The organism is Cardinium endosymbiont of Dermatophagoides farinae (assembly GCF_007559345.1).
Classification (GTDB): Bacteria; Bacteroidota; Bacteroidia; order Cytophagales; family Amoebophilaceae; genus Cardinium.
Genome location: NZ_VMBH01000001.1, coordinates 288358 through 346028 on the forward strand (window position 1 = coordinate 288358; position 57671 = coordinate 346028).

Consider the following 57671-nt stretch of genomic DNA (forward strand, 5'->3'; position numbering starts at 1 on the left):
CATTCTTTAGCCACCCGAGCCAAAAACATGCGGTATGGAACAGGGTTTCCAAACATAGCACGTAAAAAAATCAAGTATTCTCCAAAAGCTTTTACCATAGTTTACAATAGCACCCAAAAAAATAGCTTTACACTTCCGAAAATAACCAAAAAATAGATAGCAATCAAGCGATTGCCTTTTCTAAACAGCTGTTTTGGTTTTGTAATCAAATCGAATCAGTAGAAAAAGGCTCAGCAGCACGCGTTCAAGTATCAAAGCGATCCATACACCACTGATGTTCCATTTATATTTGCTCACTACAATATAGCAAATAGCTATCCCTATAAGTTGTGTGATCGTACTAAACAAAAATAAACAAGCATTATCATTTAAGCCACGCAATATGCTATTTCCCCAATAGCAGAGGCTATAAAATAATTGAAAAATAGATAAATGTATAATTAACAGGCTGACCAAAGTGCGTACAGCATCGGCAGGTTTATAAAAAGAAATAATATAAGGGCTAATGGTGCATAACATCAGCCCAACTGCTATAGAAACCATCGCGATCATAAAACATGCCATAAGTGATACTTTTCTTACCAAGCAGCCATTTTTTGGATGATGTTGTTGGGTTATTAGTATGGAACCAGAAAGGCCTAAACCAATAGCAAAGATGGTAATTAAGTGACAAATATTAAATAAGATCGCATGTGCGGCTTGTGCTTCTATACTGATCCAACCCACCATAATGGCAATAAAAAGCAGGTAGGCACCCTCTATCCCGAATTGAAGCCCTACTGGCCAACTGATCCACAATATTTTCCTAAAGTATCGCCACGATATTTGTCCGAGGTTAAAACGCATGATATGCTGATTTTGTGGTGATATATAAAACAAATACAGCAGCCCTACTACTGCTGTAAGCGTTTCTGCAAGCACAATAGCAATGGCTGCTCCATTTAAGCCAAGCATTGGTGCGCCACATTGACCATAAATCAGCAAAGCATTAAATATTGTATTGGTAATTAGTGTAAAAAATGTTAATAGCAATGCAATTTTTCCATAAGATCGGCCTTCCAGATAGCGTTTGATCATATTATTAATAGCAGAGGGTATCAGCGAAATCGATATAATGAGTAGATAAGGGCCTCCTAAGGTAGCGATCTCTGGATATGGGCTAGCGTAAGCGAGGCAAAAAGAGAGTATGATTAAGAGAATAATAAAAACGACCGCAAAAAATATATTGAGCAAGAGTCCATGTTGTAAAATTTGTTTAACCTGTTTGTGGTTTTGTTTGCGATCTGCACAGGCCACTAGTAGCGCAACACTAATGGAAATACCTGAGTTAATTCTTTTAAAAATATTAAACAATGTACTGGCAAAAACGGCAGAAGCCGCATGCGCCACACTAATACGGCTGACCATGGTGGTATTTACTGTTTCAATCAGCTAGCACATTTAGGTTATTATGATCGGATAGCTGCGTATAAGGTAGGCCACCATTAGCCTCCTATCAATAGATGGAAAATGCATAAGTTAGGATGCGCTATGCGCTAAAAAGAATAGGCTAAAAGATTGCATGGCATATAGGCAGCATAGCTAAGCGCATGGACAAGTAAAAAATAAGAAAACAGCGGTCAAAGGTCTAAAGGAATATTGAATGTAAGCTTATAACAGAAAAAAGTGGGCAATGCATGCGTACCACAGCACACTATACTAGTATCCTATGTAAATTTAGCAAGGGTGCGCAATAAAAGCAACTATAATAGAGCCATAAAGGTTGATAATATAGTTACGCATCTATCGTGTCTTTTCGTATTGTTTCTCATCATTTCGTATCATTTCACTTAGATCTTTTGGGTTGTTGATTAAGTCAATGTATGTGTGTTTTGCCGCTTCAGAAAATAGTTGTCGCTCATGACTATTAGGTATTTCATCAGACTGCACAGATTTCAGACCAGACCTACCCGGCATGCCTCCGTTGTTCGCAGCCAAAAGTTGAAAATGCCCAGAACAGATTAGCGCTTTGATGATCTCATCTTGCGTTAGCTTTGGACAGCTTATGAGAATGATATATGCATCAACTAAAAGACTGATCAGACCGGTTCGGTCCTTGCCACTTTTACAACTAAATAAAATAGAAGGGATCGCTTTATTATATTGCTTTAATACAGCCATCAATGCAATATATATTGCGCAAGCAGTGGCATTCGGATTACCGCTTATAAGCGACGTGCTCTGTTTCAGATTATTCCAAATCGGAGATGTTGTAGTATATTTTTCTAATTCTACTAATAGTTCAAAAAACTTTTTATCTTTTGGATCTTTGATCTGTTCTATTTTCTTGTTCCTATACTTTCTTGGATTCTCTTTAAAAGAGGTTAACTTTTCGATAAAAAAGCGCTTATCTTTTAGGCCATCTTTAAAAGATTTACATACCTCTGGATAGTGCTGTTTATAGCGCTTTACGATATATTCTACTAACTTACTGTATTTCTCATAAACATGAGACGATGTTCCAATCGGATTGACCGATATATTCATAAATTGATCAGAACCTACTACCTTCTCCGTATCTTGTACAATTTTTTTCTCTTGACACTGCTTAAAATATGGTAAATTCTTGTTATAATTTAAAGATACCTTTATTGCATTTTTTAGATATTGCTTGATCTGCTCCCAGTTATCTTTACTAATTTGAAAATCCGTGGCTTTATCCTCCCATTCAATAGGCGAAACGATTGATCCACTGTGGTGGTAAGAGCCTAATACAATGGGGTTATTATTTTCATCATAAGTCCAAATCCTTTTTTGATAGGCATTTCTACACCCTGGAATGTTTCGAAGTTGGGTGGGAATATAGTGGTTGCCATCTACAATTTTAGACCAATAATGATCAATTAACTTTTGTTCAAATAGCTCTAAGCGCTTGTACCATTTTTCTGATTTCCTATTGATATAGGCCTGTTGCTGGTTTTCTGTTAATTTTAACCATTTTTTATCTTCTAATGCAAATTTTTTGCCTGCTATTGTGAAAGTAGTTGTAACGTTATAATGGGTGTCATCTAATCCAACATAGTTTTCTGCTAATCTTAATCTTTCGTTTATCCAATCAAGGCTTTTATCCTTAAATATCATGTCCTTTAGGTAAAGTACAATTTTTGAGTTTATATTTTTTATTGTCTTTATCCAAGAATTTTCTGATTTTTTTTCACCATATTCGTCATAATATTGCATAAGTTCATAAGCCTTCTTTGATGTGTTGTCTGATTTATTTTCAGGTATTTTATATAATTCAAAGATCATTTTTGCCGCACGATATATATTCAGTGCGATAACTACATAGTCTTCTGGAGTGTATAAGTTGGCATTGCCGCTGTTGCTACCTACAGATCGTGTCAATTTATCGCCTGAAATATGACACATAATATTTCTTCGGTCATCAGCTGCTCTAAGCATACTTTGCATCAAAGGTTCAAAAGCAAAACATATATTATTTTTATCTAATTCAGGATCGGATTCATAACCAGTATCATAACCAGAGTTGGCATCCACACCAGTCTTTTTATTTGTTTTATAACTAGACTCAGGATCGGATTCATCACCAGGGTTGGTATCTAAATGAAATTCAGCATCAAATTCAGGAACATCGTCGGGTTCAGAGCCGAAGTAAGTGTTTCCTGTTATCGGCTCACCTAATAGCAACTCCTTATCAATCGTTTGAGGAGGTATAAGCGTGGAAGGAGTTGTACCTTTGCTTGTACATAACTGAAACGCTTGTAAAAATAATATTAGAAAAAAAATGGTAGTAGCTTGTTTGGTGTGGGGCATTTATTAAAAAACAAAGAAATAAGTATACATATCAAACGCTATATCTTTTATTTTGCTGATTTTTAATTAAAAAAACAAATATGTTGTATTATTTTTATTGATGATCTTGTAGGGTTTGTCTATAAAACTTTTTTTCGTATCATAGGCAATCCAACTTTATTGTTCCTATTCTTTTATTTCTATTTTATGTCGTTTAAAATTGTATCACCTTATCAACCGGCAGGCGACCAGCCAAAGGCTATTCTAGAACTGGTGGAAAACATCAACCGTGGGGTATCTAGCCAAGTACTGATGGGTGTTACGGGATCTGGTAAGACTTTTACAATAGCCAATACGATTGAGGCGCTAAATAGGCCTACGTTAGTGATCAGCCATAACAAGACATTAGCGGCACAGCTCTATAGCGAGTTGCGTGCCTTTTTTCCAGGCAATGCGGTTGAGTATTTTGTCTCTTATTATGATTACTATCAACCAGAGGTCTATTTACCAGCCAGTGACATTTATATAGAAAAGGAGTTGGCCATTAATGATGAATTAGAACAATTGCGTTTGCGTACGGTTGCTTCTTTATTAAGCGACCGAAGGGACGTGATTGTTGTAGCTTCTGTCTCTTGCATTTATGGGCTTGGTAGGCCAGAATCTTTTAAAAACAATAGCCATTTATTTAGGGTAGGCGCCCAGTTGTCTCGGAATGATCTTTTGAAATGCTTTGTGGAGATGCTGTATAGTCGAGATGATGACGCATTTACACGAGGACGTTTTCGTGTAATGGGAGATACGATTGACCTATTTGTTGCTTATGGTGATTATGCCTATCGTTTTGTTTTTTGGGGGATGAACTGGAAGCCATCCATATCATAGATCCGGCTTCTGGCAAAAAGACCAAAGCGCTCCGAGAAGCATTTATTTTTCCTGCCAATCTCTTTGTAATGAATAGGGATATATTGAATAGTGCCGTAAGCGCCATTCGAGAAGAGCTTCATGTACAGTTAAACCATTTGAATGAAATTGGTAAATGCCAGGAAGCCAAACGGCTAGAAGAAAGGACGGAGTTGGATTTGGAAATGCTGCGCGAGTTAGGGTATTGCACTGGTATTGAAAACTATGCACGCTATATAGATGGCAGGTCTGCTGGAGCGCGGCCTTTCTGTTTGCTAGACTATTTTCCTAAAGACTATCTAATGGTTATTGACGAGAGCCATGTGACCATTCCCCAATTCAGGGCGATGTCGGGGGAGATAGGGCTAGAAAAATAAATCTTGTCACCCATGGTTTTAGGCTGCCTTCTGCTATGGATAATCGTCCGTTGAGTTTTAGTGAATTTGAACAGCTGATCAACCAAGTTATTTTTGTAAGCGCAACCCCTGCTGATTATGAATTGGCCAGTGCCAGTGGTATTGTTATAGAGCAAATCATACGTCCAACGGGGCTACTAGATCCGAAAATAGAGGTGCGGCCTACGCTCCATCAGATCTATGATATTGTAGAAGAGATCCATCAGGTAGTCAAAAAAGGAGAGCGGGTGTTCATTACCACCCTGACCAAACGTATGGCGGAAGAACTTACCGACTATTTAATCGGTGCAAAGATCCGTTGTAGGTATATGCATTCTGAAATCAAAACCTTGGATCGGGTAACGATATTGAATGGGTTACGTAATGGTGACTTTGATGTACTGGTTGGCGTAAACTTACTACGAGAGGGGTTAGACTTGCCACAAGTCTCTTTAATGGTTATTCTAGATGCTGATAAAGAAGGTTTTTTGCGCAATGCCCGTTCGCTGATTCAAACCATAGGTAGGGTAGCACGCCATACACAAGGGCGTGTTATTATGTATGCAGATAAGGTGACTGCTTCTATGGAACAAGCGATTGGCGAAACGCAGCGTAGGCGCGCTTTACAAATGGACTATAACAGGCAGCATCATATTACCCCTAGATCTGTATTACAAAAGCAGACTGCTATAGAGCTAGACAATGAAATGTTGCATCCCTTTGCCCAACCTGTTGTCGATGATAGCGGTTTTGGTAGGGTTAGACCGCTTTCGAAAGCGATTTGTGATGAACTAGCAATCGAGTCTCAAAAGGGGTCTATTGTTTCTGAGGATACAGCTCCTTATGGCAAGAAGGCAATAGAAGTGCGGATTAAAATACTTGAAGATCAAATGTACCGTGCTGCAGAAGCACTGGAGTTTCTTGAAGCAGACCGACTAAAAGAAGCCATAGAAAGCCTAAAGCAACAAAACAGCTCCTAATATAATTCCCTTTGTTTTTTTAATTTTTTTTAGTACCATTCATCCATGGGCCTAATAGTAGGAAGCTTCCAGGTATAACAAAAGCTGAGGCAGCCGCTATGGCTAGTATCTGCTTCATTATCTGTTGTTTTCTATATGTTAAGACCTGTGCAGTAGGTATGTCAACCGTTTGCATAGGGATTAAACCCATAATCGATACTGCCTATGTTATAGGCAATGCTTTGCTTTAATAGCTGATTTAGGCCATTCAAGAAGCGCTTGGCGCTATATTTTATATGGCTTTATTGAGTGCTGGGGTAGGGTTTCCTAGCTATAACCCTATAGGCCCGCTTGCGAACCATTTTAAAGCAACAAACAAAAACAAAAAACAGTTATGACTCACAAATCTAATAAATTTAAATCTATTACGAAAGGGTTAATCGGTCCAAATATAATTTTTTCAGCAGCTTATATTTTATTTAGTGCAAAGAGTTGTCCTGGGCTCTCTCTTGGGGAAGGAGGATCTATCGCAGCAATAAAACAAGTGAATAAAGGGAATCAGCTAGAAAATATAGGTGGCGCTCGGGATGATCATGTTGCGGCTTTATTAGGTAGAGGGACCCTACTCAATCTAGGTGATTACCTATGTGGCGTTTTTGTACCATCTGATACTAAGGAAGTATTTATTATTAAGCTTAACTCGAAAGATGGATGGATGCAATTGCTGCAGCAAGGTACGCAGACAGATAGGTTGCGTCTTTGCTATAATGCTGCTCCCGATCCGCGTATTATAAAAGTTGACTATGGGTTGTTTGAGCGGTTGCGCGGGCCATTAGACCAATCACCTGATGTAGCCCATAGTAGCGACAAGGAAGATTTCTGGCGTAAGATAGAAAAGGATGCTTCTTGGCGTGAGATAGAATTTTCCTATGGAAAAGCGTTGATTAGTGATGGCGCTATCTTTAGGGCAGATGATATCACCTCCGCTACGGAGTTTACTAAGGAGTTATATAAAAAATTTAGTATCCCTGCTGTAGGCACCACCACTTTAGTCAGCAGCAAGCTGTCGATTAGAGGTGACGTCGCCTCTGCTACCCTTAGCGGTCTTCAAAAGACTGGCTTTCTTCTGGTTAAAGATGCAAATAGTTTGGTTGATTTGGTAAAAAATATGCTAGAAAGTGATGCCGAATGGGGCACTAAGGCAGGAGTAGTAGATACAAAAGCCTATATAACCTGTCCTGCTTCGGTGATTGATGATGCATTACAATTTGATGGGTATGACTTAGACCTCCAAGCACAAGATGGTTATTCAAGTGTGTGGTTAGAGGGTTACGCATCTGCCTATTGTTACCTTAACGATGGGCCATATTATCGTTTGATACCATTAGATAATGTAAAATCTTTCGTAAAAATAGATAAAGCATTCGCTTCGCCAAGTTATTATCAGGCAGGGCAAGTGTATAACACTACTCCAACAAAGCCACTCGTTGGTACGGATGAAGCTGAAGATAAAGCTGAAGCAAATGGCATAGATGGTGAACAGGTTGATCCAATAACCAATATTCCGGAAGGGGAAGTTACACAGCCTGGTAACCCTAATCAAAGGGTACACACTTCACCTATGGGGTATACAGGAAACCCTGCTAAACAAACAGCGCATGTGACTACAAATGAATCAGCTGAAGTGCTACCACCGTCTCCACAGCCGGTGCCACCTTCGGTTCCAAATACAAATGGATTGATTCCGCCAGCGCCTCCGCTGCCGCCGATGTCAAATAATGTGATTCCACCAGCGCCTCCGCTGCCAATAAGCAGTGACCCTGGAGTTAGTTCTAAGTCGGCTGGATCGCCACCGCCGCCGCTAATTTCAAATATAAATAAAGCGATTCCATCAGCACCGTCGGTGATAAAACAAGCGAATGGTCAAGCAAAAAGTAGTGGTATGTCTATGATAGATGAATTGGCGCAAAGGTTAAATAAGAGAAAACAAGACCAGGAAAATCAGCAAGGGCCTGCTGAGTTGCCTATCATAATGGAAGGTGATGAATCTAAAATTCAAGAAAGTTTGAAGAAAATTAACTATGGAGATGACAATAGTACAATCAGCAATCTAGTGCGAAAAATTCTTCATTCACCTAACAAGTATAATAAATGTAACGTGCCAGTATGCAATAACACACATTATAAAAGCACCTACTGGTACATACAATATCGGTGAAGTTATGAGAGCGAAAGTGGAGGAAAGGAATAAGGATATAAACCCTTCTGATTCTGAGGATAGTGCATCCGATTTGGAGAGCAGTGATGATGAGAATAATTGGGATGATGATGAGAAATGATCCATAAATCATCTAAACCAGGTCTATAACCTACTTTACCACCTAGTGGTAGTGTGCTAAGTATTCCAGTACTTCATTACCGCCTGCCACTAGGTTTAGTTTACCTGCTTCTTGTAGGTTCACCCATAAGTAATCGGTATGTTCCTGGTTGAGGGTAACACTATAGTCAGCTGGTTGAGCGCCAGGTAAGACCGCTTTAAGTAGGTGCAATAGAAAATCCTGTTTAGGGGTAAGAATCCTAATACAAATGGTTTGAGTAAAACGAATCGCTTCTGGAAGCAGCATGATACCTGTTTCTTCTGCTACCTCTCTTATAACTGCTTCAAGTGCAGTTTCCTGTTTTTCTAACTTTCCACCCGGCATGCACCATTTTCCCCCTGCAGCTGCGCGGCTATTTCTTTTCAGTACCAATATTTTTCCATTGCATACCATATAACATGTCGACACCTGGTAAGCAGGATAAAAACAATCGATAGATAAAGGATCAGATGCAAAGATGCCCCCTTGAAATAAAATTCGTGTCATTGTTGATTTATTTGTTTAGCTATAAAGCTAAGTATCCATTTAGCCAATGGCCTCAAATAGATGTTATTACAACTGTAGTGCCCCCCTTTGCTGGTGACCGCCGATAAAGGCCGCATTCCTTCTTCTGATCACCTAAAAAGTATGACGACAAGCAAAAACGCGCCCTTGAAAAAAGTTACGATCAGAAAGCGCAGCTTACAGATGAATAGAAAAACAGTTAGGTGGGTTTGCAGGGTTGATTCTGTTTTTCCATCTGTAAGGTGTGCTTTCAGCAACTTTTTTCAAGGGCGCTTGATTTTTTGGCTACTTTTTGATCAAGCAAAAAGTAGCATACAAATTCCTTATGCTAACATTTTCAGCAGTAGGGCCAGCGTCTCTTTTAACTTCCGTCTATCTACAATCCTATCTAAAAAACCATGTGCCAATAAAAATTCTGCTGTTTGAAAACCTTTGGGCAATTCCTTACCCACTGTTTCTCGAATCACACGTGGACCTGCAAAGCCAATCAGTGCACCTGGCTCGGCCATATTGATATCTCCTAGCATTGCATAGGAAGCGCTTACCCCACCTGTAGTGGGGTCGGTAAGCAGCGAGATGTAAGGAATTTTAGCTTGCGCCAATTGCAGCAGTTTAGCAGATGTTTTTGCCATTTGCATCAGTGAAAAACTGCCTTCCATCATACGCGCACCGCCAGACTTAGAGATAATCAATAAAGGCGTTTGATGGGCCAAACAATGGTTTATCAGCTGTGCTATTTTTTCGCCTACTACGCTACCCATAGAACCCCCAATAAATTTAAAATCCATGCAGGCAATGGCAAGTGGTAGGGTATTAATCTTACCATAAGCCGTTCGGATGGCATCTGTCAGCTCTGTTTGGGTTTCTGCCTGCTTTAACCGTTCTGTATAAGGCCTATTGTCTACAAATTTCAGTGGATCTACAGATCGGAAGGTTGGATTGAGTTCGGTAAAATTGTGCTCATCAAATAAAATCGCAAAATATTCCTTAGAACCAATTGGCAAATGATGGCCATCATCGGGTATAACATATAAATTTTCTTGTAGTACTTTGCTATGTATAATCTTTCCTTTGGGTGTTTTAACCCAAAGGCCATCCGGCGACTCTTTTTTGGCAGAACTGGGGGTTAGAATGCCTTTCTTTTTTCGCTTAAACCAGCTTAGGTTGTCATTTATTAAACTCATAAGATTATCTAAGAAATTTGTGTTAGACCGCTTTCAAAACTCGATTTCTAGTGGCCATTTTGTTGTCGAATCTTGTCTATGCTCCTCACATACTTGAGTATGCTGCGGTGCTCGACTGCGCTTCTCCTAAAAATTGCTCATTACAAATAGGTTTTGGAAGCGGTCTGTGCTACCTTTTTGCTTGATCAAAAAAATAGCTAAAAAATCAAATAACACTAAAGTTAAAGCTTTTATGGGTTTTCAGGCCGCATTTGTGGAAAAAACAGTACATCCTGAATAGAACTGGAGTTGGTCATAATCATCGTTAGCCGATCTATCCCTATGCCAATACCTACAGTTGGGGGCATCCCATACCGCAAGGCTTTTAGAAAATCATGGTCTACCACCATGGCCTCTTCATCGCCACGTTCTCTTAATGTGCGTTGTTCCTCTAATCTTTGCTGTTGATCGATAGGATCGTTTATCTCGGAGAAGGCATTGCAGATTTCTTTACCTGCACATATCACCTCAAATCGTTCCGTTAGCCCTGGGTGGTCTCGATGCCGTTTGGCCAAAGGAGACATTTCAATCGGATAGTCGGTTATAATAGTAGGTTGAATCAAATGCGGTTCACACTTTCCTCCGAAGATTTCATCGATGATTTTGCCTTTAGCTATATGATCCGCTAGATGGATATGGAGCCCATCGGCCACTTTACGCAATGCCGCTTCATCCATATTGCTTACATCGTATCCGGTAAAATGGTGGATCGCTTCAAACATTGTAAAACGTTTCCATGGCCGCTTGAAGTTGATCAAATGCGCACCAAATGGAACGGTTGTTGTACCATGTAGGGCTAGTGCTACCCCTTCTACCAATTCTGCTACGTAGTCCATCATCCAAATGTAATCTTTGTAGGCCACATAAAGTTCTACCTGCGTAAATTCTGGGTTATGAAAACGCGACATGCCTTCGTTTCTAAAATCTTTGGCAAATTCATAGACCCCTTCATAGCCGCCAATAATTAACCTTTTTAAATAGAGCTCATTGGAAATACGCAGGTATAAGGGGATGTCTAGCGTATGGTGGTGGGTGGTAAAAGGGCGTGCAGATGCGCCGCCATAAATGGGTTGCAGGATCGGGGTTTCCACTTCTAGATACCCCTCACGATGCAAGAAAGCCTTAATCGTATGAATTAACTTGGCCCGTTGTTCAAATACCTTGCGTACCTCTGGATTGACAATTAAATCGACATATCTTTGGCGGTACCGTTGCTCTGGATCTGTAAAGGCATCATGTATTTTTGTACCCTCTTTGGTAGTTACCTCTTTGACAATGGGTAGGGGGTAAGTGCTTTGGTTAACAACCGCAGGTGGGTAACATGTACCGCTATGGCACCTACTTGGGTCGTAAAGACAAAGCCTTGCACCTCAATAATGTCACCTATATCTAGTAATTTCTTAAAAAAAGTATTGTAGTGGCTTTTGTCTTCTCCTGGGCAAATGGCATCTCGTTGTATATAGAGTTGAATGCGCTCACTGGCATCTTGCAATTCTACAAAAGAAGCTGCGCCCATAATTCTGCGTCCCATAATGCGGCCTGCCAGTACAACATCGCTATAGTTTGCTTTATCTTTTTCTTTATAGTTCGCAAGAATAGTGGCCGCTTTAGCATTGATAGGCTTAACAAAAGCTGGATAAGGATTCACCCCATCGATTCTAAAAGTGCTTTTTTCTGCGTTCGAATGGTGGCCTGTTCGCTTAGTTCATGCATGGCTTTGGTTAGAAAATAATAATAATGATATACGATTGATGGCTATGGGTAGGTACAATAACCTGCCGCTATGCCCATAGTCCTTCTAATTTACACTTATTTCTATAATTAGACTGCCTGCATAACCTATTTGTGACCAGAAATTTTTAGGAGAAGCGGGGTAGCAAGTTGGCTACTAGGCTTGCGCTTTTTCATTACAAGAGACCTTCTTCAAAACCTATTTGTGATCAGCAGTTTTTAGGAGAAGCGCAGCCGCCAGAATACTAAATGTATTTGAGGAGCATAGACCACAAAATTGCCATTTAGCAATAGGTTTTGCAGAAGGTCTAAAGTTGTCTATACCTTATGCATAATCCCTGATTGATGGGATATTACTTTAGCTATATGATAAGTAAATTTAAATTGAATTTCAGTATATTTAAGATTTTGAAGGTTTGTTGCATCTTAGTTTACATAAATGTTTGCCACCCTTAGTAAGGTGAAGGTGGGGGCAACTAGTAATGGGATGTTTGATTATAATGACTCTAAGGATAAGCTTGCAGAATGGCTGTCTAAACGAATCGATCGGTGGAGGGAGGAGGCATAATGTTAGCTTCTAATCTTGCTTTTTATTAATTTTGAATAGATAATAATTTTTGTTTGGAACGATAACAAAGTGTTTAGGAGAACCATTTATTTTTTTGTATTGCTATTGGCTTTCCCTTTTTTTGTTTGGGCTGAGGCTATAACCTATAGGGCAGATCGGTTGGAGGGTGATGTAGTCAATGGGCAGTCTTGTAAGAAATTAGCAGGGAATGTAGTCTTTACTTTTCAGTCTAATGGCATGGTGCTAACAGCAGATACTGCTTGTAAATATGATGACCAAAAATTGATAGAAGCCTCGGGCAATGTGAAAATTGTGGACCAAGAGGGTAATGTGATCAAGAGTGCGCTGCTGACCTATTACCTAGAAAAAAAGCAGGCTGTTTTTGAAAAAGATGTAAGCTATACCTCTAAAAAAGCTACATTTTATACTTCTACACTCATCTACGATACAGAAAAGAAACAAGGTAAGTTTTTAAAAGGGGTAAATTAATACAGGATCAGATGGTTTTAACCAGTAGTATGGGCCTGTATGATGGAGCCAACCATCAGGTTACTTTTTCCGATAAGGTGGTATTGGTAGATCCCAGTTATACCCTTGATTGCGAAAAATTGAACTATCATACTGAATCTGAAATCGCTTATTTTCAGGGAGCTACCAAAATTGTGCATCAAGATGGCGTACTGACAACGGCCACAGGTGGTCATTATTTGGTTCCTAAAAAAGAGCTTGCTTTTGACCATGGAACACTTACTACCAAAGATGTTATCCTTACTGCTGACCGCTTAGCGCTATTGAATGGGCAGGATTGTGCAGCTACTGGCCATGTTTCCCTGCACGCGCAAAAGCATGATGCTGTAATCGTTGGCGAAAAGGCTACTTACACTGAAAAAGAGAAAAAAGGCGTTATAACGGGTCATCCTTTATTGACCAAAATAGTCGATAATGAAACGATGTATTTACGTGCGGATAAATTTATTGTGTTGGAAAAAAAGATACAAAACCAGCCTCCAGCGCAAGAAATCCATGCTTTGGACCATGTTAGGCTCTATCAACAAGATTTACAGGGTATAGCAGATGGTGCCGTTTATAATAGCGGTGACAATACCATTCATCTGCATAGCAAGCCGGTTATTTGGTGTAGCAACTACCAGATTACGGGAGAGGAAGTTTCCTTGGTTATCGAGGAAGGGGAGCAGGCTAAGCTCTTTGTCGATAAAAATTTGTTTATGGCATCAGCTGATCCGGTTGGCAATTACAATCAAGTAAAGGGGCATAAAATGGTTGCCTCGTTTAAATCAGGTGTCATTGAAAAAATGTCGATAACAGGTAATAGTGAGAGCCTTTATTTTGCACTTGGAGATAAAAATGAGTTGATGGGTATGAACCATATTAAGTGTGATAGCATGGAAATGACCATGGTAGATAATGAATTAGAACAGATGAAATGTAACCCAAAGCCTATTGGTGTTTTTCATCCGGTAGAAAAGCTTGAAGAGAACCAAATGAAACTAGATGGTTTTGTTTGGCATGGTGAACAATGGCCTACCAAAGAGAATATTTTAGAGGTGCTGCCTACTGCGGATACGGAACGAATGTCTACATCTAATACGCCTTTGCAATCAAAGGAGCTTAGCTGATTCTTTAGATTAATATGCGAAAATTTAGTACCTTTATAGGGTGCTGTTGGCATGCGCCTTGGAAGAGTTGCGAATAGAAAAGGTAGCCCTAAAGCGGTTGATCAAGCAAAAAGTTAAGGTAAACATTCCATTTTTATGAAAAATTATCTAATCCATCTATGCTATAGGTTCAGGTGGCTATTTTTATTACCTTTTGCTTTAGTAGGCGATACTTTATTTGCTGCTACTCCAGATCATAAAGCCCAAGCTTTGGTTTCACAAAAAAAGGAAGAAGTGGTTCGACTGTATAACCGAAAGCGTTATGCCCGAGCCAGTGCGCAAATAGAGGAGCTGTTGCCCTTGTTAAAAAGTAGAACAGATCGTCGGGAATTTGAATTGTATCAGGCTTATTGCAACTTTTATGAAAAAAAATATTTAGTGAGCGCCAATCAATTTCATTTGTTTGTAAAACAATATCCTACTTCTCTGCAGGCAGAAGAGGCGCTTTTTATGCGGGGATATAGTTTGGCATGTCAGGATGTAGATATACGATTGGATCAAACCACTACTCGTAGTGCGATCCATTGGTTAGATCGCTATTTAGAACTTTATCCAACGGGTGTCTATCTAGATAAAGCTTTCGATGCTTTACAAAATTTACAAGAGCGGCTGATGCAAAAAGACTTTCAGGCTGCTGCACTATATGTTCGCTTGGGTTGCTATAAAGCTGCCATTATAACCCTTAAAAACTTTGAGGAAAAGTATCCGGATTCCTCTTTTAAGGAAAAAGTACTTCAGCTATTGATAAAGTGTGCCAAGCAACTGGCTATGCGTGCATCTAATGAGGAAAAGCAGAAAGAAGCTATAGGTGGTTGGAAATTGCAAGACTATCTCCATAGTAAAGGAATTAATGACGGAGGTAATATAGTAGAAAAAATAAAAAAAATGGAAGAAAACAAAAAAAGTAAAGAAAGTAAAGAAAAATCAACTTGTTGGATAACAAACTTGTTTGGATGATATGTATCGATTCAGCCATATGCCACTGCTATTTCTAAAACAAAAAAAGTAGCATAAAAATGGTTTTTTACTGCTGCTCTGAACAAATACAATTATATAGTATAAATTATATAGTATACATTTACGATTATTATGAGTCTAAATAAAAAAGTATATTTGGTTCCTAGAAATATACATGAATTGATTGCGCCTACTGGAAATATTTATGAAAGCACTGTTATCATTACAAAACGTGCCAAGCAGATTGCCATGAATATGAAAGATGAGCTGGATTGTAAGTTGGAGGAATTTATGTCCATTATTGATGAGAAAGATAGCATAGATGCCCAGCGTCAATATGAGATTACCCAGCATTATGAAAAGCTTCCTAAACCTGTATTAGAAGCCACTACAGAGTTTTTAGAAGGTGATATTGCCTTTCGTTATATTCATGAAACGGCACAAGGGAGTAGGTTTTTTAATAGATTCCTTTTTGACCACTAGCTTGAATAGGTACAAACGTTTGGCTTTTCTGCAACTCTGTTTGACGGCTCTCTATTTGTTTGCCGGGTGTGGTATGCAGCAGGCCGCTAACCAGTCGTTTGATGTAGTCGATTTGCTGACTGTTTTTCCTCGATGTTTTTCCATGCAGGCCTCTTTAGATTTTATGGGCCTGCACCATGCTTTTCGCTATCGTTTGGTTTGTTGTGTAACCTATAATCAACAAATTGATTTTATTGTAAAAGGTCCTTTTGGCATAGCGCTTATAGCTGGTGTGATCGATAAAAAAGGTGTAACGGTTGTAGCTCATCGTGTAGTCCACCAGTGGGATTATAAACAGATTCAGGAACAGTACCATTTTCCTTGTAATTATCTATTGATTCAGTCATTGCTTTTGGGTAGGGTGTATAGTCCTATGGAAGATCACCTGTCTATACCAGATGGCTTGTGGTCTGGTTTGGCCTATACCTATGATACCCTTAGGCGTAAGGTTACAGCTGTTCAACTAATCAATCAAGATAGTTCCTTTAAGTGTCTATACCGATACAAAATGGCAGCAGATACGACTTGTTTGTCCCGTATGAACATATATTTCTCCTTGAGAGATAAGCAGCAGCTTTATCAAGGCAGAGCAGTATTACATAAGCTACACTTTAAGAAGCTCAAAAAACCAAATATTAGGTTGAGGATACCCAAGAGAAAAAACTATCCATTGAGCCGTATGGACAGACCATCCCAAAACAAAAAAACACTCCCTTGGAAGAAAGTTACGATTAGAAAGGAGCGCCATAATCAATACAAACCTACGACGCACACGATGTTTTAATAGGCAGGCGTTCATAAAACACCATAACTACATAATGCGCTTAAGCTGAGAACGAGATAGACCGGTTAACCGAAGCACTCTTTCTAACGATTCGCCTTCAGATAACAGAACGCTAGCTATTTCTAGCTTGCCCTCTAGCTTGCCCTCTAGCTTGCCTTTCTCTTGGCCAATTTGAATACCCATTAGTTTGCCTTTTTCTTGACCAATTTGCACCCCCTCTTCCTTATACTTTTGAGCTATGGTTCTTATAGCTTCTTGCTTACCTTCTTCCCTATATTTTTGTGCTATAGTTCTCATAATATCTTCTTTATCTTGTTCAGGTAAATGTTGATCGATGATTCTTTCTAAATCTTGTTGTTTATCTTCAGGTAATTTGCTATCAGTGTACCATAAGAAATTTTTAATATAAATATAGCCTTTTTCTTTGTCAAGTAGAATATAAGGTTTAAAGTTTTGTAAAAAATCCTCCCATAGATTAAGCATGTCTCGCTGATAGATATGTTTCATAACATATTCAAGCATTCCTACATATTGTTTTTGCTTGATATCATCATCTGACATGGATTGTAAATCTACTAGTTTATAGTCCCCACCCATAAGCTGTTTGGCAAGTTTTGGATCACTAAATAATGCCCATAAATTCTTTGGTGCATTAAAGGGTCTACTGCCATGGTAGAATAAAATTGGTACGATCAGAGGTAATTTGTCTTTATCTTTTTTTTTATGGCGCTCACATAAACGAAGCATATATTGCCACAATTTCAGTGCAATCCAGTAATTAGGTTTTACCTCTGCCTCTATAAGGATGTAGACGAAGGCTTGGTCATTATCTTTCGTTCGTACCGAGTAGACTAGGTCACTTAGGGATTTCCTGAGCTTATGTTCCACATAAGATTCTCTTTCAATAGTAATTTGGGTTAAATCCAACTTTTCTTTGACCTCTGAGGGTAAATAGTGGGCTAAAAACTCTTGAGCAGCCTCTTGTTGTGTTAGGATTTTCTTAACCAGTGCGTCATGTTTTAATCTGGTTCCCATATCAATTTCTTCTTACGCATATAATTGTGCATTATTAGCATCTGCCCCTTACAGATGATTAGGAAAAACAGATTCCTTTCAAGCCCACGCAGCGGGCGGTTCCTGTTTTTCCATCTGTAAGCTGTGCTTTCAGCAACTTTTTTCATTAGCGCTTGATTTTTTTGGCTACTTTTTTATCAAGCAAAAAGTAAGATAAAGATTCCTTTTATCAAGAAAAAAGTAAGGCAAACACTCCTTATACCTGCGTTTTGTCTTCTAATTGTGCTGCGATTAGCTCCAATTCCTTTAAGATTTGTTGCGCAGAGCTGACTACATCTGTAAGTACTTCTTTGCCTGTAGTTTTGGCTTTATTTGTAATGGCATTTTTATTGCCTATAAGCTTTAGAATAAAGGCTTGTAATCTTTTTTTGCATGATTTTAAGTTGTAAATCATTCCATCCCTAGCTACTGACCCTTTTGTAGGTGCAGAAAGGACGCCTACAAAAGCACCCAAGCAAAAACCTATGCAAAGGACTATTAAATTTTCAGTTTTTTTTATCATGGTTCAATCGATTAAGTAGTTGGGTTATTTATTGAGTCCTTTTAGGATACCCTCTAGTACACCATTTATAAAGCAAGCGCTTTTAGAAGTGCCATACCATTTTGCGATTTCAATGTACTCATTGATAGATACCTTGAAAGGTATATCCTTAAAGTTAAGCAATTCTGCTAAAGCTAATTTTAGTATCAATTTATCTGTTAATAGGATCCGTTCGCGATCCCACTTTTCAGCGTTTTGACCAATCATAGCTTCATAAAGCGCATCATTCTGTATGACAGTGGTCAATAGACGATTGTAAAACCCTTCTTCTATGGCCCATTTTGGATGGTCCCAAAACAGCATAAATGCACTAAAATCTTGTGTAAAGCGCATTGTAAAGATACGGGTTAAAAATTTTTTTACCATGCGCTTGTGCTCGTCCCAGTAGAGATCTGTCATGGCTAAAAAATCATTTATAGGACCCTCCTGGAATATAATCTTTTGAAACATATCCTCCAAAAGTTCTACACTAGACCTCTTTTGAAACTCAATTTCTAATGGCAATTTTGGTGTCGAAGCTTGTCTATGCTCCTCACATACATCTGAGTATGCTGCGGTGCTCGACTGCGCTTCTCCTAAAAATTCCTCATCACAAATAGGTTTCAAAAGAGATCTGTTATTATTATTAGGATCTGCCCCATACGATTTTGGCACTTCTCTAGTTTCAATAAACTGCCTATACCAATTTTGTACTTGATCTTGATCCTTAACCCAGCTGATGCCATTTTTACCCATTGCGTTCATCCAGCTGGCGTTGTGATACAACTCCTCTAACAAGGGGTCTTGTGCCAGATGGGTTTTAAGCAGATGCGCTGCTGGCTGGGCTGGGTTGTATGTTGCTTTTGCCAATTTATACCATTCTACCAGCAATAGCAAAGTATATAGGATACCTGTGTAGATAGATTTTTTTGACTGGTTAAACCCATTCTGTAAAAGGGTCTCTTCTTTTTTTAATGCTTCTAGATAGTGCAAAAAATGGCTAGATTGTTCCATTTTCTTGTTGCCTACGTAAGCAAAATCTTGCATAGGAAACGCTGCTGCAACCGCTTCTGTGAAGGCTGCAACCGCTATACTTTGTTGTTTGGCTAGTGGTTCTTTTTGGTCTGGTGTATGTAGAAAGGGATCAAATGTAAAATCTTTTTTTACCTGTTCTATCGTCTCGTTTTTATGCGCTACTTTTGAAATGGTATAAGCATAAAGATTTTGTAGTGCCTTTATACGAACAAAACGCCGAGGAATAAGAAAGTTTTCCATAAAGGGTCTATTTGCCAAATTTGGCATTTTTAATGCTTTGAATCCGTTCTATTGCCATTTCTTGCGCTACTTCTTGCGTTGGACGCGCTGTTTTTGCCGCTTTATCCAATACATCAAGACAGATGGTATAGAGCTGTTCTGTACGTTTTTTGACCAGTTCTTGAGACGTAGTTTCTAATTCCGTAACGGCGTTGATTAATCCACCTGCATTGGCTAAAAAGTCTGGCGTATATACAATGCCTCTTTTAAGCAATAGCTTGCCGTCCTGGTCTTGATCTGCCAGTTGATTATTGGCCGCACCTACTACAGTGGCACAATTCAGCATAGGAATGGTTGTACTATTTAAAGTTGCACCTAAAGCGCATGGTGCATATATGTCTAGCGGCCAGCTGTATAAACGTTCAACGGGTACGACTTCTACTTTGCACGCTTCCGTTATGGCTTGCAGCCGTTTGGGGCAGATATCAGCTACATAAACAATTGCGCCCTCTTGGCAGAGCAATTGGGCTAAAAAATAGCCAACCTTGCCGATACCGGCTATGCCAATCTTTTTACCCACTAGGCTGTCTCTACCAAATGTTTGCTTTGCAGTAGCCTTCATCGCAATATAGACCCCGTAAGCAGTATTTTCCGACGGATCACCACTGCCCCCTGATGCTATAGGAAGCCCTATGACATGACGGGTTGACTTGGCAATAGCTACCATATCCTCCATGGTAGTGTTGTAGTCTGGTGCAGTAATGTAATGGCCACCTAACCGCTCTATAAAACTGCCATATTTGCGAAGCAGCGCTTCCGTAAGTGTGCTTCCCTTTTTCTTAATAAGTACAGCTTTACCACCACCGAAGTCCAACCCAGCTATAGATGCCTTGTAGGTCATGCCACGGGAAAGACGCAGTACATCCTTGAGCGCCTCTCGCTCATCTTGGTATTCAAAAAAGCGCAACCCACCAACAGCAGGCCCTAATGTTGTGTCATGTATGGCCACAATCGCTTGCAGACCCGTTGCTTCATCTTGAAAATAGACCACTTGCTCATGCCCTTTTTGGGAAAAATGGGTCGAGTCATTTGGGTAGTTGCTAAAGATATAATTAGAAAAAGGTTGTTCTATTATTTTCATAGGGCCTAATATACATTATTGAGGTTCAAAGAATAGACCTTCTGCAAAACCTATTGCTAAATGGCAATTTTGGTGTCTATGCTCCTCAAATACATTTAGTATTCTGGCGACTGCGCTTCTCCTAAAAACTGCTGATCACAAATAGGTTTTGTAGAAGGTCTAATGGCACAACTGAAGACGATAGTAAAACAAAACAATCGGTTATGGGAACAGTGGAGTAGGGGGGATTCGAACCCCCGGTACCCTTTTAGGGGTACACCCACTTTCCAGGCGGGCACCTTAAGCCACTCGGCCACCACTCCAGCTAGTGGAGCTAAATTTACAGCTTTTTTCTAATTCGAAAAAAATAAAAGGCGCTAAAAAATATTCATTTGAAATTTTGTATAGACCTTCTACAAAACCTATTTGTGATCAGCAGTTTTTAGGAGAAGCGTAGTCGCCAGAATACTAAATGTATTTGAGGAGCATAGACACCAAAATTGCCATTTAGCAATAGGTTTTGCAGAAGGTCTAATGAAAATACAATTAAAAAATTAGCATAATGCTATTAATTTTTATATAATAAAAACTGGTTTGTTAAATCAATAGTTACGTTTAATCAATATAAAACTTAACAATCGTAATGTCCATTGCACTGTTTTTGTATTGTATCCTTTTTTCATGTACTCGGCTTATGCGATATGGTATCGATCCCGATAAGAAGGTGCCGCAGAAAACATTGTCAGACTTGGTCAGGTTGGTCAGTAGCCTGCCTATAAGACCTAACCCCTTATGTGCACTAGACGAGTATGGCCGCAATATAGTCCATTATCTCGCTTTAAATAATCACCCAGGAAGGATTAGATTCTTAAATTCGCTTCGGGATAAATATGGCCTTGCTATTGATTTGAATCAACAGGATAAAGATGGCTATACACCGCTTCATTTGGCCGCAGCAAATGGTTATTTAAAGGTAGTTGATGTGCTATTGAAAAAGGCAAAGGTTAAACTTGATATAAAAGATAATGTTGGCAATTCCCCTCTTGATTTGGCAGCAGTAAAAGGTCATTTAGATGTAGTTGAATTGTTTCTTCAAGATCCAAGCATTAAGTTGAATATAAATAACTGCCTTAGGAGTTTTTTAATTGATTTAGCAGTAAAAAATCATCATGTGGCCATAGTCAAAGTGTTACTCGAAAAGGCAGGTGTTCAGATTAATACAGTAGACAATTTTGGTAGAACCCCCCTTCATTGGGCCGCAGCAAATGGTTATGTTGCCGTAGTAAAGGAGTTCCTGGCAGCGGCAGGTGTTAAGGTTAATGCAGTAGACCGTTCTAAAAAGACTCCCCTTCATTTGGCAGCAGAGATGGGCCATATGGTTGTAGTGGAAATATTACTGAAAGCGGCAGGTATTGAGGTTAATTTAACAGACCGTTCTGGTAAGACTGCGCTGCATTTGGCAGCAGAGAAGGGCCATGTGGCCGTAGTCGAAGCTTTAGTGAACGATCCGGATGTTAAGGTTAATGTAATAGACCATTCTGGCAAGATTGCCCTTCATTTGGCATTAAAAAATCGTCGTATGGATGTGGCCAAAGTGTTACAGAAGGCGGCAGCCGTTAGGTCTGGAATGCTATTTATGGCGGCTCTGTTCTTCATTTAGTTATAGTCAAAGTCTTAATGGACTGTAAACTATTCTGGCCTTTTGCTATCCTTGGTAAGATAGTCTACCAATAGCATCAGTGCTTTATAGCGGTGTGAAATTTTATTTTTTTGATCTTGCTCCATCATGGAATAAGAGATATGGTATCCTTCTGGTTGGAAAATAGACTGCCAGTTGGTTTGGTTCGGTATCGTACTACTGGGTTTTGTAATTTTTCCATGCATGGTGCCAGTAAATAGCTTTACAGGTTGATTCGGCCCTTCTGTATAGGCAAAAGTAGAAGTGGCTATTGCACTTTTATCTTCAAAGTCTGATAAAATTCGTACCAGCCCCTCTAAGCCTATTTGATGTATAAAGGTTTTAATGTAAGGTCCAGGTAGGCCATTTAAGCTATTAAAGGTTAACGCAGTATCTTCTACTAATACAGCATCTTCTATAATAGCGGTAGCAGTTATGCATTTGTTAATGGCAATTTCATCAGAAGAGGCTTGTAGCTCTGGTAATTCTAAGCGATGGTGCACCAACTTAAAAGTGGCATCATTGCCTAAAATAGCATGAACCTGTTGTAGCTTTAATAGATTGCTGGTGACAAAGTTAATGGTTTGCATAAGCGATTACGAAATAGTCATCTACTATTTTATCATTTTTTACATATAAAAGCAACTATTGCAGCCGCTCTGGGCAACCTATTAGAGTATTTTATCTATATCTAATTCTATTGCTATTTTCTTTTTGTTATCCGTTGACGGGCCAGTAGCGCTATCGGTAGATTGGCCTAAGGGATCTTCCGGCTTGCTTTGAATAATATTTTTTACCTTTTCAGATAAGGTGTGGTTGGTGATCAAAGGCCCCTTTTTATAAGGCAGATCGGGATCATTATATAACTTTATAATAAATTTTTCCCATATAGGCTGAGCGGTCGCACGACCTGCGCCTAGCTCAAAATCTCTAAAATGAATGCAACGATCTTCTCCACCTACCCAAACACCTGTACAAAGGTTTTGGGTTAATCCGATAAACCAACCATCTGAATGATTCGAAGTAGTACCCGACTTTCCCGCTATGCCGTTCTGCGCTCTTAGTGCCATAGATACGCTATTTAGGGCACCTTCATCTAGCGAGCCTTGTAGCATATGGGTCATAAGGTCAGCCGTATCTTCATGAATGGCTTCTTGGCGTTGTGGTATAAAGGTTTGTAATATATTCCCATGCTTGTCTTCAATATGGGTAATGAAAAAGGGTTTTGTCCAAACCCCCCTGTTCAAAAAAGTACTGTATGCTCCTACCATTTCATAGATGGATGCATCACTACAGCCCAAACAAATCGCAGGGACTGGATCTAAAGGACCTTGTATACCCATGCGCTTGGCACAATCTACAACCAATTGCGGACCAAGCACTTTGATTAGATAAGATGTGATGGAATTGTAGGATTTGGCCATAGCATAACGCAATGTATATTTGTTTCCAGAATAGGTTTTCCAGGCATTTTGCGGTGTCCAAGTTGACCCGTTGGGCTGTAAAAAAGTAACGGGCTCATCTTTAACCACATCTGTAGGGAGAAAACCATTCTCTAATGCTACTGTATATACTATAGGCTTAAAGGTTGAACCGGCTTGTCGTTTGCTTTGTTTTACATGATCGTATTTAAAATATTTGTAATCAATACCACCTACCCAGGCTTTAATATGGCCTGTATAGGGATTCATGGCCATGCATCCAGCTTGTAAAATCCTTCGATCGTGCTTAAAGGCTTCTATAGGGGTTATCGTTTTTTGAATAGGACCTTCCCAAGAAAATAATGTGGTGGGTATAGGGGTATGCAATACCCTATCAATCGATTCGGTGTCTGTCCCATATTCTTTACGTAACTTTTTGTAAAGTGGTGTTTTTTTTATTTCATTTTCAATATAATATACTATTTCGTTTCCATTTTCATGAACCCATGGATCTTGATCTTTCCAGTGGTGATCGAATTTATTTTGCAACAGGGCCATGTGCTCTTTTAAAGCAGCTTCTGCGTGGGTTTGCACGCGACTATCAATGGTAGTATAGATCCGTAGTCCATCTGAAAAAAGATCATAACCATTTTCTTTTGTCCACTTTAAGAGAAAGTCACGTACTACGCCTCTAAAATAAGGTGCGATACCTTTTTCATAGTTTTCTTCTTGATAGTGTAGTTCAGTGGGTATTTCGCAAATTAGATCGTATTCAGATTGTTTCAGAAAACCATACTTGACCATTTGGGATAGCACTACATTTCTAATATGGTGGGCGCTTTTAGGATGTTTGATGGGGCTGTAGCGGGTAGGTGCACGCAATAGACCTACTAATAGCGCAGCTTCTTCTATGCGTAAATCGGCTGGTGTTTTGTTGAAAAAGGTACGCGCGGCTACTTTAATACCATAGGTATTGCTTCCAAAGGTAACCGTATTCAGATACATGGCTATAATTTCTTGCTTGGTATACGCACGCTCGAGTTGAACCGCTAAAATCCATTCCTTCGTTTTAAGAATCAGTTTGCTGAGTAAGGGAATACTCGAACATTTGCCTCTATAGCTTACTTCTTTTCTAATGTTGAAAAGATTTTTGGCCAGCTGTTGGGTAAGGGTGCTGCCTCCTCCTTTGTTTTGCTGCAATATAATGGAGAGAAAAAAGGCACGCGATAATCCCCATAAATCTATACCAGCATGCTGTTCAAAACGATAATCCTCTGATGCGATAAGGGCATGAATCATATTAGGGGAAATCTCTTCATAGGTTACAGGGCTGCGGTTGTCTCTAAAATATTTGCCTAGCAAGATGCCGTCAGCAGCATAGAGTTCAGAGGCTAACACGTCTTGTGGGTTTTCTAACAGGTCTGTTGATGGCATGCTGCCATACAAATTGTAGAAATCAACTTGAACAGAAAAAAGGTATATAGGAATACCTATGATTACTGCTGCAAAAAGTTTCCAGAGTATACGTATTATTTTTTCCATATCTTAAATATAATCTATCTGTCTAGCCCTTTTTAAGGGATATAGGAAAAGTATTTGTAAATTTAAGTTTTTAAAACTAAAAAGTATACCGATTGGGTTGAAGCTATTTTTCCTTATTCTAAGGCTGCAAGGTTTTGTATAGACCTTCTTCAAAACCTATTTGTGATCAGCAGTTTTTAGGAGAAGCGCAGTCGAGCACCGCAGCATACTAAATGTATTTGAGGAGCATAGACAAGCTTCGACGCCAAAATTGCCATTAGAAATAGGTTTTGCAGAAGCTCTTATCAATCAGCATCATTCACATTCAATAGACCTTAGGTCTAATGGATAACGATCCTCATTAGATTATTTGTAATGTACAAGGCAAGATTTAAGATAATTGTGTTTATTTTTCTGCTCTTTAAAAGCCCATTGTTGTGGGCTTCTGGCATGGGCAATTATCGATTAAATCTCCTGGGAGAACTGGAAAAAAAGGTTGCAAAGCGTTGGGTGGTTGCCAAAGGGGAGGGTTTGCGTTTGCGTTGGATCTATCCTTTCAAAGCAATGGAAAAACGACCCCTTACTGCTGTGGCTAGCACCCTGGCTAGGCCTGAGCAGGTCATTGTAACAACAGGTGAGGAAGTCTTTCTATCCCAAGATGGTGGCCATACTTTTAAATTGGTAGCTAATCGCAATGCGATCTCTCATTTGGCTTATTTTACCTCAGTAGCTATTTCAGAAGCCGATCCGAATGAATGGATCATCGGTACTTCCTATAATGGTGTGTATATAACAAGAGATGCAGGCAAAAGCTGGAGCCCTATACCTGCAGCATTAAAAGGCCTTTGTTTTGGTGGCTATTATCATGAAACGATTAATGATATGGCCTACGATCTTTCAGATGCTGGCAAAGTGTATTTTGCCTATGGACCTTATGGGAAAATAGCCTTGCTTGACCTCAAGACGGGTGTTGCTAAGCCTATACCACCGCTTCCAGCGCTACATGGCATTATGGCCTTATCCACTATTAAAGTCAATTCAGATACAGTGTTACTGGCTCAAACGCAGTCAGCTGTTTGGAGCTTTCGTCATAATAACTGGCGGAAACATAGCACGCTGCATCTTAATTTTTCACCTTATTTTTCCAAGACGAGACAAAAAAAGGTGCAAGATAAAAGAGGCATTTACCTAACGGCTTGGACAGCTAGCAATCTACAAGATTTACGAAAGCATTTTATGTTTATCAAAAATCATGGTATGAATGCCGTTGTTATTGACTTCAAAGATGATTTTGGATACATTACCTATAACTCGCAGGTTAAAATGGCGCAGGAAGCTCAAGCGATCCGCCCTATGCTGGATGTAAAGACGATTCGTGCCTTAGCAGATGAATTCAACATTCATCTCATCGCTCGCTTTGTGCTTTTTAAGGATAAAAAACTATATCGGTATGCGGGCAATCGTTACGCATTATGGGATAAGAAAAAGAATGCACCATGGGCGCATATGATAAAAAATGGCAAGGGTCAGTTGGTGCAGCCAGAATACTGGGTGAATCTCTTTTCGCCTGAGGTGTGGGAGTATAACCTCCAAATTGCCCAAGAATTGCAAGCGCTAGGTATTGATGAGATTCAGTTTGACTACATTCGGCTGCCTTCCGATGGACCGCTCCATACCATTGCCTCCCGTAACAATATTTATGAAATCAAGGCTATAGATGCCATTGAATCTTTCTTAAAGCGGGCACGAGAAGTATTGACCTTACCTATCTCTATCAATGTATTTGGCTACAATGGCTGGTTTTTAACCAATGCACTTGGGCAGAATATCGAGCGGTTAGCGCTTTACGTGGATGCGATTTCGCCTATGACCTATCCTTCTCACTACCACCCTGCATTTTTGGGGACTACACCATACCTAAAAAAGGCAAATATGCTCTATAAAGTAGGGTCAGATCGTGCTGCTTTTTATGCAAAAGACCAAGCGATTATCCGTCAATATGTTCAAGCTTTCCTTTTGGGATCTGAGCGGAAATTTTCAGAAGAAAAGTATTGCAATTATCTTAAAGCCCAATTAGTAGGTCTGTATCGCTCAAAAGGTTCGGGCTTTTTACTGTGGAATGCCGCTAACAACTATTACATGGTAAAGCAGGATTTGTCCCATCCTGAATTATTGCATTCCTCTTACAAATGATTTAATCTATGCGTTGGGTCTTTGTTCTCATTACCTTGGTGCTATTGGGTGGATCGGCTGTTGATCTATCGGAATCAATCGTTGTGCCAGGAGTAGTGCGGTTTGCAGGTATGCAATTGAAGCTTACACGTGGTGCCCGTAAGCGTGTGCAAGAAAAAGTAAACCAGTTGACCCGATCGAAAAAATCGGTGCATCAACTATTAGAGCGAACCCATCTTTTTTTTCCATTTATAGAAAAAATATTGGCCGATGAAAATGTGCCAGATGATTTTAAATTCCAAGCTGTACATGAAAGTATGTTGATAGGGGATGCAGTAAGTCATACCGAAGATGTGGGCTTTTGGCAAATCCAAAAAGCAACCGGTTTGGGTTTAAGGCTAACCATAGATGACCTTGTAGATGAAAGAATGCACTTGATTCAATCGACAAAAGCAGCAGCTCGTTTTTTAAAAATCCAAAATCAATATTTTGATAGTTGGTTGGGTGCATTGCTGGCTTACAATAGGGGTAGGGCAGGGGCAGTAAAGCTATTTCCTCTAAAATGCTATGGTGCTAAAGTAGTACGGCTGGATGATAAAACGGATCATTATATCATCTCTGTAATCGCTGCTAAGCTGGCATTTGAAAAGATGGCTGGTAAAAAAAAGCATGCAAAGCTACAGCTGTTTGTCTATAACCAAGGCTACCATGGCCAAAGGCTAGAAGATATTGCTGCACACTTTAAGATAGAAGAAAAGCTATTATCCCAGCACAATCGATGGCTTAAAACCGCTGTGATACCACATCATACAAAATGCCCTTTACTGGTCCCATTGCTGCATACCCATGCGCATATCTATCCTAAACTTTCTAAACCATTAACCAATCAATCAGTTAAACAGAAACAAACAATAGTAACACCTAAAAAACAGCTCCCTCAGGCTTATAGTATAGATTATGCCAAGTATTTAAAGCCTGCTTTCCCTGAAGTTACACCGTTAAAAGGTAGCCCTAGATTGGTTAAAGCCAATGGAAAAACAGCTATTGTAGCAAAAAAAGGAGATACCATTCCCTATTTAACCCAGTTGGGCAATTTGCGAATAGATCAATTTCTTCTTATCAATGAGATTAAAAAAACACATCAGCTGATCCCAGGGATGCTATATTATTATAGTCCAAAAGGTAGTAAAGGTAGCAGGCACTATCATGTGGTCGCACCCGGAGAAGGGCTATGGGGTATTGCACAAAGATATGGCATGAAGCAATCTGCTCTTTTGGAGAAAAACCGCATGAAGCAAGCAGAACCTTTGGAAAAAGGGCGCATACTATGGTTGCGCTTTATTAGACCCCGTAAGATTCCAGTAGCATATTACCATGTAGATCCACTTTAAAAGTTAAAAGGCATTTTTATTATGAACGATGGTCATCAGACAAAAAGTCTTAAAGAATTGGTGAGCAGATTTCTTGAAACCTCTCCTTTTCAGAAACAATTAACAGCAGCTATGGTACGCTCTGCATGGCATAAGCGCATGCCCAAAGTCGTTTGTGATAGGACGGAAAAGCTTTATGTGCACCATAACAAGATCTTTTTAAAAATAACTTCTGCCCCTTTACGGCATGAGTTAAAGTTTAACAAAGATAAAATCCTTATGATGTTCCATGAAGCCATGCCCAATACGCTGTTACAAGATGTTGTTTTTTTGTAATCAATAGAGCGCCCCACGAAGCAAAAATTACCCGTTATAGTTGCAAGCGCACACCCAAATTGCACCTGGGTACAATTGGCCATTTTTCTAAAAACTAATTTAATTTTTTATGTCCATATTTTAGTAAATTCTTAATTTTGAAAGTTATTTTGTTGTAAAATGATTATGGCTATACTGTATATAATAAGGGGACTTGCCTATGCTTTAGCATATACTATCCAATGTATAGGGTGCAGTATTTCTAATGGGTCATTAGGCATGTATAAGCAACAAGATGCGCAAAGCCTTTTCAGCTATAGTGTGCAAGATTTTTCTGATGTAAAAAATAGGCCAGTAAGGAAAGATCTACTCAAGGCGCGGTGTCCGGGAATAGTCTGCTTTGATTTTTTTACGACGCTATTTCTGTTTGATTATCCAAAGTGTTCCAGTACAATAGAGTCTGAAGTCTTTCCGGCCAATCAAAACACCGTTTATACTTTTGATGCTATGGTTCGCTCCTTGGGAGGAGATTCTGATACCAAGGTAGGTAAAATGGCTATTGCTATGTTTCATGGTAAAGTGCAACTTTGGCAAAAAAAAGATTCTGATGCTTGGAAAGAAGATGCTAATCCCCGAAAACCTATTTACAATGCGCTACATGTAGCACCGCTCGTTAAATCGTCCTTGGAGGCAAAAAAAGATTGGTTGCGTGATCCTGAAGCGCTTACAAAGCTTATTGCTTTTTTGTTAAATCATAACTATAAGGTTGCTTTTTATGGTTTCTTACAATGCCCTCATCTTATGCCCTTCACATTGCAGCATATTGGTTTAACTGAAAAGCAAGTCAGTAACATATATATGGTATGCTTTAACAGTAAATTTGAATCAGATATTGCATGTATGTGCGCCATATATCATATGATACCAAAATTAAATGTTCATAAATCAGTTGATTATCAGTTGATATTAGGGGATCGTTTCTATGCCTATGCACGTCGCTGCGGTCGTTCAGGAGGTGATTCCTGCCAAAACCAGAAGGTTGTGCATATTGCTATGCCCATGTCTGGGTCTAATGTTTATTGCTGGGATCATTTCAAAAAGCTACTGATTGTGCTATATCATTTAATACAAACGGCTAAAACATCAGACCAGTTAGTCTCCTGGCAAGCTGGGCTAGATGATAAACTAACACGGATGGGTTATGCTTATAAAATTATAAAGTAGTAGGCCTGGGTGTTCATTTATAGGTTTTTAGGCCAAGTTAAGGTTTTTGTATTACCTGGCTTTAGCCAAATGATTGGGATGCCTAGTTTTTTAATCTTTGGATTGTAGTAGAATGGCTGGGTTTGTTTGGTATAAACCACTAATGTTTTAACATGCAGTACTTTGAAAATAATAGTTACATCATGCAACAATTTTTCATCTATCAGTAGGTAGTCTACATCCAGTTTAGTGCCATCCCATCTATACCAATCAGTGGGAATCATATGGATGGTTAGGATAACTTTTTGATACCAGATGGCTATTGTGCCCTAGCATAAGGCCGTAGTAAGCTACTGACAGGTGGTAGGTCATTACCAATAGGTTTCAAAAGAGGGCTGTTGCAGCTTAAGCGCTCTATGCCATCTTTTACAGTAAAGGATAGCTGATGGTTGTTGTAACAGATCAGCTTACATTTTTTTGTTTGGCTATCAAATGTTGCATCCGATTTACAGTATAAAATATGGTAGATAAACTGATTATAATAGGATAAATAAGCTGTTTGTATTGAATGAAAAGGCAAAGTGCAAGGAGTATAATATATAGTAGACAGGCAGAACGATCATTTATACAGCAAGATGCAAGGGTGCTTATGGGCCATTTTGCCATCCAACAGACCAATGCATTGGTGACAAAAATCAATTTTTCAAGCGTAAAACCTAGCAGCATGCCTACTATAGGCAAGTGGCTACCCACTAATAATGCCAGACTCAGCACCAGAATCGCAAAAATGGCTGGTACAACCAACCAATTGGCAATGATAAAATAGAGCGGGAACTGTTTAAAGTAATATAGAATAAGCGGTAAGGTACTTGCTTGTGCAGCAATAGATAGCGTAGTAGCGGTCCATACTTTTTGTAGCCACCTATTTTTAAGGGCTATAAAACGATGAATAAGGGGTTGTAGATAAAGTATGCCTAGCGTGGCTACATAAGAAAGTTGAAATCCGCAATTAAATAATACAAATGGCTCCCATAACAATAAGGCAAAAGCAGAAGCCAATAATCCATTGTAAGGATTTGATCCTCTACCCATTAGAAAGCCTAATCTGGCCATGGTAATCATAATGGTTTCACGGAGTATAGGTGGTGCAAAATCGCAGAGCCCAGCATATAGCCAAAGCCAAAGAAGGGTACAAAGCTCTGATAGCATAAACAATCCTATCTTTCTAAAAAGAAAGCTAAAAACAGCTTTTATAAGTAAGTACAACATGCCTACGTGTAAACCAGAAATGGCTAATACATGAATGGTGCCTGTATCCGCGTAGGCTTTTTCTAGACCCGGGTCTACAGTCTCTTTTGCACCCCATAAAAGTCTGGCCACTAGTGCCATCGTTTCTTTACCTTTTAGCCGCTTTTGGAGGGTTTGGCCACACCATTGCTTGATAGCTGCTGCCCATTTTCCCCTTTCATGAAATGGTTGCAGGCAAATGAAATCTTGATCGACTTGCTTTAAAACATGACGATACATAGCGCTATAATGTAAAGATGTAAAAGGATCTGCTTGCTGCATGCTTTCAGATGGTAAGCTGTGAACAGGTGCGCCACGAATCAATAACCTATCTCCTTTTTTGGGTTTATAATCAGATTGTTTGCGAAAGTAAAGTTGGATAGATGCATGAGTATTGTGCCAGCCTGCGTTGTCTTTTATATGGGTAATCAAGGCTTTACAGTTAAGTGGATGGTATACTTTTTGAATGCATACGCTATACCCCACTACATGCTTATTGGTCCAGTGAGTCAGCTTTTTTTGTTGTGCGCGTTGCAGCAATAGGTTGCTATACCCTATTAAAAAAATCAGTAGCAGCCCTATTGGATGAAGCCAGGTCAAAACAGTATTGGTAGCGCGCATGCAAAAATAAAGCAAGCTTGGTACAAGCAAAACCATTAGTGTAATGAAAAGGTAGCTGGAATAGTGGGTGGCCAGTAGCATGCCACCTATATAGATCAATATGAGGCGAAAGAGGGGCAAGACAGTAGCGTTTAACATATACTGGATCCTAGAAAGTCAATTTTCTTTCCAATCAAAACTTTTTCGGTGGTATAAAGTACGCCCAAATTGTTTAATAACTTGTTTATGTGCTGGTGTTGCGTATCCTTTGTTTTTTTTCCAGCCATAAGCAGGAAAGTCTTTGTCTAATTTTTCCATATAACGATCTCTATAGATCTTGGCAAGTATATTGGCTGCAGTAATTGCGGCATAGATCTTGTCTCCCTGCGGAATGCATTGATGTGGAATGGCTTTGTACCCATCAAAAGACCGCCCGGCAACTAATAGTAGGCTTGGTAATATTTTTAATTGATTAAGTGCGTTATGTATGGCAAGCTGTGATGCATTTGGAATGCCATATTTATTAATTTCTTCATGGTCTACCATGGCGATGCTCCATGAAACAGCATGTTGTTGAATCAAATTATACAAATGAATAGGCAAGGCAGTGGCTAGCTTTTTAGTATTATATAGCGTCTCATTATAAAACCCATTGGGCAGTATTACAGCTGCCCCAACAATAGGACCTGCTATTGCGCCTGTCCCTGCATGATCACAGCCAGCTATATGGTGATAGTCTTTGTATTCAGGTGGTTTATGTAGCCGCATCATATTATAAAATGGTTTAATTGGTCCATTATCGACTAAATAGTAGTTTTGTTTCAAAAACATCTAATTATTTTGAAAAAAATCCCCTATAAAATAAAAAATATATTTTATAATAGTAGTGCTATTGTGCTTAAATTCCTATCTATTTTAAGATGTTGATTTGTACCTGCTGTAACAATATTCTTGTGAAGAATGTCTATATTTGTTTATCTGTATTTTTAAGAAATAAAGTATGATGATATCCACTATAGTTTTATTGCTTACATTTTATTAGCCGAGATTTTTCTTTTCCCTATATGGTTTTAGATAAAAACAAGCTTGTTCGATTATTTTTAATATCAGCAGGTTTTCTAGTTTATTTTTATGTATTTAAGCCTAAATCAGAGACGTCTGCTCTTGCACCCGCTCGTCCTACTACTAGTCAAACAGCCCCATTGGATGTGGTGCATCCATCTAGTCCAGTGGCCCCTTTTGCTGCGCTGCTTCAGGGAAAGGAAAAAGATATAACAGTTGAAAATGAGTTACTTAAAGTAGTGCTTAGTACAAAAGGTGGTACTATAAAAAAGGTGATACTTAAAAAGTTCAAAGATAAGCACGGGAAGGAACTGGTCTTATTGGATGCGCAAAGCAGCAATATGGGCTTTTCTTTTCCTTATCAAAATGCATTGATAGAGACTAAGGCTTTATATTTTCAAACCCAAGCTATGCCTGTTTACATGGTCCAAGATAGTGGGCAGGCTAGAATAGTTTTCCGATTGGCATTCACCCCATCTCAATATTTCGAGCAATCTTTTACCTTTTCTGGCAATAGCTATCAAATTGACTATGATTGGCGTGCTGTTGGCATGGAAGCCTGTTTCAATACAACTGCTCAGCCTGCTTTCTGTTGGAATATGGATATGAAAAGTTTGGAGGCGGATGATAAAGCAGATGCTTCTAGAAGTACGGTAAACTACTATTTATTGGATCAGACTTTTGATAAGCTCAAGGAGTCTGCAACAGAGGTTGAAGCAAAGAAAATAGAAGTCCCCATCAAATGGGTGAGCATCAAGCAGCGTTTTTTCTCTTCTGCGGTTATTGCGCAAGATGCTTTCGCTACAGGGGCCCTCCGTATGGAGCCAATGGTATCACCTGATGTTACAAAGTCTGTCCACCTATCCCTTCCACTATCTGCTAAGGACAAAGCAGCAGCTCATGGAAAATTCATTTTTTTCTTTGGGCCTAATGATTATAAAATCCTTAAAAAGGTTACAAAAGGATTTGAGCAAAATCTACCTTTGGGTTGGCCAGTTGTCAAGTGGATGAACCAGGGGCTCATTATGCCGCTTTTTGCTTTTTTGGAAAAGTATGTTTCTAATTATGGCCTAGTTATATTCTTACTGGTTATTATCATTAAGTTGCTTTTGGCACCACTTTCCTATCGCTCTTTTATCTCTATGGCTAAAATGCAGGTTTTAAAACCAGAATTGGATAAGATAAAAGAAAAATATAAAAACGACCTGCAAAAAGCACAGATTGAGCAGGTAGCCTTTTATAGAGAATTCGGTATTAATCCTTTGAGTGGTTGTATGCCTATTATGCTCCAAATGCCTATTCTGATGGCTATGTTTCATTTTTTTCCTCATGCGATTGCACTGCGACAAGCCTCTTTTTTATGGGCAAATGATTTATCAACCTATGATAGCGTTATGCGTCTTCCTTTTACGATACCTATCTATGGTAATCATGTTAGCTTGTTTACATTGTTAATGGTTTTATCAACCATTTTATATACCCGGGCTAGTAACCAAAATGGTCCAAAGGAGGGTCCTATGAGAGGCTTGTCTTATGTTATGCCCTTTGCCTTTATGGTTGTCTTAAATACATTTCCTGCTGGTTTAAGTTTTTACTATTGCATCTCTAATGTGATGACTTTCCTACAGCAGAAGCTTATCAACTATTGGGTTGATGCAGATAGTATTAAAGAAAAACTGATGGCTAGGCAACAAAAGGTAAAGCAACGTGGTAAGCTTTCTTTTCAATCTAGGGTTGCTGCTTCGATTGAAGCCAATAATAAGAAAAAGAAATAGATGCTTGGCTTTTTGCTTACGTTTTCATTAACCAAAAAGGTAAGGTAGAAACTCCCTCTATGATTGCGCAGCTTATAGGAAAACTATTGCATAAAGAACCGACTTACATTATCCTAGATGTAGGAGGAGTGGGGTATGGGTTACATATTTCCTTATATACCTTTGATCAAATCAAAGGGTTAGACCATTGCACCTTGTTAACCGTTATGCAGGTAAAAAGCGACGCCTTGACCCTTTATGGCTTTTATACGTTAGAAGAAAAATCATGGTGGTTATACCTGACTTCTGTTAGCAGCATTGGTCCAAAGATTGCTTTGACCATTTTATCCTCCCTAACACCAGCAGCCTTGCACAAGGCTATTCTGAGTAAGGATACGCGTTTGCTTACCTCTATTAAAGGTGTAGGCGCAAAAGCTGCGCAGCGGCTGATATTGGAATTGTCTGATAAAGCCCAAAAATTGGATTACATCCAGGATCCGGTCTTACCACAACCCACTCAAAACAAGGTAGATCAAGATGCGATAATGGCCTTAACCAAATTAGGGCTTACCCAAAAAGTTGCAGAAAACGCGATTGAAACGGTAAGAGCGCAGGTATTATCCCCGCTTACCTTGGAGGAACTTATTAAAAAAGCATTGCAGCCACACACTTCAAGTAAGTATTAAATTATATAAATTAGGTGAAAATCAATAGTATATCAAAAATTTTATTTATTATATCTACCGTTATATCTCTTACAGGGTTCAGGGGCCATCGTCCACTACACTTGCTCCCAAAACATCTCATAAGGGCATATGGTCCATACCGATTGATGTAGGAGTCAACTGGAAACCTAAAGCTGAAGCTGCAGCAAACAATAATGCATGGATGGGGTTTGTGGCTACCACAGGTATAAAGTGGGAAAAGCCATTTTGTAAACGGTATACATTTTCTGCTGGATTGTTATGGGGGGTGTTTTTACCAGATATGTTTATGGCAAATAAGCCAATTAAATTTAAAATAGATATTCTTAATATAAGTATTATAATTCCTTATAACTTAGCGTTGCTTTTACCTATGACCTCGCTATAGTTGGGCTATTTAGTTAATAACTACTGGCATCTCTCTTGTGGACTAATCTATTTTTACGCTTTGGAATTAAATGTAAACTATCTTATTTCTCGAAAAATATCTCTCCATGGAAGGTGTTGTCTCTTTCTAGACAAGGTTTTCAAAGATCATGGTATACATTTGGGCTTTGCAACCATAGGGATAGATTATAGAATATAGATTATTCAGGTGATAGATAGAGATAGTAGGAAACCATTATTGGGAGATTTTTTATAAAGATTTTCCAATAGTGCCACCCTTAAGTTCACATTATTCCTTGAATAAGTGCGATTTTTTGCCTACTTTTTGATCGATTAGATCGGATACATAATATTCTTTCTATCGATACATAAGATCCTTTCTATCAAATGGCAAAAAAAATACAAAGGCTTGCAGGGTTTGTTGCGCTATGGGTATGGTGGGTAGCTTCCCATTCAACTTTTGCTGTAGCCCCTTGCACGGATGTAGTGGAGCAAACGGATCTAGTGCAGCAAGATGATTTTTTTGGTAAAAATGCGCAATCGACTTTACATATTGGTATAAAAAGTTGGGTCAAAGGAGCTAAAAACGTTATTGCAAGTCATTGGGCTATGGGTGCCGAAATAGCTATTGGTCCTGTTATAGAATGGCACCCTATAAATGGAATAGGTCTTCAAACTGGGTTATTATATAGCTATAACTATTTTTTTACCGTAGATGCCTCTATCGATGCTAAAAAATTGTTGGATAGGAGTTTGCTTTCTTTTGGAGGTCGTTTCATCGAAAAAACCAATGCTTTATCTGCTAAAAATGACGGCTATATAGTGCACGCTAATTTGGCTATTATAGACTTTCATGCCATAAGCCTTCCTTTATTTTTTCGGTTGTACCCAGAAAAAAGTCGGAAATTCGTATGCTATGGAGGGCCTCGTTTGATATTGGTATTCCCTGGTCTAGAGAAGAAACAATATTGTCCCATCCATGTTAATACCGCTAGTGTCAAGCATATACTTTATAATGTCTTATATAAAGGTAAAGAAGTTGCTGACCGATCTGGTATTACTCAAGAAGATATAGAAGCTTTAGCCAAGAAAGGGTTAGTCGACATATATCATTCTATTTTTAAGATTAATCCTGATAGCGCTCAAACAAAATCTCTTAATAGATTTTGGAATTGGAGCTTAGCTTGGGATTTTGGGTTTGAGTTTAGAGGAAATTCTGGGATTGTAATAGGTATGAATGGATTAGGAATTGTATTGGGTTATGACTGTGTAAAGTAGCCGTAGTGCGTCTATGCTGCCAATTAATATAAGTCAGGCGCGTTATTCACAAATACTTGCCTTGATGTGCGTAGGTTCCTCCAGGATATTTAATATGTCAATGGCGCAGTAAACTTTATCCCGTTTATTATTACCCGTCTTTTTAAGAATGCCGGCAGCCTCAAGTTTTTGAACACCCCTTTGTGCAGTGCTGTAGGAAATGCTAAGCTCTTTAGCAATTTTATTGATAGTAAAATAAGGATTTACAGCTAAGAGCTGTACCATGTCTATAGGCACTTGGGAACTTCCTCTTGCAATATCAATTTTCCATTGATTTAATAATTCATTGATACGTTCAGTGCGCGATAGTACATCTTCAGATTGAATAGCTATGCCATTTAAAAAATAAATAAGCCATTTGTGTCAGGTACCTTTCAAACTAACATTATAAAGCTGTTTATAATATTCATCACGTGTTGCTTCAAAAAATGCAGATAAATATAATAAAGGAGAAGGGAGTATCTTGTGTTCAATTAAAAGTAATGTAATCAAGAGTCGTCCTATACGTCCATTACCATCTAAAAATGGATGAATGGCTTCAAATTGATAATGGCAAAGTGCGATATGAATCAATGGTGGCAAGGATCTATCATATAAAAATTTTTCAAATGCTCCCAGACAATCCATTAAATGATCAGGGGGTGGAGGTACAAACTTTGCAGTATGCAGTTGTATATCCTGGTGGTCCAATCTAATTCTGACTGTTCCTAAATGCTCCCGGTGTAGCATGCGCGCCTCTAACACCTTGCATTAAGTGCGCATGTATTTCTTTAATAAGACGTAGCGATAACGGAAGCGCTGTTAATCGTTTCAGTCCATAATCAAGTGCCTTAATGTAATTTTGTACCTCTTGGAGTTCATCAGCGTTTTGTTTTACATAAGCACCAGCATCGGCAGCTAAGATTTCCCCAAGGTTGCTTGGGTGCCTTCAATTTTGCTAGATAATACTGCGTCACGTGTGATGAATGGACGTATTAAAAGATGAGGATTAGGTAGCCTACTGCCTTCTCGTGCTAATTTTCCAAGTAAAAAATCAGTACGAGACAAACTGTTGACTAGCCTATTATTCCATGCAAATTTTGGTGGCAGCACATAGGGTACAAAAGCATGGTGCCCTTTGAGTAGACCTTCTGGAAAACCTATTTCTAATGGCAATTTTGGTGTCGAAGCTTGTCTATGCTCCTCAAATACATTTAGTATTCTGGCGACTGCGCTTCTCCTAAAAACTGCTGATCACAAATAGGTTTTGCAGAAGGTCTACTACAAGGTAGATAGTTTTTATAGCATTTAATCGACCTGTTTTAGCTGCTCTAAGCTCTTTGTCGTACGTTTTAAGTGTGTAAATATAAAACCTCAAAAATATTTACACACTTAACTGGACAGAGGCTATCTATGGGCTATTCCCCTTGCGCACCATATCTACTGGTTAACATAACATCACCAGACTGTTTGCCAGCCAAATCATAAGTCGAGTAAACAGCTAAAACAGACTTTCCAGAAAATGCAATACCACATTCTATTACTTCTTTTATATGAGGATACTGCAATAACTCTGTATGATAGGCTTGTGTTTGTATTTGTTGTAAAGCAAGTTTAGCTGTAGTTTCCAATTCTTCTTCTTTACGTACCTGCTTAAATTCCAATAGCAGCGCCTTTAAACCATCTTTAGGAATGATTAATACATCATACCTTCCCAATCCGCTTTCTCGATTGGATCGTATATAATGGGTTCTACCCAAACTTGATAACATCCCTAATACAAAACCATGATAAAATCCTTCTAATGTGTTGCTTTGTTTGGTATCAAAATAGCTCACACTGTTTCGTAAGAAATAGCTAAGTTGTTCTACAAAAGCAGCAACCTCACCAGCTACCAAATGTTTCAAAAAAGAATCATATTGCCTCCTTCTCTCAAACTGATTGACGAACCATTCTTGAAAAAATGTGCTATAGAGCCGCCATATTTCATAATTAGGAACCTTGACTGTACAGTCATATAGACTCGTATAGGCGCTTAAATGACTTGTTTCAAAGGTCAAATAGCCAGCAAATAATAAAAGACTCCAAAAAGATGTATCATCTTTATCTAAAATATCAAAAGCAATATGTCTGTTGATAGATACAACTAAAGATTCCTTTCGCATCAATTGTTCAAATTGTTCTTTGATCTCAGAATGAGCAGTAAGTACCTTTTGTTCAATTAAGTTGTTATTACCCGTATTTACCCAATAGACATCAAAACGGCCTGACTTATTGATACAAGAAATAATAGACCATGGGTTATACATCACTAAGTTCCCTACCTTATAACCATTGTACCAATTTCTTACTTCTTGCATAGAAGCACTCAAATCTTTTGCTTTAAATAAAGCGGAAACTTCCATTTCACTAAAACCAAAATGGGCACTATATTCTTCATCTAGTAAGGTATAGGTCTCTAGGTTATTTAATCCAGAGAGCATACTATCCTTAGAAATACGTAATATACCCGTTAAAAGACCTTTTTCTAGTGTAGTATTGTCTTTTAACGCAGCGCTAAATAGGTTACGCATAAATGCAACCATAGCGTCCAGGTATAATTTATTACCATAAGCTTTATTGAGTGACGTATCGTATTCATCTATTAGAATATAGACCTTTTTACCATGGTGTTGATAGAGGCATTGACTCAGTAACTCTAAAGAAGCTTCCAGCTGTTGTTGATTAGCTTGATTACTAAGAATAATATGTAATTTATTCAGCTGTATTGCATTGATTTTATCACTATTCAATAAATAAATATAAGCACTATAAACCTTTAAGATCAATTCATACACCGCATTATAAGCTCCTTGAAAATCATCTGCATTGATATCCTTAAAACTGATCATAATGACAGGGTGCTTTCCTTGATGTTCCCTAACATACCTACCACCTTCTAGCTTACCAATTTTTAAATCATCAAATAACCCTGCTGTACTTATACCATTAATCTCTGAGGAAAAAAAATGTTGGAACATAGACATATTGAGTGTCTTACCCCAGCGACGAGGACGGGTAATTAAGGTAACTTCATCGCCTTTTTCTAGGAAATCAGCAATCATGGCTGTCTTATCACAAAAGAGGTAATCGTTAGATACCAGCTTATGAAAGTTACTAACCCCAATCGGTAGTTTATGCTTATTCATATCAGGTTCTTTGAGTCAATAGACCTACTGCAAAACCTATTGCTAAATGGCAATTTTGTGGTCTATGCTCCTCAAATACATTTAGTATTCTGGCGACTGCGCTTCTCCTAAAAACTGCTGATCACAAATAGGTTTTGAAGAAGGTCTAATCTTAGCTTCTTCCATTAGCGCTTGATTTTTTGGCTACTTCCTTATCAAGGAAAAAGTAGCAAAAAAAATACCATTATCCTACCTCTGCAAGGATATCGATCATGTTGCTTGGTTTTATTGGAAGGATTGCCAAAACATTGCAAAAATCTGGCATATCATTGGAACATAATGAAAGGCAAGTGCCACTATACATAAAGCTTCTAGTATAAACAATAGCGTCTTCACTAGCTTGCTTGGATTTTCTAGTGCAAAGTGTAGATAAGTAATCAAGGTGAATAGCCCAAAAGACCCATACCGATGGTATGTATTACACCCTGGTACCATCCTACTAAATTGGTAATAGTTATGAGTAAGATGGTTGGTTTTTTATCTTTACAAAATAAAGCAACCATTATTGTCAAGATTAAAAGAATCGAAGTGGTGTTCATTGGATAGTATATAGGTTAGAAAAACAATTATACATTAAAACGAAAAAGCATTACATCACCATCTTGTACGATGTACTCTTTGCCTTCTATACGTAGCTTGCCCGCTTCCCGGCAGCCATTTTCACTTTTATACTGCTTATAGTCCTTAAAAGCAATAACCTCTGCTTTGATAAATCCACGCTGAAAGTCTGTATGGATGACTCCTGCTGCTTGAGGTGCTTTTGTCCCATTTTGAATGGTCCATGCCCGCACTTCTTGCGGCCCTACCGTAAAATAGGTAATCAGCTGCAGCAAGGAATAAGCTGATTGAATCAGCTTATTTAATGCAGATTCCATTAGGTTGTATTCTTTTAAGAAAAAAGCCTTGTCCTGACGACTCAATGCATTGAGCTGTGTTTCTAACGCAGCAGCGCCAATAATCACCCAGCCATTCTCCTGAGCAATAGCCGCTTGTAAAGCAGCTAAGTGCGGATTTTTTTTACCAAGTATGGTTGCCTCATCTACATTCGCAAAGTAAATAACCGGTTTTGAGGTTAATAGTTGCCAGTCATCTATCAATGGCTGATCGATTTCCGCTACTTGGATGGCGCGTGCATCACGGCCCTGTTTTAGTTCTGTTAAAAACAGGTTCAATAGTTCACAGGTGCGTTGTTGTGCTTTAGGCCCATGTTTGGCAAGCTTTTCGATTTTCTCTAACCTTTTGGTTAAGGTATCGATGTCCTTACAGCGTAGTTCATGGTCAATAACTTGTTTGTCAAAAACAGGGTCTACACCGCCCGCGACGTGTACTACATCTTCATCTTCAAAACACCTGATCACATGCACAATCGCGTTCACTTCTCGAATATGGCTAAGGAATTTATTGCCCAATCCTTCTCCTTGATGGGCATCCTTGACCAACCCAGCTATGTCTACAAACTCAATAGCAGTAGGTATGATATTTTTAGAATGTGCCAATTCAGCAAGCAATTCCATACGTTGATCTGGTACAGCTACTACACCTACATTGGGTTCTATCGTACAAAAAGGGAAATTGGCAGAAGCCGCATTTCCATTTGATAAGCCATTAAACAACATAGACTTGCCTACGTTAGGCAAACCAACAAGGCCACACTTTAAAGCCATGAATCAAATGTTTATAAGCACCCTAAATACCGGGCTAGATTTGGGTAGTTTATTTGGTTGGATTTCCTTCTGCGTTGCGATCAAATTGATCAAATGCATAGTCAGCCATTAGCGTCGTTTTAAGGTGGTCAACTACCTCATTAAGCGCACGAATGAATTTATTCACATCTTCTTTGTATAGAAAAATTTTATGTTTTTCGTATGCCATGCCATCTGCTTCTGTTCTTTTCTTACTTTCTGTGATGGTCAAGTAGTAGTCTTTTCCCCTGGTTGACTTTATATCAAAGAAATAAACTCTTTTTCCTGCATTTACTCTTTTGGAATAAACTTCATCTAATCCTGTATGTGGCTCCACTGTATAATTATTTGTTTACTATATCTTAATTAACACTCCCCATGTAAAAATTTCTTTTTTTCCAGCAAGGCTTCTTTCGTTTCTGGGTGATCTAGGTCTAATACACAACAATCTACTGGGCAAACTGCTGCGCATTGTGGCTCCTCATGAAAGCCTACACACTCTGTACACTTATCTGTGACAATATAAAAGGTGTCATCTGTGTAGGGCGCTTGTGGTATGGCTGCATCCAATACTTCGCCTTTTACCTTGACTCTCTTCAACTGTGTACCCTCAGCCCATTGCCAATTTGTTCCACCCTCATATATTGCAGTATTAGGGCACTCAACCGCACATGCGCCGCAATTGATGCATGCATCTGTTATCCGTAAAGCCATAACTTCTAAGATTATTTTATCTGGCAGCTAAATTAATAGAAATAAAGGATTACAGCAAATCCCTGGTTTGAGTTGATAACTTTTAAAGGTCCAACCCGATTTTTAAAATCTCTAATTCAATGATACCAGAGGGGGTATCAACTTGCGCAATCTCTGATACTTTTTTACCTAATAACCCTTTTCCCATAGGCGATTCAACGGATATCTTACCCTGCTTTAGGTCAGCCTCACCCTGTGAGACAAGCATAAAAATAGATTCTGTGCCTGTTTTTTTATTCCTAACGCGTGTTTTAGTGAGAATAGAAACGCGAGACAAGTCAATTTCACTCTCTTTTAATACTCTAGCGTTGGCTACTAAGGTTTCTAAGGCAGCAATTTTTGCTTCTAATAACCCTTGTGCATCTCTGGCTGCATCATATTCTGCATTTTCACTTAAATCCCCCTTTTTATGCGCTTCTGCTAGGTCATTGGCTACACGAATGCGGCCTTCGCTTTTTAACCAACTGAGTTCTTTTTTCATGCGCTCTAGTCCTTCTTCTGTGTAATAGGTCATTGACGTACTATGTTTTATAATTTTAATGATGAGCCCTCTTTCGAGATCTATTGCTAAATGGTCATTTTGGTGCTTGTCTATGCTCGTCCAATACATCTAGTATCCTGGAGACTGTGTTTCTCCTAAAAATTGCTCACCACAAATAGATTTTGAAAGAGAGCTAGTTTTTACAATGCTAATTCTTTGCTTCAAAAATTTAATTTTTCTGGCTATTGCTAGCTATTGAATACATGAATGCTAGATTTAAAGAAGTATGGATACAAATAGGAGTAAAAAGGCAATAAACAGCATGCTAAACTTGTATCCGGCAAGCATGGGTATGACTACAACGCTCCAATGCATACCTATAGCGAGCAGGGCAAGCAGCACTGCTAAAAATCTTGCAATTGCTTTCATATTACCTTTCATATTAATTGTATTTACAAAAATTATGCTTTCAGGTTTTACCTAGGTTTGTATTTTTCTGCATGCAAACACAAGACCTTCTGCAAAACCTATTGCTAAATGGCAATTTTGTGGTCTATGCTCCTCAAATACATTTAGTATGCTGCGGTGCTCGACTGCGCTTCTCCTAAAAACTGCTGATCACAAATAGGTTTTGCAGAAGGTCCACAGCGCCAAAAATAAGGATATTTTTGGTTGTTTGCTATTGGTGCTACCATACAGTTGGCTAGCTTTTTAAGCTAAAGCTTAAACTAAAAAAATTACCTATGCTGCCATGGCCAAATCGCTAATATAAAAAATAAAAGGCTAAAATAGCCTATACCTTGGCATTAGATCTGGATAAGATAGGCCTTTTTTATACGCCACCTTACTGGCATAACCAAAAGTTAATGTGTCGTTTGTCCAAATCACAATTTTTGATTTTTACTTTTACAATATCCCCTAATCGGTAACATTTTTTAAACTGTTTGCCAACTGCTTGAAAGTTGTTTTCCTCAAAAACATAGGTGTCATCGGTAAGCTCTGATAAGCGAACCATACCTTCACAGCCATTAGAGAGGATCTCTATATAGATGTTCCATTCGGTTATGCCACTGATGATGCCATCAAATATTTCATCTTTTAAATTTTGTATAAACTCTACTTGTTTATACTTGATAGAAGCCCTTTCTGCATTTACCGCAAGGTATTCTCGTTCTACAGCATATTGACATTTTTTTTCATAGGATGCTGCGTCGTAGATGCGTTCACCTTTTAAATATTGCTTCAAAAGACGGTGTACCAATAGGTCTGCATATCTTCTGATCGGTGAGGTAAAATGGGTATAATGCGCAAAGGCCAATGCAAAGTGTGGGTCGGGTTTTGTAGTGTAAAGCGCCTTAGCCATAGACCGAATGGCCAGTGATTGTATAATGTTTTCTTCTTGCTTGCCCTGAATGGCCTGCTCTAGTGCATGCATGGCTTTGTATATAGGGTTTTATTGGCATCTATTTTGTATCCGAGCTGGTTCACAAATAAAAAGAATTCATTTAACTTATCTGGATCTGGATGGTCATGGGTTCTGTATATAAAAGTAGGTCCTAGTTTTTCCTGTTTTTGCTTGAGTTTGGCTACATAGGTAGCTACTTCTTTGTTGGCCAGTAACATAAACTCTTCAATGAGCTTATGGGCATCTGTACGCAGCTTTTGCATCACCTGAAGTGGTTTTCCATTGGCATCCAGTTCAAATTCCAATGCCCTGGTTTCAAAGTTAATGGCGCCTTTTTGTAGGCGTTTTTTCCGAAGCTCTTTGGCTAGCTGGTTTAATACTGTAAGTGCTTCGTAAAAATCACCTGTCTGGTTATCTATTGCTGCTTGGGCTTCTTCGTAGGAAAATCTTTTATTGGAATAAATAATCGTTTCTCCCAGCCATTTGTCATGAATTTTTCCTTGCCTATCCAATTCGAAAATAGCTGAAAAAGTTAATTTGGTTTCGTTTGGACGTAAAGAACACAATTCATTAGAAAGTAGTTCTGGCAACATAGGAATACAACGATCTACCAGGTAGACAGAAGTATTTCGGTCATAGGCTTCCTTATCTAGCAGGCTGTCTGGCGGCACATAATAGCTTACGTCTGCAATATGAATCCCTACTTGGTAGCGGCCATTGGCTAATGGTTGATAGGAAAGGGCATCATCAAAATCTTGAGCATCTGCTGGATCTATTGTAAAAGTAGGTATACCTCGGAAGTTTCTTCTTCTAGCGGCTTCTGCTTGGGTAATGGTTGTAGGTATATTTTGGATGCTTTCAAGAAGGCTTTCTGGAAAACCATCTTTTAAACCAAATTCAGCCATAATGGCATGCATCTCTACCTCATGTAGGCCAGCTGGTCCAAGATGTTGCACTACTTTACCTGTTAATTGATTGTTAAGAAAAGAAGTTAGTGCAATCACTACTTTATCATTTTCTTGAAGCATAGCGCTATTTTCTCCCTCTAATAAAACAGTGCAAGTAGTTCGTTTTTGTGCAACTATCGCTTGAGGTTGTTGGCCAGAAAGCGTGATGCGCCCAATTACAGTATTTCGCTTAATAACTTCTACCACCACACCCTCTGGCCGTTTGCGACCTCCGTTTGGCAGCAAGCGAACCTTAACCAAATCTTTATCTAGTGCAGCTAATAGGTTTTTTTGACGCACTAGTATATCTTTAGGCTGATCCGGTACAATGATATAAGCATATTCGGCACGGACGTAATCTACTCGACCTGTAAGGTAAGTAGGAGGGGCGACATGTAGATAACGCCCTTTGCTGATTTTTTTAATGGCATCCTGATGTAAAAGATCGAGTAAAGCCTTTTTTACTTTTGCTTTATCTGCTTTTGATGTTATTTGTAAGGCCGTACAAAGTTGTTGTATGGTATAGGTTTGACTTGGGTCCTTTTCTAGGATCTTAAGAATAAGTGTAGTATGGTTTTGCACGGCTCTTTTATTTTTGATCTTGTGAGGAGTAGTGGGTATAAACAATGCGAACTGGTTCAGATAAAAAGTTTCTTTTTCTCTCATGATCAGTTGATCTTTTCTTTTTTTATCATTGTAGGCCAACAAATGTAATAGGCCATGCACCATTACTGTGTAGAGTTCTTCCTCCATTTTTCGGTTATACGCTTTAGCATTTTCTCGGATGCGTTCAATGCTTATGTAGACATCTCCTAAGATGGTTTTTGCATCTGTGGCATAGTTAAATGTAATCACATCTGTTAAAGTGTCATGGCCCAAATAGGTTACATTTTTAGCATGTAAATAGTTATCTGTACAAAAAATAAAGTTAAGATGGTTTAGTGTGTATCCTTCTTGGGAGATAACGTCTTGCAGCCAAGCAGAAATTTTTCTTTTTTGCTTTAATCTAAAATTAATTTCTTCTGAGAAGTAATAAATATTCATTTTAACCTTATTATCTTGCAATAGCAAACAATCAGGTAAGCTTTTTAATCTTACCCAGATTTGACCGTAAATTACGGCTTATTCCGTTAAAAAGATACAATATGTCTACCAAAGACCAATTTATGCCTATTGAGTCTAGAGCCAGTCGTTGGCCTATTACCATACTCCATAAAAACCAAAAAGCTTTTTTAAGAGAGGTGGTTGATAAAAGTTTTAAGTCTTTGTGTGCACGCCACCCAATGGATGAAGCGCTCTACCGAATATTAGCGCAAACAGCTTCTAGAGAGTTGGCTAGGGTGGCATCAAACCCATGGAGCTGTGATCCTCAGGATGATCGCTCTTTTTGGGAGGCCATGGCATCTTCTATTGACAATAAAGTGGAAGCAGCTAAGCTTTTAAAAAGTGTTATAGAACGGTATGTAAGAGAGATTTGCAGCAACTTTAGTGTGCGCCATTATCAATGTATATCTAAAGGTGTCTACCATACTTTTGTCCATCTCCTTAAGCCCGATTGTTTTGGTGTTGGATCAGAGCGTTGGACTTTGCCCCACAAAAGGTTACAGGAAAAGTTTCATTTGATGGGTGCAACGGATACGGTTCGTGCATTGGCCCAGATAGGCACGATTGTCTTGGTGCCTACCCATACGAGCAATTGGGATTCTGTTGTGGTCGGATTGGCCATGAAACAATTGGGGCTACCTCCTTTAACTTGGGGTGCAGGATTGAATTTATTTAATAACAAGGGGTTTCGTTATGTCTTTGATAAGTTAGGAACCTATAAGGTAGATCGGCGTAAAAAGACGATACCCTACTTACAAGTACAGAAAGATTATGCGTGCCACACATTGGAATGGGGCTGCCATACGCTATTTTATCCGGGTGGAACCCGTAGCCGTTTGGGTGCTATAGAGTCTGATTTAAAATTAGGATTGCTCAGTACCCCTTTTGAAGCACAGGAAGCGAATTTTCAAAACCAAGGGGTAGCTGCTAAGAAGCTTTTTATTGTTCCAATTGTGCTGAATTACCATTGTGTATTAGAAGCCTATGAATTGGTACGTGAGTCGGTGCAAATGGAAAATGTTGCGGCTGCTATGGCGGAGCAAAGCTGTTGTGCTACCAATTTTCAATTCAGTAAAAATATATTATGTAAGGGTTCGGAAATATTTGTTAACATAGGTACACCCTTAGATGTTATGGGGAATAGGGTAGACATAACGGGGTGTAGTTATGATGATCAAGGTCAACCAATAGACTTATACCAAGCGTTTTTGGATCTTCCCGTTAAAACGGTTGCTAGAAAGCGGTCAGATGACTATGTTCAAACCCTTAGCCATAAAATTGTAGCGGCTTATCATCGTATTAATATGGTGCTCAGCAGCCACCTAGTAGCCTTTGTAGCTTATGAATTGGCAAAAAAGAGAGCGGGGTTTTCCATGCAGCTAACGGATATCGTGATTCCTTATGCTGATTTTATGGCGGCGCTTGGGCATACGTATAAAGCGTTGCAACTGCTTTATACAGAAAAAAAGATAGTGTTTACCTCTATTGTACAGAATGGTCAGCTTGCTGCTATTGCTAAAGATGGATGTGCTAAATTGGGTGTATACCATGCACAGAAACCATTGGTGGTAACAGCAGGTGGCGATTTATTGATTCAAGATCTTTTAACATTATTTTATTATCATAATAGACTGACTGGTTATGGCCTCGAAGCACTTATATAAAATGGTAGCGGTTTTAGGAGCTGGTAAGTTTGGCACTGCTGTTGCAAACCTAGTAGCACCTAATGTAAGCCGTGTGTTCTTGTATACGCATAAAGCAGAACGTGTGGCGGAAATAAACAGTAGCGCTGCTGATGTGCCATTGGCAGCCAATGTGATGGTTACGACTGATTTGCCAATGGTCCTGCGCACTTGTTTGGTTATTTTTCCTGTGGTTCCTGCTGCTAAATTTCGTGGATTGGTCCAACAGATGGCTCCAGATCTTACATCAGATCATATATTAATACATGGGACGAAGGGATTGCATCTGTATCAAGATGGTGATACACCCTTGGGTAGGGGTGTGGTTACGATGAGTAGCATAATTTTTCGAGAAACGGTGGTCCAACAAATTGGTTGTTTGGCTGGCCCTAATTTGTCTGCATTTTTAGCTAAAAAGCATCCTGCTGTTACAGTCGTTGCCAGTAATGCTCAAAGTGTTTTATCTGTAGGGGAGAAGCTTTTAACCAGTGATTGGTTGCGTGTCTATCTTAGTTCTAATCTGCAGGGTGTAGAAATATGTAGTGTGCTGAAAAATATTTTTGCTATTGGTGCCGGTATAGTAGGAGGGATGGGCTATCAGTTGAATACCTATGCTTTTTTTATTACCTCGGCCATCTCAGAAATGCGTTATATCTTGACCACTATGCGGATCCGCAAAGGTGACTTATTAGGGCCAGCTGGTCTTGGAGATTTAATAGCCACTTGTGGCAGCACGGCTAGTAGAAATTATACCATTGGCTATCGTTTGACAAAAGGTGAAAAGCTAGCCGATATCTTAAGCACGGCAAAGGAGGTTTCCGAAGGGGTGCAAACGGTTCAACTCATTCGCGAAGCGATGCAATCTTATGACCGGAGTGCGCCAATGGTAGAAGCGATCTATCGCATGCTTTTTGAAGATCTTCCATTAAAGGAAGGCGTTGACGCTATGCTTGATGGGTGACTCGGGAAGCAAGGGGGGGTATATGCAGCATGCAACTATTTTATTGTTTGTCTATCGTGATAAAGCTATAACCATAAAAAAGTCTAATAACCATAGAAAATAATATGAAGCAGTTGTATAAAAAGTTATTGAAGCCCATCATATGCTTATCATTTTTTTATATAGGCATTACACCGATACAAGGTAGCAGTGTTGCTTTAACCAATGGAAGACTAAATTTTGGGGCTAAACTAGGATATGAGGGCGGCTTCCGTATAATTGAGTCCGATCTTATGAGCTATTTCCCTGTGGAATTATTTGTAGCTTATAGCTTTAAAACGACCATAGAAGATAAAGTCCCATTTTTTCCATTTTTCCCAATTTTCCCATTTTTTAGTTCTTTAGATCAAGTACAAATTGGGATTTGTTATAAGTCAATCGATATGAATGGTATGAGAAAGGATATAGAGCCTAAAACACCTTTTTTTCTATATCCTAAAGCACAAGAAATAGCATCTATTTCTTTTTTAATGTAAAGACGCTATCTCTACCTATTTTAATTAAAAGCTATATAGGGTACAAGCCATAAATGGTCTGTGACGTTTAGAGTTGCGCCTTTATTGATTCCTTTCCGCTTATAAGAAAGACTGGGTAGCAGAACTAGCGAACCAGCCTGGGCAAGAGCTATTAAAACAATGCATATATAACAATAATGCTGCCGATAAACAAGATATGATTTCCTATGATTATTTAGACGCTAACCATAAAAGGGATAGAGCAGCATTTTATAATAAATGGGAAAAAAGAAAAGAAAAAGACAAACATACCTGTCTTTCTGTCAGTGATGCTTTCAATGGTAGAATAGGATTGGAATTCAGTCTTTTTGGTATAGCGTATGAAACGGATACAGGATTTATTTTTAACTGGGATGTGTTAAACTTTTCACTCTTTTCAAAATCTATAAGCGTAGCCTCATCAATGTTTTCAATAGGGTACAACTTTAATAAATTGATGGGTTTTGATCGTTTTTGTTCAGCCAATGGACATGCTACACAGGAAATAAGCAAAAAGTAAGAGCAAAGTTCCTTTTTGTCACTAGTAACCTGAGTTCGGTATTAAGTTATTTTTTAACCTGATAATCAATTATAAAAATCTAATAAAATTTATGATTAGACACAATGCTATAAATAGCTTATATATAAATGATTTTGATTATCAAGTTGTTTTTAATATAATTAGGTGGCTAAAATAGAGGGTAGTCAAAATATTAGTCCAATAGCCTGCTTTTAGTAGCTGTAAATCAGATAAATAAATACCGAGCTCAGGTTAATATACATTCAACTGGGTTGTAGTATTTTTATGCTGATTAACAGATGAATAAATAATACTTCAGGGCAGGTTACTTATTTTGTATGAAATATTAGGGGTCTCCTTGGATATGGGAAATTATTGTACGTTAAGGCTGTTTTTGTATTTTTCTATGTTAGCCGGTCGTAGAGGTCGGAACTTACTTAATGTTTTTTTACGCTTTCTTGTTCAGATATAATCTCCTGTCAAATTGATATGCTCCCATCCTAATGGAGATAGATGTGATAACAATTGATCATTGATTTTTATTCCCTGTTTTTTCAGAGAGTCTACAGCTCTTTCGATGTAGACCGTGTTCCATAGCGTGATGGCAGCTGTGAGCAGTGTTAGTCCACTGGCACGGTAGCTCTGATTTTCCAGGTTTCTGTCCCTGATTTCCCCCAACCTGTGCATAAATACCGCACGGGCAAGGGCATTACGGGCTTCTCCTTTATTAAGCCCTTTTTGTACACGTCGACGCAATGCTGGATCTCGAAACCAGTTCAGCATGAATAATGTTCTTTCTATTCTCCCGATTTCTCTGAGAGCTTTTGCCAGACCGTTCTGTTTTGGATAACTGGCCAACTTCTTGAGCATTAGGGATGCAGTAACTGTCCCCTGGCTGATCGAGGTGGCTAGACGAAGCACGTCAGCCCAGTTTGATTTGATATCTTTCAGATTCAGGCTGTTCGAAGATATAATAGACTGAAGTCCAGGGTATTGTTGGGCTTTTCCTTGAATAAAAAGTCGTTTGTCATGTAGATCTCGAATTCTTGGGCAGAATTCAAAACCAAGTAGGTGCATCATGGCAAATACATGATCGGTGAAACCAGATGTATCGGTATAGTGTTCCCGGATTTCTAGATCACTTTCGTGATACAGCAAGCCATCGAGTACATGAGTTGAATCCCTTACCCGGCTGATAACCCTGGTATAAAATGGACTGTATTGATCAGAGATATTCGTATAAAACTGAATACCAGGATCCTGTCCATATTTAGGATTGACTTGTCCAGCGTAGCGTCCAAGGCTTCCGACTCTGAAGTTCTGACCGTTTGAAGACGATGTAGTACCGTCACCCCAGTATATCGCCATAGGTTGCTTTTCCTGCGCATTAACTAATTCAGCAAGAGCAGCTGAATACGTTTCATCTCGTATATACCACGCCTGAATACTTTCCAGTGAAGATCTAGTAACTCCAGGACAGGCCTCTACCATTTTACCTAGCCCAAGGTTAATTCCATCAGCCAGGATAGTGGTTAGGAGGAGCCGAGTATCAGGGCGGATGACCTCATTTTTGAGATGAGAAAAATGGTCAGTAAACGCTGTCCAGTCGTTTACTTCATCCAGTATCTCTGTAATTTTAGGATGAGGTAACATACTATAAACCAGGGCTGTCAGCGGTGAAACCTCTGCAGGAACACTATTATCCAATGGCGTGACCTTTACTCTTTTATTAGATATTTCAACATTAGGTAAATCACCTATAAGGGCCATTTTGTTTACCTCTTCGAGTCGTGATTTCAATAATGTTAGGCGACTTCCAATATATTGACTGTAATCAAAAGGGACAGAAAGTGGTAACTGATGATTCTGAATCAACTTATTAAACTCCTTTTTAGGAATGAGGTAATCGTCAAAATTTTTATATCGGCGAGAACCTTTTACCCAGATATCCCCTGAACGAAGCGCGTCTTTCAGTTCGTTAAGAGCGAAAAATTCATAGTACTGTCGATTTATTCCGGTGGGTGCAATAACCACTTTCCTCCAGCTTTCAGGAATAAAATCCAACGGTTCCATTGGTGGGACCTTTCGTAACTGTTTATGATACATTTCTCTGATGACTGTCAGAGCCTCGGCTAGTGACTGTGCAGCTGGCGTGGCATTCAGTTCCAACGCAGACAACATTCTTGGAGCGTATTTACGTAACGTACTATATTTCTCAATAATAATATGCAGTGGATCAAAATTACTTTTTTTGGTCAAAAAACGGGTTTCTTCTAGACTTATAATAAATTTTTGCCATGGCATAACATGTTCAATAGCAGTCCATGGATCTTCTCCGGATTCACGGGCTTCAGTTAATGCTTGACCAATAGCAATATACTGGTACAGTTTAGACTGGATAAGTTTACCTGTTTGCTGGAGTCGCTCCGCCTGAGTCCTTTTAGCCCGGCTGAACATACTGTTCAAGAATACGCTCATGCAAATCGATGATCTCATCTGTAAGTGTAGCTCTGGCTTCTTCAATCACACATATTAGAATAGCGTATCGTCTGCTTGATGAGAACTTAGTCAAATCTCGGCTGCTCATATTCCGACCCTCACGGGCCAGTTTCAGTAACCGATTCTGATGAACTAAACGTCCGATCCCTACCGGTAAGTCTATTGCCATGATCGTATTCAAGCGTTCAATGTGCTGTAATACATTTTTTCCGTTAATTTTACCAGGAGGTTGAAGAATCCAAGATAGACGTGAAAGATGATTATTTGATGCAATCAGAAGGCTGTCTAGATTGACCTTATACTCTGATATAAGTTGAGCATTCAGTTCCGAGAATACTATTTTATACCAGCATCCATGGCCTTTGAGCACGTTCGCTCCAGTACATCAATAGTGGGAATAATCACGCAATTCCGCTGCATATACTTTAGAAGTTCTTGTGTAAAAAGAATACCCTTGTCAGTGCGTTTTGCAAGTGGAATTAAATACGAAATGCAATCATTTTGAATCTGTTTTGTAAATTTTTTTAGTCCTAGATAGTGGTATAGTTCTATTAAATGTTCCCTGCGAGTGGTGTCTCGTCCTGATGCATAATCTTTCCAAAGTTCATTTGATAAATTAAGTCTGCTAGCGATATGCTTGAGTAAAAAATCGGAAAGTAGTGATTTTTTATCTGGGATCATCCCTATGTTCTTCAGGTAACAAAGCAAGACAGAAAAACCGAACCTATTGGCTGGCTTGCGGTGCGTATTAATAAGCGCTAAATCCTGAATGATATTCTACTAGTAGAACAAATAGATCGGCTGACCAGACTTAGTAACAGTGACTGGCTAACACTCAAAAAGCAGATTGAACATCATGAATTGAGAATTGTAAGTCTGGACATCCCAACTTCATGGCAGGTTTTGTCTGACAAAGAACCATCACAAAATGATCCAGTAACTCGTGCTGTGATTTCTGCCATCAATAATATGCTCATGGATCTGATGGCCGCAATGTCGTATAAGGATTGGTTGAGCCGTCAGCAACGGCAAAAACAGGGAATCGAAAGAGCACGTCAAGAGGGTAAATATCGTGGAAAACAGGCTGATCATGAGCGTCACCAGAAGGTAATATATTATCGAAGTGTTAAAAAACTAAGCATTCAAGATACCGCACAAGCTACCGGGTACAGCGCTTCGCAGGTATGTCGTATTCAGAAATTGTACTTTGTAAACAATGAAAAAAGCGATGCTAAGCACTTTTAATAAATTGCTGGAAAGTGGGAAAAGTAATGTCTGAAACATGTTGCTAATCAGGTAAATTTATACAATAACCTGGAAGAAAAAGAAGAACATCTTTAGTACAGAAAACAGCCTTAATGTACAATAATTTCCTATATCCAAGGAGACCCCTAAATAGGCTTTGCTCTTCAATTTTTCGGCAACTTCACTTATCCATAATAAACCCTCATTTTTGTCAGATTTGTTAAGAAACTTATTTGTAATCTGCCTTTTTACATAAGAAACCTCTTGTGCGATCTGCTTTAGATTATCTAAAGGCAATTTGGAATGAAACTCCTGAATAGAAGCATTATAATGATTGGTTTTAGGCCTAGAGTAGGATCGGGCGTAAGTGTAGGTATGATCTGACTGATTTAGGTTGCCGCTGTCATAATCCTGAGATCCACACGGATATGAATCTATTTGGTTGTGCGTATTAGACCTTTCATGATTAGTACTATAGCTATCTGCAACACCTCCTGTTATCAGGAGCTCTACTTTGCTGGCTATCCTTATGTTGAGGAACCGGATATGAATCTGTTTGATCACCATCTCTAAACCTTTGTCTGCTAGCACTATAGTTACCTGCAAAACTCCTATTATCAGGACTTTTTTTCTCGTCTTTATGACTGTATCGATGCTTCACATAATCTTTGACACTATATCTGGTCAATAATCTTGAACGTGTACAACTATTTCCAATTTCTGCTAGCACTATAGCTATCTGCAAAACTCCTATTATCAGGACTTTTTTTTTCGTCTTTATGACTGTAGCGATGTTTAACATAATCTTGGATATTATATCTGGTCAATAAGCTTGAACATGTACAACTATTCCCAAGTTTCAATAATGTAATGGTTACTACTACGCTTAGAATATGATATGCCGTTAACTTACTATGCAGATAATGAATTTATTTGAATGCTGGATTAACGTTTCCATTCGTATTTGTTTAGCCAGTGGTGTCAAATTAGTTAGTATGTTTTATTGATTATTAAATAAAATAATATATTTTTTTAAGTTTGCGTTTTTATTTCTTATTTATACATTGTAAAGTATTTTTTTGATATCTCATAAAAAAGTTTACAATTTATTTTTTTTATGAAATATTTTAAGGGAAAATTTTGTTACCGGTATTAAAAATAAAGTGCATGCACAAATGTTTTAGCAAAGATATTCAAAAGGCGAACAAACAATGGCAGCAGCATAACTGCCTGAAGTGGTTGACTATATGTATACTTTATGAATGGCATGAGAAAGGATATAGAGCCTAAAACACCTTTTTTTCTATATCCTAAAGCACAAGAAATAGCATCTATTTCTTTTAATGTAAAGATGCTATCTCTACCTATTTTAATTAAAAGCTATATAGGCACAAGCCGTAAATGGTCTGTGACGTTTAGAGTTGCGCCTTTATTGATTTTCCGCTTATTAAGAAAGATTGGGTGGCAGCGCTCATCTTTCTGTCAGTGATGCTTTTAATGGTAGAATAGGATTGGAAGTCAGTCTTTTTGGTATAGAATATGAAACCAATGCAGGATTTATTTTTAACTGGGATGTGCTAAACTTTTCATTCTTTTCAAAATCTATAACGACCATCTCATCAATGTTTTCAATAGGGTACAACTTTAATAAATTGATGGGTTTTGATCGTTTTTGTTCAGCAAATGGCCACGCTAGCCAGGAAACAAGCAAAAAGTAAGAGAAAGATTTCCTTTTTTACTACTAGTATGAACAAATATGTCATATTTCGTTTGGGTAGAAAAACAGGCTCAAAAGTGGATGCTCTATCTCTTGGAACCTCAACCGATATGACTTCATTATCAATTTCTAACGCTTTTTTCTACAAGACGCTTGCTTAATTCTTTAAGTAAGCCACCTTGATCAAAAAGAGTCGATAGGTCTACACCTGAGTCTAGCAATACGTCTATTGCTTTGCTTATCCCATCTTTTGGTAAATCTTTTTTTCATTGTGTTAAGTTTAAGTGTTAATATCTAAAGGAATATACAACCTGAAAAATATTTACACACTTAAGACTAAAGACTCTTTTTTATGTTTTTGTGAACCCTGTGAATATGATTTTGAAGGTCCTCCTTCCTCACGAAGGATTTCTTACAAAACTCACATGGGAATTGTTGTGTTTCATTGTGAATATTGATTTCATGACTTGTGCATTTACCTTTATGTTTGAATCTTACAGGACAATATTTACATTTGAAACCTTTTTCCCCCTTTTTTGGATGCATCTTCTTATGTGCGCTTATTTTGGAGTCCATCTGATGACGCTTTGTAGTGATTACTTTGAAACACTCACAGGTCCACGTTACTCTATTGCTCCAATGTGCTTCTGAGACACACTTTTTACAGGTATAATCTATTATTTTTTCTTTTCTCTCTTTGCTAGAGAGTTCACAGGTACACTTTAATGATGTTTGGCTATTGCTTTCCGAATTGTACTTCCTTTTTTTGCCTTCTATTGGATTTTCTTTTTTAAGTCGTTTGACATTAAGTCTCAATTTGTATTCTTTATCAGAATCATTATTAGAATCACTATCTGTTTCTGTATCTATTTGAGAACAGAGTTGGCTATCATCAGAAAATATTTTGTTCCATCCGTGACAGTTTTGACAGGTAAACTCTGTTATTGCTTCTATAAGTAACTCAACATCTTTATAGAGCAATGTATAGAGCGATTCAATTTTTCCTTTATAAAAAGACTCTCGCTTATTTTTAATAAACTGAGAAAGATTCGGCAGGTATTTAAGAAGGTTTGTCTTCAAATCATCTTCTTTAGAATTCTTTAATTCTGTAATTAAGTTACTCAAGTAACGAAGGCGTGACATGAAGTCCTTAATTAAGTCACACAAGTAACGAAGGTGTGACATGAAATCATTTTCAGCTTTAGATTCAGCTTCAGATTCAGATTCTTCTAATCTCGAATCTTTTTTAGGTTCTTCTAACAAGCTATTTAACGAGATATCCCATCTCCTATATATTATCTTAATGATATTTTTTATCTTATACACCCGATCCTCCTTAGAAACTGAAAAAGGTGTTTGTCTATTTTCAGAAAAACCCAAACAACCCGGCGATTTGTCCGACCGCATATTTCTTTTTACTTGGTGTGTAGTACACCCAAGTAAATAGATGCAGAGACTATTACACACGATTGTTTGCCATCTTTTTTTTATATGCTTTAACATTGTTGTATAGAGTTTAGTTTAGTTTATTAAATATTTGCCGTGTCCGTTGTTCACAGCTTTAATCCAATTGATGCGTTTCGATCACTATGAGTAAGTAAAATAAGGATATTATTTATGCCTTTTTTACCGAAAACCATCCTGATCAGCCATCCCTATAATAGCCAGTAGATTCCTTGCTGAAATGACATTATCGATTTTTCCAGTAATGGTGAGCATCAGGTTGTCCCCTAGCTTTTTTAGCTGGCAACAAGTTGGGTGTGCTTGCATATAGTGCATGATATGGTC

49 protein-coding genes, 1 tRNA gene and 3 pseudogenes (2 of these 53 only partly in view) are annotated in these 57671 nt (G+C 38.6%); 22 read left to right on the forward strand and 31 right to left on the reverse strand.

Going from position 1 to position 57671, the window contains the following annotated elements:
• The 3 genes from FPG78_RS01380 to FPG78_RS01390 form a co-directional block, all read right to left on the reverse strand.
• On the reverse strand, window positions 1-98 hold the beginning of the coding sequence (locus FPG78_RS01380; protein WP_144086284.1) for an MlaE family ABC transporter permease. Its footprint begins 646 nt before the window's first position; only the first 98 of its 744 coding nucleotides appear in the window; its start codon is at window positions 96-98; its stop codon lies beyond the left edge, outside the window.
• Between the two features lie 82 nt (window positions 99-180).
• Window positions 181-1431: an MATE family efflux transporter gene (locus tag FPG78_RS01385; RefSeq protein WP_320411059.1), complete on the reverse strand. Its 1251-nt coding sequence runs from the start codon at window positions 1429-1431 to the stop codon at window positions 181-183.
• 351 nt (window positions 1432-1782) lie between these two features.
• On the reverse strand, window positions 1783-3813 hold the full coding sequence (locus tag FPG78_RS01390) for a hypothetical protein (protein ID WP_144086286.1): 2031 nt from the start codon (window positions 3811-3813) through the stop codon (window positions 1783-1785).
• 186 nt (window positions 3814-3999) lie between these two features.
• Between FPG78_RS01390 and uvrB the strand changes: the two are divergent.
• A pseudogene (gene uvrB / locus FPG78_RS01395) lies at window positions 4000-6067 on the forward strand (excinuclease ABC subunit UvrB).
• 373 nt (window positions 6068-6440) lie between these two features.
• A complete protein-coding gene (locus FPG78_RS01400; RefSeq protein WP_144086287.1) occupies window positions 6441-8264 on the forward strand; it encodes a hypothetical protein in 1824 nt (607 codons plus the stop codon).
• A 163-nt stretch (window positions 8265-8427) separates the two neighbouring features.
• Here the strand turns inward: FPG78_RS01400 and FPG78_RS01405 are convergent, their stop codons facing one another.
• The 3 genes and pseudogenes from FPG78_RS01405 to lysS form a co-directional block, all read right to left on the reverse strand.
• Window positions 8428-8910: an NUDIX domain-containing protein gene (locus tag FPG78_RS01405; protein ID WP_144086288.1), complete on the reverse strand. Its 483-nt coding sequence runs from the start codon at window positions 8908-8910 to the stop codon at window positions 8428-8430.
• A 341-nt stretch (window positions 8911-9251) separates the two neighbouring features.
• A complete protein-coding gene (gene accD / locus FPG78_RS01410; RefSeq protein WP_144086289.1) occupies window positions 9252-10112 on the reverse strand; it encodes an acetyl-CoA carboxylase, carboxyltransferase subunit beta in 861 nt (286 codons plus the stop codon).
• A gap of 230 nt (window positions 10113-10342) precedes the next feature.
• Window positions 10343-11864 (reverse strand): annotated as a pseudogene (gene lysS / locus FPG78_RS01415) (lysine--tRNA ligase).
• Between the two features lie 655 nt (window positions 11865-12519).
• On the opposite strand from lysS, the gene FPG78_RS01420 reads away from it, so the two are divergent.
• From FPG78_RS01420 to FPG78_RS01440, 5 genes are all read left to right on the forward strand, one after another.
• Window positions 12520-12939, forward strand: coding sequence for an OstA-like protein (locus FPG78_RS01420; RefSeq protein ID WP_186292396.1), 420 nt, complete (start codon window positions 12520-12522; stop codon window positions 12937-12939).
• Window positions 12940-12950: 11 nt separating this feature from the next.
• On the forward strand, window positions 12951-14087 hold the full coding sequence (locus tag FPG78_RS01425) for an OstA-like protein (RefSeq protein ID WP_144086291.1): 1137 nt from the start codon (window positions 12951-12953) through the stop codon (window positions 14085-14087).
• A 135-nt stretch (window positions 14088-14222) separates the two neighbouring features.
• Window positions 14223-15083, forward strand: a complete 861-nt coding sequence (locus FPG78_RS01430) for an outer membrane protein assembly factor BamD (protein WP_144086292.1) — start codon at window positions 14223-14225, stop codon at window positions 15081-15083.
• A gap of 132 nt (window positions 15084-15215) precedes the next feature.
• A complete protein-coding gene (locus tag FPG78_RS01435; protein WP_144086293.1) occupies window positions 15216-15566 on the forward strand; it encodes a DNA-directed RNA polymerase subunit omega in 351 nt (116 codons plus the stop codon).
• Between the two features lies 1 nt (window position 15567).
• Complete coding sequence (locus tag FPG78_RS01440) at window positions 15568-16389, forward strand: DUF4292 domain-containing protein (RefSeq protein ID WP_223261936.1); 822 nt, start codon at window positions 15568-15570, stop codon at window positions 16387-16389.
• A gap of 27 nt (window positions 16390-16416) precedes the next feature.
• Here FPG78_RS01440 and FPG78_RS01445 read toward each other — a convergent pair whose 3' ends face one another.
• The 5 genes from FPG78_RS01445 to FPG78_RS01465 all read right to left on the reverse strand — a co-directional run bounded on the left by FPG78_RS01445 (window position 16417) and on the right by FPG78_RS01465 (window position 20680).
• A complete protein-coding gene (locus tag FPG78_RS01445; RefSeq protein ID WP_144086295.1) occupies window positions 16417-17424 on the reverse strand; it encodes an Rpn family recombination-promoting nuclease/putative transposase in 1008 nt (335 codons plus the stop codon).
• Between the two features lie 235 nt (window positions 17425-17659).
• Window positions 17660-17965, reverse strand: a complete 306-nt coding sequence (locus tag FPG78_RS01450) for a YtxH domain-containing protein (protein ID WP_144086296.1) — start codon at window positions 17963-17965, stop codon at window positions 17660-17662.
• 24 nt (window positions 17966-17989) lie between these two features.
• Window positions 17990-19285, reverse strand: coding sequence for a transcription antitermination factor NusB (locus FPG78_RS01455; protein WP_144086297.1), 1296 nt, complete (start codon window positions 19283-19285; stop codon window positions 17990-17992).
• Entirely contained in the window at window positions 19266-20378 is a 1113-nt protein-coding gene (locus FPG78_RS01460) for a Glu/Leu/Phe/Val family dehydrogenase (RefSeq protein WP_144086298.1), read from the reverse strand. The genes FPG78_RS01455 and FPG78_RS01460 overlap by 20 nt, the downstream gene beginning before the upstream one ends.
• Window positions 20379-20591: 213 nt before the next feature.
• A tRNA-Ser gene (locus tag FPG78_RS01465) sits at window positions 20592-20680 on the reverse strand.
• A gap of 5 nt (window positions 20681-20685) precedes the next feature.
• Here FPG78_RS01465 and FPG78_RS07995 point away from each other — a divergent pair.
• Both FPG78_RS07995 and FPG78_RS01470 read left to right on the forward strand, forming a co-directional pair.
• On the forward strand, window positions 20686-20814 hold the full coding sequence (locus FPG78_RS07995; protein ID WP_255431696.1) for a hypothetical protein: 129 nt from the start codon (window positions 20686-20688) through the stop codon (window positions 20812-20814).
• A gap of 237 nt (window positions 20815-21051) precedes the next feature.
• Complete coding sequence (locus tag FPG78_RS01470; RefSeq protein ID WP_186292398.1) at window positions 21052-22017, forward strand: ankyrin repeat domain-containing protein; 966 nt, start codon at window positions 21052-21054, stop codon at window positions 22015-22017.
• 29 nt (window positions 22018-22046) lie between these two features.
• Here the strand turns inward: FPG78_RS01470 and FPG78_RS01475 are convergent, their stop codons facing one another.
• Together FPG78_RS01475 and FPG78_RS01480 are read right to left on the reverse strand one after the other, a co-directional pair.
• Window positions 22047-22625 (reverse strand): non-canonical purine NTP pyrophosphatase, encoded by a 579-nt coding sequence (locus tag FPG78_RS01475; protein ID WP_144086300.1) that lies wholly within the window; start codon window positions 22623-22625, stop codon window positions 22047-22049.
• Between the two features lie 81 nt (window positions 22626-22706).
• Entirely contained in the window at window positions 22707-24998 is a 2292-nt protein-coding gene (locus tag FPG78_RS01480) for a transglycosylase domain-containing protein (RefSeq protein WP_144086301.1), read from the reverse strand.
• 411 nt (window positions 24999-25409) lie between these two features.
• Between FPG78_RS01480 and FPG78_RS01485 the strand changes: the two genes are divergently transcribed.
• From FPG78_RS01485 to FPG78_RS01500, 4 genes are all read left to right on the forward strand, one after another.
• Complete coding sequence (locus FPG78_RS01485; RefSeq protein ID WP_223261937.1) at window positions 25410-27170, forward strand: putative glycoside hydrolase; 1761 nt, start codon at window positions 25410-25412, stop codon at window positions 27168-27170.
• A gap of 8 nt (window positions 27171-27178) precedes the next feature.
• Entirely contained in the window at window positions 27179-28540 is a 1362-nt protein-coding gene (locus tag FPG78_RS01490) for a LysM peptidoglycan-binding domain-containing protein (RefSeq protein WP_144086303.1), read from the forward strand.
• Between the two features lie 21 nt (window positions 28541-28561).
• A complete protein-coding gene (locus FPG78_RS01495) occupies window positions 28562-28855 on the forward strand; it encodes a DciA family protein (protein WP_144086304.1) in 294 nt (97 codons plus the stop codon).
• Between the two features lie 165 nt (window positions 28856-29020).
• Entirely contained in the window at window positions 29021-30058 is a 1038-nt protein-coding gene (locus FPG78_RS01500; protein WP_186292399.1) for a hypothetical protein, read from the forward strand.
• A 17-nt stretch (window positions 30059-30075) separates the two neighbouring features.
• Here FPG78_RS01500 and FPG78_RS01505 read toward each other — a convergent pair whose 3' ends face one another.
• The 3 genes from FPG78_RS01505 to FPG78_RS01515 form a co-directional block, all read right to left on the reverse strand.
• A complete protein-coding gene (locus tag FPG78_RS01505) occupies window positions 30076-30321 on the reverse strand; it encodes a hypothetical protein (protein ID WP_144086306.1) in 246 nt (81 codons plus the stop codon).
• A 178-nt stretch (window positions 30322-30499) separates the two neighbouring features.
• On the reverse strand, window positions 30500-32083 hold the full coding sequence (locus FPG78_RS01510) for a ComEC/Rec2 family competence protein (RefSeq protein ID WP_144086307.1): 1584 nt from the start codon (window positions 32081-32083) through the stop codon (window positions 30500-30502).
• 18 nt (window positions 32084-32101) lie between these two features.
• Entirely contained in the window at window positions 32102-32695 is a 594-nt protein-coding gene (locus FPG78_RS01515; RefSeq protein ID WP_223261938.1) for a ribonuclease HII, read from the reverse strand.
• Between the two features lie 293 nt (window positions 32696-32988).
• Here FPG78_RS01515 and yidC point away from each other — a divergent pair, with 293 nt between their 5' ends.
• The 3 genes from yidC (at window position 32989) to FPG78_RS01530 (ending at window position 37109) form a co-directional block, all read left to right on the forward strand.
• Window positions 32989-34761 carry a membrane protein insertase YidC gene (gene yidC, locus FPG78_RS01520; RefSeq protein ID WP_144086308.1) on the forward strand — a complete coding sequence of 591 codons (1773 nt, stop codon included), beginning with the start codon at window positions 32989-32991 and terminating at the stop codon, window positions 34759-34761.
• Between the two features lie 59 nt (window positions 34762-34820).
• Window positions 34821-35426 carry a Holliday junction branch migration protein RuvA gene (gene ruvA / locus FPG78_RS01525; protein ID WP_144086309.1) on the forward strand — a complete coding sequence of 202 codons (606 nt, stop codon included), beginning with the start codon at window positions 34821-34823 and terminating at the stop codon, window positions 35424-35426.
• Window positions 35427-36218: 792 nt separating this feature from the next.
• Window positions 36219-37109 (forward strand): hypothetical protein, encoded by an 891-nt coding sequence (locus FPG78_RS01530; RefSeq protein ID WP_144086310.1) that lies wholly within the window; start codon window positions 36219-36221, stop codon window positions 37107-37109.
• A 42-nt stretch (window positions 37110-37151) separates the two neighbouring features.
• Here the strand turns inward: FPG78_RS01530 and FPG78_RS07505 are convergent, their stop codons facing one another.
• The 11 genes from FPG78_RS07505 to ybeY form a co-directional block, all read right to left on the reverse strand.
• Complete coding sequence (locus FPG78_RS07505; RefSeq protein WP_223261939.1) at window positions 37152-37373, reverse strand: HTH domain-containing protein; 222 nt, start codon at window positions 37371-37373, stop codon at window positions 37152-37154.
• A gap of 138 nt (window positions 37374-37511) precedes the next feature.
• Window positions 37512-37877, reverse strand: a complete 366-nt coding sequence (locus FPG78_RS07510) for a Fic family protein (protein WP_144086311.1) — start codon at window positions 37875-37877, stop codon at window positions 37512-37514.
• 168 nt (window positions 37878-38045) lie between these two features.
• Window positions 38046-38303 (reverse strand): Fic/DOC family N-terminal domain-containing protein, encoded by a 258-nt coding sequence (locus FPG78_RS07515; protein WP_223261940.1) that lies wholly within the window; start codon window positions 38301-38303, stop codon window positions 38046-38048.
• A 242-nt stretch (window positions 38304-38545) separates the two neighbouring features.
• Entirely contained in the window at window positions 38546-40315 is a 1770-nt protein-coding gene (locus FPG78_RS01550; protein ID WP_144086313.1) for an AAA family ATPase, read from the reverse strand.
• Window positions 40316-40920: 605 nt separating this feature from the next.
• A complete protein-coding gene (gene ychF / locus FPG78_RS01555; protein WP_144086314.1) occupies window positions 40921-42018 on the reverse strand; it encodes a redox-regulated ATPase YchF in 1098 nt (365 codons plus the stop codon).
• Window positions 42019-42067: 49 nt separating this feature from the next.
• On the reverse strand, window positions 42068-42373 hold the full coding sequence (locus FPG78_RS01560; RefSeq protein WP_144086315.1) for a DUF3276 family protein: 306 nt from the start codon (window positions 42371-42373) through the stop codon (window positions 42068-42070).
• A gap of 29 nt (window positions 42374-42402) precedes the next feature.
• On the reverse strand, window positions 42403-42750 hold the full coding sequence (locus FPG78_RS01565) for a 4Fe-4S binding protein (RefSeq protein ID WP_144086316.1): 348 nt from the start codon (window positions 42748-42750) through the stop codon (window positions 42403-42405).
• Between the two features lie 82 nt (window positions 42751-42832).
• The gene (greA, locus tag FPG78_RS01570; RefSeq protein WP_144086317.1) at window positions 42833-43303 is read right to left on the reverse strand and encodes a transcription elongation factor GreA; all 471 of its coding nucleotides are present in this window, start codon (window positions 43301-43303) and stop codon (window positions 42833-42835) included.
• A 539-nt stretch (window positions 43304-43842) separates the two neighbouring features.
• Window positions 43843-43965 (reverse strand): hypothetical protein, encoded by a 123-nt coding sequence (locus FPG78_RS08000; protein WP_255431699.1) that lies wholly within the window; start codon window positions 43963-43965, stop codon window positions 43843-43845.
• 149 nt (window positions 43966-44114) lie between these two features.
• Window positions 44115-44705 carry an RNB domain-containing ribonuclease gene (locus FPG78_RS01575; protein ID WP_144086318.1) on the reverse strand — a complete coding sequence of 197 codons (591 nt, stop codon included), beginning with the start codon at window positions 44703-44705 and terminating at the stop codon, window positions 44115-44117.
• A complete protein-coding gene (gene ybeY, locus FPG78_RS01580) occupies window positions 44693-46666 on the reverse strand; it encodes an rRNA maturation RNase YbeY (RefSeq protein ID WP_144086319.1) in 1974 nt (657 codons plus the stop codon). Before ybeY ends, FPG78_RS01575 begins: the two co-directional genes overlap by 13 nt.
• A gap of 101 nt (window positions 46667-46767) precedes the next feature.
• Here ybeY and FPG78_RS01585 point away from each other — a divergent pair, with 101 nt between their 5' ends.
• From FPG78_RS01585 to FPG78_RS01600, 4 genes are all read left to right on the forward strand, one after another.
• Complete coding sequence (locus FPG78_RS01585) at window positions 46768-48390, forward strand: 1-acyl-sn-glycerol-3-phosphate acyltransferase (RefSeq protein ID WP_144086320.1); 1623 nt, start codon at window positions 46768-46770, stop codon at window positions 48388-48390.
• Window positions 48368-49369 (forward strand): NAD(P)H-dependent glycerol-3-phosphate dehydrogenase, encoded by a 1002-nt coding sequence (locus FPG78_RS01590; RefSeq protein ID WP_144086321.1) that lies wholly within the window; start codon window positions 48368-48370, stop codon window positions 49367-49369. Before FPG78_RS01585 ends, FPG78_RS01590 begins: the two co-directional genes overlap by 23 nt.
• Window positions 49370-49473: 104 nt before the next feature.
• On the forward strand, window positions 49474-49884 hold the full coding sequence (locus FPG78_RS01595) for a hypothetical protein (RefSeq protein WP_144086322.1): 411 nt from the start codon (window positions 49474-49476) through the stop codon (window positions 49882-49884).
• A 196-nt stretch (window positions 49885-50080) separates the two neighbouring features.
• Window positions 50081-50422 (forward strand): hypothetical protein, encoded by a 342-nt coding sequence (locus FPG78_RS01600; protein WP_144086323.1) that lies wholly within the window; start codon window positions 50081-50083, stop codon window positions 50420-50422.
• 372 nt (window positions 50423-50794) lie between these two features.
• Here FPG78_RS01600 and FPG78_RS01605 read toward each other — a convergent pair.
• Window positions 50795-53686, reverse strand: a pseudogene (locus tag FPG78_RS01605) (Tn3 family transposase); the annotation flags it as partial.
• Window positions 53687-53695: 9 nt separating this feature from the next.
• On the opposite strand from FPG78_RS01605, the gene FPG78_RS01610 reads away from it, so the two are divergent.
• Window positions 53696-54166: a recombinase family protein gene (locus FPG78_RS01610; protein WP_223262038.1), complete on the forward strand. Its 471-nt coding sequence runs from the start codon at window positions 53696-53698 to the stop codon at window positions 54164-54166.
• A gap of 57 nt (window positions 54167-54223) precedes the next feature.
• On the opposite strand, the gene FPG78_RS01615 is transcribed toward FPG78_RS01610, so the two are convergent.
• Window positions 54224-54757 carry a hypothetical protein gene (locus tag FPG78_RS01615; protein WP_144086325.1) on the reverse strand — a complete coding sequence of 178 codons (534 nt, stop codon included), beginning with the start codon at window positions 54755-54757 and terminating at the stop codon, window positions 54224-54226.
• A gap of 866 nt (window positions 54758-55623) precedes the next feature.
• Between FPG78_RS01615 and FPG78_RS01620 the strand changes: the two genes are divergently transcribed.
• On the forward strand, window positions 55624-55884 hold the full coding sequence (locus tag FPG78_RS01620) for a queuosine salvage family protein (protein WP_144086326.1): 261 nt from the start codon (window positions 55624-55626) through the stop codon (window positions 55882-55884).
• A gap of 335 nt (window positions 55885-56219) precedes the next feature.
• Here FPG78_RS01620 and FPG78_RS01625 read toward each other — a convergent pair whose 3' ends face one another.
• Both FPG78_RS01625 and mfd read right to left on the reverse strand, forming a co-directional pair.
• The gene (locus tag FPG78_RS01625) at window positions 56220-57290 is read right to left on the reverse strand and encodes a hypothetical protein (RefSeq protein ID WP_223261941.1); all 1071 of its coding nucleotides are present in this window, start codon (window positions 57288-57290) and stop codon (window positions 56220-56222) included.
• Between the two features lie 219 nt (window positions 57291-57509).
• Window positions 57510-57671 carry the 3' portion of a transcription-repair coupling factor gene (gene mfd, locus FPG78_RS01630; protein ID WP_144086328.1) on the reverse strand. Its footprint extends 3153 nt past the window's final position, so only the last 162 of its 3315 coding nucleotides appear in the window; its start codon lies beyond the right edge, outside the window; its stop codon occupies window positions 57510-57512.

Coding starts and splice junctions, on each gene's coding strand:
- FPG78_RS01390 (WP_144086286.1), bottom strand. CDS start 3,813: ATGCCCCACACCAAACAAGCTACTACCATTTTTTTTCTAATATTATTT.
- FPG78_RS01400 (WP_144086287.1), top strand. CDS start 6,441: ATGACTCACAAATCTAATAAATTTAAATCTATTACGAAAGGGTTAATC.
- FPG78_RS01405 (WP_144086288.1), bottom strand. CDS start 8,910: ATGACACGAATTTTATTTCAAGGGGGCATCTTTGCATCTGATCCTTTA.
- accD (WP_144086289.1), bottom strand. CDS start 10,112: ATGAGTTTAATAAATGACAACCTAAGCTGGTTTAAGCGAAAAAAGAAA.
- FPG78_RS01425 (WP_144086291.1), top strand. CDS start 12,951: ATGGTTTTAACCAGTAGTATGGGCCTGTATGATGGAGCCAACCATCAG.
- FPG78_RS01430 (WP_144086292.1), top strand. CDS start 14,223: ATGAAAAATTATCTAATCCATCTATGCTATAGGTTCAGGTGGCTATTT.
- FPG78_RS01435 (WP_144086293.1), top strand. CDS start 15,216: ATGAGTCTAAATAAAAAAGTATATTTGGTTCCTAGAAATATACATGAA.
- FPG78_RS01445 (WP_144086295.1), bottom strand. CDS start 17,424: ATGGGAACCAGATTAAAACATGACGCACTGGTTAAGAAAATCCTAACA.
- FPG78_RS01450 (WP_144086296.1), bottom strand. CDS start 17,965: ATGATAAAAAAAACTGAAAATTTAATAGTCCTTTGCATAGGTTTTTGC.
- FPG78_RS01455 (WP_144086297.1), bottom strand. CDS start 19,285: ATGCCAAATTTGGCAAATAGACCCTTTATGGAAAACTTTCTTATTCCT.
- FPG78_RS01460 (WP_144086298.1), bottom strand. CDS start 20,378: ATGAAAATAATAGAACAACCTTTTTCTAATTATATCTTTAGCAACTAC.
- FPG78_RS01470 (WP_186292398.1), top strand. CDS start 21,052: ATGCGATATGGTATCGATCCCGATAAGAAGGTGCCGCAGAAAACATTG.
- FPG78_RS01475 (WP_144086300.1), bottom strand. CDS start 22,625: ATGCAAACCATTAACTTTGTCACCAGCAATCTATTAAAGCTACAACAG.
- FPG78_RS01480 (WP_144086301.1), bottom strand. CDS start 24,998: ATGGAAAAAATAATACGTATACTCTGGAAACTTTTTGCAGCAGTAATC.
- FPG78_RS01490 (WP_144086303.1), top strand. CDS start 27,179: ATGCGTTGGGTCTTTGTTCTCATTACCTTGGTGCTATTGGGTGGATCG.
- FPG78_RS01495 (WP_144086304.1), top strand. CDS start 28,562: ATGAACGATGGTCATCAGACAAAAAGTCTTAAAGAATTGGTGAGCAGA.
- FPG78_RS01500 (WP_186292399.1), top strand. CDS start 29,021: ATGGCTATACTGTATATAATAAGGGGACTTGCCTATGCTTTAGCATAT.
- FPG78_RS01505 (WP_144086306.1), bottom strand. CDS start 30,321: ATGATTCCCACTGATTGGTATAGATGGGATGGCACTAAACTGGATGTA.
- FPG78_RS01510 (WP_144086307.1), bottom strand. CDS start 32,083: ATGTTAAACGCTACTGTCTTGCCCCTCTTTCGCCTCATATTGATCTAT.
- FPG78_RS01515 (WP_223261938.1), bottom strand. CDS start 32,695: ATGATGCGGCTACATAAACCACCTGAATACAAAGACTATCACCATATA.
- yidC (WP_144086308.1), top strand. CDS start 32,989: ATGGTTTTAGATAAAAACAAGCTTGTTCGATTATTTTTAATATCAGCA.
- ruvA (WP_144086309.1), top strand. CDS start 34,821: ATGATTGCGCAGCTTATAGGAAAACTATTGCATAAAGAACCGACTTAC.
- FPG78_RS01530 (WP_144086310.1), top strand. CDS start 36,219: ATGGCAAAAAAAATACAAAGGCTTGCAGGGTTTGTTGCGCTATGGGTA.
- FPG78_RS07505 (WP_223261939.1), bottom strand. CDS start 37,373: ATGGTACAGCTCTTAGCTGTAAATCCTTATTTTACTATCAATAAAATT.
- FPG78_RS07510 (WP_144086311.1), bottom strand. CDS start 37,877: ATGCTACACCGGGAGCATTTAGGAACAGTCAGAATTAGATTGGACCAC.
- FPG78_RS01550 (WP_144086313.1), bottom strand. CDS start 40,315: ATGAATAAGCATAAACTACCGATTGGGGTTAGTAACTTTCATAAGCTG.
- ychF (WP_144086314.1), bottom strand. CDS start 42,018: ATGGCTTTAAAGTGTGGCCTTGTTGGTTTGCCTAACGTAGGCAAGTCT.
- FPG78_RS01565 (WP_144086316.1), bottom strand. CDS start 42,750: ATGGCTTTACGGATAACAGATGCATGCATCAATTGCGGCGCATGTGCG.
- greA (WP_144086317.1), bottom strand. CDS start 43,303: ATGACCTATTACACAGAAGAAGGACTAGAGCGCATGAAAAAAGAACTC.
- FPG78_RS08000 (WP_255431699.1), bottom strand. CDS start 43,965: ATGGTAGCACCAATAGCAAACAACCAAAAATATCCTTATTTTTGGCGC.
- FPG78_RS01575 (WP_144086318.1), bottom strand. CDS start 44,705: ATGCATGCACTAGAGCAGGCCATTCAGGGCAAGCAAGAAGAAAACATT.
- ybeY (WP_144086319.1), bottom strand. CDS start 46,666: ATGAATATTTATTACTTCTCAGAAGAAATTAATTTTAGATTAAAGCAA.
- FPG78_RS01585 (WP_144086320.1), top strand. CDS start 46,768: ATGTCTACCAAAGACCAATTTATGCCTATTGAGTCTAGAGCCAGTCGT.
- FPG78_RS01590 (WP_144086321.1), top strand. CDS start 48,368: ATGGCCTCGAAGCACTTATATAAAATGGTAGCGGTTTTAGGAGCTGGT.
- FPG78_RS01595 (WP_144086322.1), top strand. CDS start 49,474: ATGAAGCAGTTGTATAAAAAGTTATTGAAGCCCATCATATGCTTATCA.
- FPG78_RS01600 (WP_144086323.1), top strand. CDS start 50,081: ATGATTTCCTATGATTATTTAGACGCTAACCATAAAAGGGATAGAGCA.
- FPG78_RS01625 (WP_223261941.1), bottom strand. CDS start 57,290: ATGCGGTCGGACAAATCGCCGGGTTGTTTGGGTTTTTCTGAAAATAGA.